This window comes from Agrobacterium sp. 22-221-1 (genome assembly GCF_053522445.1).
In genome coordinates this window covers 448,674-505,002 of the sequence record NZ_JBNWCL010000001.1, presented here as the reverse complement: position 1 = coordinate 505,002, position 56,329 = coordinate 448,674, and the positions used below count along the sequence as shown (strand labels likewise).

The window sequence follows — 56,329 nt, the reverse complement described above, 5'->3', positions numbered from 1 at the left end:
ATGGCCGGCCCCGACGATCATAAGAGGCGAGGCGGGTTTGGCGTTTTGAACCGGCCTCGACCTGTCGCAAATATGCAAAGCTGATTTGCGTCATCAAAATTTAATCGTTTCAGTCGCCCCCAGCCTTGCCGTTTGTTCATTACAGTGCCACAACACGACCACCAAAAAGCAAGATGGAGGCACATCCGTGGAACAGGCAGAAATCGGTTTGATCGGTCTCGGCGTCATGGGCTCGAACCTGGCGTTGAACATCGCGGAAAAGGGCAACAGGATTGCCGTATTCAACCGAACCCCTGAAGCGACGAAAAAATTCTACGCCGAGGCTGGGGACTTGCAGGGACAGTTGATCCCCTGCGAAACCATCGAGGAATTCGTCGCCGCCATTCGCCCTCCGCGCCCGATCATCATCATGATCAAGGCCGGCGATCCGGTCGACCAGCAGATGGAAATCCTGAAACCGCATCTCGCCAATGGCGACATCATGATCGACGCCGGCAATGCGAATTTCCGCGATACGATCCGCCGTTTCGACAATCTGAAGGATAGCGGCCTGACCTTTATCGGCATGGGCGTTTCCGGCGGTGAAGAAGGTGCGCGTCATGGACCTTCGATCATGGTCGGCGGCACCGAGGATAGCTGGAAGCGTGTCGAGAAGGTGCTGACTTCCATTTCCGCCAAGTACAATAACGATCCGTGCGTGGCATGGCTCGGCAATGACGGCGCTGGCCATTTCGTCAAGACCATCCATAACGGCATCGAATATGCCGACATGCAGATGATCGCCGAAATCTACGGCATCCTGCGTGACGGCCTTGGCATGAGCGCCGTCGAAATCGCCGACGTGTTCGCAGAATGGAACAAGGGCCGCCTGAATTCCTACCTGATCGAAATCACCGAGAAGGTTCTGCGCGCCGCCGATCCGATCACCGGCAAGCCGATGGTTGATCTGATCCTCGACAAGGCTGGCCAGAAGGGCACCGGCAAGTGGTCGGTCATCGAGGCGCAGAACATGGGCGTCGCCGCAACCGCCATCGAGGCGGCCGTGGCTGCCCGTATCCTGTCGTCGCAGAAGGACGAGCGCGAAGCTGCCGAGAAGATTTTCGGCCTGCCGACCCTTGCAGCGGCACCGGCTGACAAAAAGGCCTTTATTGCCGATCTGGAAAGCGCGCTTCTGGCCGCCAAGGTCGGTGCTTATGCGCAGGGCTTCGCCATCATGTCGGCTGCCTCCAAGGAGTTCAACTGGAACCTGCCGATGCCGACGATTGCCCGCATCTGGCGCGCCGGCTGCATCATCCGCTCGGAATTCCTCGATGAGATCACGTCGGCCTTCACCAAGGACCCGCATGTGGCCAACCTCATCGTGACGCCTGCCTTTGCCAGCATCGTCAAGGATACCGACGCACCGCTGCGCCGTGTCGTCTCCTACGCCGTCCTGTCGGGTCTGCCGGTTTCGGCACTTGCTTCGGCGCTCGGTTATTTCGACGCCTATCGCCGTGGCCGCGGCAGCGCCAACCTCATTCAGGCGCAGCGCGACTTCTTCGGCGCCCATGGTTTCGAACGCACCGACGGTGTGGACAAGCCGCATGGCCCTTGGGGCAGCGGTGCCGACATTTTCTGATCGGCTGAAACGACAAACGACAAAAGGCCCGCGCGAGCGGGCCTTTTTCATTTCATCGATGCCTGGATTAGCGGGCGGCGGCGAGGCCGACGATCAGGCCGCTGACGGCATTGATGAGCAGGAACTGGTTGTCGACGCGCACCCAGCGCTGGTCGCGGCGCGGTTCGGCAAGGCGATAGCGGCGATAATCGCGGCGGTCGATGACGTTGCGGCGTTCACCCGTAGACAGGCGCTGGCCGCGATCCCAGCGGTGCTTCTTGACGATGACCTTCTTGGTGGTGACCTGACGCTCGACGGTGACGCCGCGATGGCGATCGTCGTGACGGCTTTGGGCCTGAGCCATCGGAGCGGCGAGAACGGTGGCGGCCAGAAGAATGGTGACGAACTTTTTCATGGAAGTTTCCTCTCGTGTTTCGATGAGGAGAACTTACGAATAAACGAATGAACGGAAACTGAATTTAAAATTACATTTATGTAATGGTTATTAACGGTTAGGGGCGGGAGTTAATCTTTTGTTTTGAGATTTTTGGCCCGGCTTTTGCAATGTGCAGACCGCCCGGCGGAACCGGGCGGCCTCTCCTCAATCAGACGCGTTCGGCGGATTTTGCCCAAAGGTTGATATCCGCTTCCTTGGCGTAACGGTCGATTTCGGCAAGCTCTTCGGCCGTGAAATCCGGCTTGTCGAGCGCCTTCACGCAATCCTCGACCTGTTCGACACGGCTTGCGCCGATCAGCGCCGAGGTGATGCGGCCGCCGCGCAGAACCCAGGCAATCGCCATCTGCGCCAGCGTCTGGCCACGCCGCTCGGCAATGCTGTTGAGTGCACGGATGTTGTCGACATTGCGTTCGTTGAGGAAAGCCGGGTTCAGCGACTTGCTCTGCGAGGCACGGCTGCCCTGCGGCACGCCACCCAGATATTTCGTCGTCAGCATGCCCTGCGCGAGCGGCGAGAAGACGATGGAGCCGATGCCCAGCTCTTCCAGCGTATCGACGAGACCGTCTTCCTCGATCCAGCGGTTGATCATCGAATAGCTCGGCTGATGGATGATGCAGGGCGTGCCGAGGTCCTTCAGGATCGCGGCGGCCTCGCGGGTACGCTTCGAATTGTAGGACGAGATGCCGACATAAAGCGCCTTGCCCGAACGCACGATCTGGTCCAGCGCGCCGCAGGTCTCCTCAAGCGGCGTATTGGGGTCGAACCGATGCGAATAGAAGATATCGACGTAATCCAGCCCCATGCGCTTCAGGCTCTGGTCGCAGGAGGCGATTACGTATTTGCGGCCGCCCCATTCGCCATAGGGGCCGGGCCACATGTTGTAACCGGCCTTGGAGGAGATGATCATCTCGTCGCGATAGCCCCTGAAATCCGTCTTCAGGATTTCACCGAAGGCGGTTTCGGCGCTGCCGGGCGGCGGGCCGTAATTGTTGGCGAGATCGAAATGGGTGATGCCGAGATCGAAAGCGCGGCGGCAAATGGCCTGTTTCGTCTGATGCGGCGTATCGTTGCCGAAATTGTGCCAGAGCCCGAGCGAAATCGCCGGCAGTTTCAGGCCGGTCTTGCCGCAATGATTATATTTCATGGATGCATATCGGTTTTCGGCCGGTTGCCAAACCATGGGTCTTCCTCCGCTTGCTGATGACTGGCTGCCGGAGAACCCGGCAACCTTTTGAACCGATGAAGACAGGCGTGGGTTCACCTGTCATTCCCGAGAGGGATGGTTATGCCTTTCTCCGCATGGTTTCAATGCCGGGATTGGGCGAGGATTGGCAGGTATGAAGATCGAAGATGCGGAAATGCGGCTGGGGGCCGTCCGCTTTCGGGGTGAAGATGATACGGCGCGTTTCGCCGGCGGCAAGATCGAAGAGATTGTCGGAATAACGTCCGGGCTGATCTGCCTCCAGCATGACGAAGAGGGCGAGACCCGTGGCGGTGACATCGATTTCGAACTGGCCGTTTTTCAGTGTGTTGGTGGTGAATGTCAGGCCGGCGGGCTGAAGCTCCAGTGCCTTGTAGGTGTCACGCACATGGTGGCCTTCGCCGGTCATGCCGTTGGAAGCGATGAAGCTCCAGGCAAGGACGGCGCCGTCAGGCAGGCTGTCCATGTCGATATCGGTCAGCATGGCGGCCCTGTCGGTCGCGCAGGTGCCGTTGGCGGATTTCAGCGGCACGCGGTTGCCGTCCATGGTCAGCGCAACGATGTTCATGTCGATTTCCACATCCTCCGCCGTGTCGTTGACCATGGAGAAGCTCACCCGGCGTCCATCTTCTGAAGGGATGGCCGAGACCGTAACCGGCTGGAAGAAACGGCGGGCGGCATAATGCAGCGCTTTCCAGCCGCCGCCATAATCGAGGCTCGACCATGAGGCGACGGGCCAGGTGTCGTTGAGCTGCCAGTAAAGCGTGCCCATGCAATGGGGCTTGAGCGAGCGCCAGTAATCGACGGCCGTGCGGATCGCCAGCGCCTGCTGGACCTGACTGAGATAAACGAAATTCTCGAAATCCTTCGGGAAGCGGAAGTAACGGAACATGGTGCCCGCAATCCGCTCATTGCCGCCGACATTCTTCTGGTGCAGCTCGATGACCGGGGAGGCGATGTTCATGTCCCTGTCTTCCGCGTAGGTGCGGATGACGGGCATGGATGTATAGGACTGGAAACCGAATTCGGAGCAGAAGCGCGGTTTCACCGAACGATAATTGTCGAACGACTTGTTCTCGTGCCAGACGGACCAGTAATGCATGTCGCCGGAACCATCCGCGTGCCAGGCATCGCCATAGTCGAGATAACCGGAGGCGGGGCTCGATGGCCACCACAGCGCTTCGGGAGCTGCTTTTTTCAGGGCCCGTTCGATGGTGCGGTTCAGGCGGTCATAGGCCACGAGATAACGATCGCGATTGTTGCGGGATTCATCGAACCAGGTCAGCGCGCCCACCAGCTCGTTATCGCCGCACCAGAGCGCGATGGACGGATGGGAGGAGAGGCGTTTCACCTGATAGTCGACCTCGTGTTCGACATTATCGAGGAAATCCTCGCTGCAGGGGTAAAGGTTGCAGGCGAACATGAAATCCTGCCAGACCAAAAGGCCGAGACGATCGCAGAGATCGTAGAACCAGTCTTCCTCATAAAAGCCGCCGCCCCAGACGCGGATCATGTTCATATTGGCCTCGACCGCGGAGCAGAGAAGGTCTTCGGTCTTTTCCCGGCTGGTCAGCGAATAAAGCGCATCGGCGGGGATCCAGTTGGCGCCGCGGCAGAAGATTTCCCGGCCGTTGATGCGGAAGGCAAAGCGACTGCCCGCTTCGTCCTTGTCCGTCAGAAGCTCGATGGTCCTGAAGCCGATCTGGCGGGTCACGGTCTCATCGGGCAATTCCACCGTCAGCCCGTAGAGTGTCTGTTCGCCACTGCCGGCTGGCCACCAGAGCTCCGGGTTTTCCACGAAGAAGACGTGACGCACCACCGTTTCCCCGGCGCCGACGCCGCAATCGAGCCTGAGCCTTTCGTCATTCAGCGACAGATAGACCGGCAGGCTCGCCGGGCCTTCGGCAAACAGCGTGAGGGCCACATGCAGTTCCACGCCGCCTTCGACATGGTGCTGCGAGGTGACGATATGTTCGATGCGGGCTGTATCGAGGCGCTTCAGCAGGATTTTGCCGTAAAGGCCGAGCGGCGCAATCGCGATGTTCCAGTCCCAGCCGAAATGGCATTGCGGCTTGCGCAGCATGTTGCCATTGGCAATCGGCGAATTGCCGGGGTGATAGGGAATATAAAAAGGCTGCCGCGCCTGCCGTTCCGCGCCGGCCGCGATGTTGGAATGGAAATGGATGCGGATGGTGTTTTCACCCGGCCGCACAGCCCGCGAAACATCCGGGCGGTAACGGCGGAAACAATTGTCGGCGCTCAGGACCGGGATGTCGTTGACGAAGACGATGGCGACGGTGTCGAGGTAATCGATATCGAGATACCAGCTGGCATCTGCCTCATCGAGAATGAATGTGCGCTCGAGGATCCAGTCCTGCTGCGCGACCCATTGCACCGCCTTCTCATTGGCGCCGTGATAGGGATCTGGAATGATGCCCGCATTTTTGAGCGCGGTGTGAACATCGCCCGGTACGGAAAGCTGGGTGGCGTGGTCTCCTTCCACCGAGGTCAGGCGCCAGGACCCGGCCAGATCGATGACGGTTTCGGGCGAGGAAGAAGAAATCATAATCGGACCCTGCATAATATGAATTCGAAGAAGACTGGCCTGCATCATGGTGCAGGCTTGTGTCAGAATCTGGGGAGAATGAACGCTCGCAAAGCGGCTGCCTCACATTTATCCGACTTTGCGATTTCCTCCCTTCGGCAACGTTACCGTAAAACAATCGTTCCGTCATTCCTTTGAGTGGGAATCAGTAACATGAAAAATGCCGGGGAACGCCGGGTCTTGATAATGACGTTGTTTCGTCCAAAATTTATCAAATTTTATCATTTTATATTAGTTTGTTATGTATATTTTCTAATCTAAATAATGAGGAAATTTATCCAATGATATCCGGACTTTTGGCCCCGTAAGAAAAGGAACGCGGTCGGGAAATATTTTCCGGACCTATATCGTTTTAGCTGAATTGGCGGATAGCCGGACAAGACCGGCCTTAGACCGCAGACCTTTGCCTTTGCAACGGAGCAAAAGCTATCTATGATTACCGTTCGGTAAAGCGTGGCGAAATGACATGAACGATACTGGCAAATCCAGCAGGGACGACATACCCGCGACCACGGGCGAGCGTCCGACCTTGAAGACAATCGCCTATATGACGGGTCTCGGCATCACCACCGTCTCGCGCGCACTGAAGGATGCGCCCGATATCGGCGCTGAAACCAAGGAGCGCGTGCGGCTGATCGCCCGGCAGATCGGTTACCAGCCAAACCGCGCCGGGGTGCGCCTTCGCACCGGCAAGACCAATGTGATCGCCCTTGTGCTGAGCGTCGATGAAGAACTGATGGGTTTCACCAGCCAGATGGTCTTCGGCATCACCGAGGTTCTTTCTACGACACAATATCATCTGGTCGTGACGCCCCACATCCATGCCAAGGATTCCATGGTGCCGATCCGCTATATTCTCGATACCGGTTCGGCGGATGGGGTCATTATTTCGAAGATCGAGCCCAACGATCCGCGCGTTCGTTTCATGACGGAGCGCAACATGCCCTTCGTCACTCATGGGCGGTCCGATATGGGCATCGACCATGCCTTTCATGATTTCGATAACGAGGCCTATGCCTATGAGGCGGTCGAGCGGCTGGCGCAATGCGGACGCAAAAGGATCGCCGTCGTCGTGCCGCCATCGCGGTTTTCATTCCACGATCACGCCCGCAAGGGGTTCATGAGGGCAATCAGGGACTTCGGCCTTAGCGAATTTCCGCTGGATGCCATCACCATCGAAACGCCGCTCGAAAAAATCCGCGATTTCGGCCAGCGACTGATGCAATTCGATGACCGTCCCGACGGCATCGTTTCGATCAGCGGCAGCAGCACCATTGCGCTGGTGGCTGGTTTTGAGGCAGCCGGTGTGAAAATCGGCGAAGATATCGATATCGTCTCGAAGCAGTCCGCCGAGTTTCTGAACTGGATCAAACCGCAGATCCACACCGTCAATGAGGATATCAAGCTGGCGGGCAGGGAGCTTGCGAAGGCCCTTCTGGCGCGCATCAACGGTGCGCCGCCGGAAACCCTGCAGAGCATCAGCAGCCCTGTCTGGTCTTCGATGGCGCCGAAGCCGTAACGAGCTGCTTTGCGATTGATGGCGCGACGTCTCCACCCAGCGATTGTCGCGCCTCGTTTCCTTATGCGGTACTTTATATTTCAATCGCAAGTAACTGTTTTAAAATATATATTATTCCGATAATTCACGCGGCCGTATTCCGGTTCAAAGCCGGAATGACGGAACCGGGGCGTTAGGGGCGGCAATGCGCATCAGGACAGGCAATCCTTCAGCGAGCCTGCAATGCCGCGCATTAGCTTGAAATAGAGGTCCGGGCCGGGTTCCAGTGTCGCTGCTTCCGGATCGAGCGTCGCCGATTTCGCGGCGGTGCCTTCGGTGATGACCGAAATCAGCTTCGGCTCGAATTGCGGTTCAGCGAAGACGCAGGTTGCGCCGAGCTGGCGAACCTTTTCCTGCATCTGTTTGACGCGGTCAGCACCTGGCAGGGTTTCGGGGCTGACGGTGATCGACCCCGCCGTCTTCACGCCGTAACGATGCTCGAAATATTGATAGGCATCGTGGAAGACGATGAAGGGCTTGTCCTTCACCGGCTTGACCGTTTCCCTGAGTTCGGCGTCGAGCGCATCGAGGTCGTCGATCAGTTTTTTGGTGTTGGCCTGATAGGTCGCGGCATTGCCGGCATCGGCGGCGATCAGCGCGGTTTCTATCGTCTGCGCCATGGCCTTGGCATTGGCGGGATCGAGCCAGAGATGGGTGTCATATGCGCCGTGGTCATGGTCCTCGTGACCCTCCGCATGGTCGTGTCCATGATCGTGCGCGCCTTCCTCTTCAGCGTGGCCGTCATGCGCCTCGTGGCCTTCATCGCCATGGTCGTGTGCCTCAAACGGGCCGCCTTCGCGGAAGGGCAGCTTTTCCAGACCCTTGGCATCTTCCAGTTCCACCACGGTTGCCTTGCTGGCAAGCGCTTCGAGCGGCTTTTCCAGGAATGCTTCCAGTCCCGGCCCAACCCAGAAGACCACGTCGGCCTTTTCCAGCTTGCGGGCATTGGACGGTCTGAGATTATAGGTGTGCGGCGAAGCCGCGCCCTCGACGATGAGCTGCGGTTCGCCGACGCCCCGCATGATGGCGGCGACGAGGGAATGGACGGGCTTGATCGAGACCACGACATCGGGCGCGGCTGTGGCGCCGGAAGCGGCGGCCGCTATTGCCACCGATGCCATGAGCGGGATCAGGAACGATTTCATGAAATGCACTCCACTTGAAGAAGTATAGTTATGTTATTACATTTATTGCGTAACTCTATAACGTATGCAATAGCGGTAAGCAACATCGCCGAACGGACAATCCCATGCTTCATTCCGCCCATCGGGGCAAAGAGATACTGGTTTCCCTTGCCAATGCCGGCGTGCAGCGCAACGGCCGCTGGCTGGTGCGCGGCGTGGAATTTTCCGTCAGCAAAGGCGAGATCGTCACGCTGATCGGACCGAACGGTTCCGGCAAATCCACCAGCGCGAAAATGGCGATCGGCGTGGTGAAGCCGACCGAGGGCGAGGTTTCGCGCATTGCCGGTCTGAAGGTCGGTTATGTGCCGCAGAAGCTTTCCGTGGACTGGACCATGCCGCTTTCGGTGCGCCGGCTGATGACGCTGACCGGGCCGCTGCCAGCCCGTGAAATCGACGCGGCGCTGAATGCGACGGGCATTGCGCATCTCGCCAATGCGGAAGTGCAGCACCTTTCCGGCGGCGAGTTCCAGCGCGCGCTTCTGGCCCGCGCCATCGCCCGCAAACCCGATCTGCTGGTTCTTGACGAGCCCGTGCAAGGTGTCGATTTCTCCGGCGAGATCGCGCTCTATGATCTGATAAAAAATATCAGAAATTCAAATAATTGCGGAATTCTGTTAATCTCGCATGACCTGCATGTGGTGATGGCCGAAACAGACACCGTCATATGCCTGAACGGCCATGTTTGCTGCCGGGGCACGCCGCAGGCGGTGAGCCAGAGCCCGGAATATATGCGGCTGTTCGGCGGCTCGGCTGCCAAGGCGCTTGCCGTCTATAGCCACCATCACGATCATACCCATCTGCCCGATGGCCGGGTGCAGCATGCGGATGGTTCGGTGACCGATCATTGCCATCCCGAAGACGGGCACCACCATATGCATGACCACGGCCACCATCACGACAGCCATGACGAATGCGGCTGCGGCCATGAGCATGAGCATGAGCATGAGCATGAGCATGAGGGCCATACGCCTCCCAGCGAGCGGCAGGGAGAGCGCCATGTTTGACGATTTCTTCGTTCGCGCCATGGTCGCCGGTATCGGCGTTGCGCTCACTGCCGGTCCTCTCGGCTGTTTCGTCGTCTGGCGTCGCATGGCCTATTTCGGCGATACGATGGCGCATTCGGCGCTGCTCGGCGTCGCGCTGTCGCTGCTGTTGCAGCTCAACCTCATCGTCAGCGTCTTTCTGGTGGCGTCGGCCGTGTCGATCCTGCTGCTCTTTTTGCAACGGCGTCAGGCGCTCTCCGCCGATGCGCTGCTTGGCATCTTGTCCCATTCGGCGCTGGCGATCGGTCTTGTCATCGTCGCTTTCATGAGCTGGGTGCGTATCGATCTCGTCTCGTTCCTGTTCGGCGATATTCTCGCCGTCACCCGCAGCGATATCGCCCTGATCTGGGGCGGCGGGCTGGTGGTCATCGTCTCCATGGTGTTCCTGTGGCGGTCGCTGCTTGCCTCCACCGTCAATACGGAGCTGGCCGAAGCCGAGGGGTTGAACCCCGAGCGTGCAAAGCTGATCTTCACGCTGTTGATGGCGCTGGTGATCGCCATTGCTATGAAGGTGGTCGGCATCATGCTCATCACGTCGTTGCTCATCATACCGGCGGCGACCGCCAGACGCTTTTCCGCGACGCCGGAGGTGATGGCGGTGGTGGCTTCGCTGATCGGTGCGGTCGCCGTTGTCGGCGGCCTGTTCGGCTCGCTCAGTTACGATACACCGTCCGGCCCATCCATCGTGGTTGCCGCGGTGATCCTCTTCGTTATAAGCCTGTTGCCGGCGCCGGGTTTTTCCCGCGCCGCGGATGAAGGAGGCAAATCATGAATGCGCAGACCCAGCAGAACCTCACCAAGAACCAGTCGCTGGTCATGAATGCCCTCTCAAACGCGCATCAGCCGCTCAGCGCCTATATGATCCTCGACAAGCTGCGGGATGAGGGTTTTCGTGCGCCGCTGCAGGTTTACCGGGCGCTGGAAAAGCTGGTGGAGTTTGGCCTCGTGCACCGGCTTGAGAGCCTCAACGCCTTTGTCGCCTGCACCCATACGCAGGCGGAGTGCTGCTCGCACCACCATGGCACGGTGGCTTTCGCCATCTGCGAATCCTGCGGGCAGGTGACGGAGTTTCACGATCACGAAATCGACCACCGCCTAGAGCGCTGGGTGAAGGACAGCAAGTTCAAGGCGGAAAAGACCACCATTGAAATTCGCGGCCTCTGCGCCGCCTGCTCGGCTTAAGCTCATGGCAGGGCGGGCGTGGATGCCCGCCGTTTCCTATCCTTCGATGATCGCCAGATCCTTCGAAAAACGCTTCCAGTTTTCGATGTATTTTTCCGCCGAGCGGCGAAGCCCCGCGATGGCCTCGTCATCTAGCGTGCGGATGGCGCGCGCCGGCGAGCCGACAATCAGGGAATTGTCCGGAAATTCCTTGCCCTCCGTCACCAGCGCATTGGCGCCGACGAGGCAGTTGCGGCCGATCTTCGCGCCATTCAGGATCGTCGCACCCATGCCGATGAGCGAATTGTCGCCAATGGTGCAGCCATGCACGATGGCATGGTGGCCGATGGTGCACATTTCGCCGATGACAGCGGGAAAACCGGGATCGCTATGCACCATCACGCCTTCCTGAATATTGGTGCCGCGCCCGATGCTGATCGGCTCGTTATCGCCGCGCAGCGTTGCGCCGAACCAGATGCCGACATCCTCACCGAGCGTCACCGAGCCGATGACATTGGCGTCGGGGGCAACCCAGTGGCGATCGGGCGCAGGGGTTTGCGGCACACGGTCGGCAAGGCGGTAAAGCGGCATGGTGGTGTCCTCCCTTTTTATTTTTCTCGACGGCCTCAGGCAACCGTCACGTCGAACGTGCCGACACCTTCGACGCCGCATTCGATGCGGTCGCCACGCACGATGGGGCCGACGCCGGCCGGTGTGCCGGTCATGATGACATCGCCAGCGGCAAGCGTGAACAGCTTGGAAAGCTCGGCAATCACTTCCGGCACCTTCCAGATCATCTGGGCAAGATCGCCCGTCTGCTTGCGTTCGCCATTGACGTCGAGCCAGATCGCACCTGTGGCGGGGTGGCCGATCCTGTCTGCCGGGACGATGGGGGAGACCGGTGCGGAATATTCGAAGGCCTTCGCGCCTTCCCAGGAGCGGCCCATCTTCTTCAGGCCGTCCTGAAGGTCGCGACGGGTCATGTCAATGCCGACGGCGTAACCCCAGACATGGTCCAGCGCCTCGGACGCCGGGATATCGGCGCCGCCGCTTTTCAGAACCACGACACACTCGACTTCGTAGTGCACATTCGACGACAGCGGCGGGTAGGGGAAATCCTGACCGGCGGGCAGCAGATTGTCCGGGTTTTTCTGGAAATAAAAGGGCGGCTCGCGCGAGGGATCGTGGCCCATCTCAATGGCGTGATCGGCATAATTGCGGCCGACGCAATAGACCCGCCGTACGGGGAAGAGGTCGTCCGTGCCTTCAACGGGCAGGAGAACGGCTTTCGGAGCGGGGATGACGGTGGCGGCCATGTCGATTTCCTCTCGTCTTTTTCGGTGCAATTCTTGTCCCGCGATTCCGGGGCGATTTCCAGTTCAAAATGACCCTGGCTGCAAAACTGGCTTTTTACGGTCCTTTGCTGTAGAAGCCGGCGCAAAGAGGTTAATCCATGTACAGACAAGCGCTTGCAAGCGGCGAAAAAATCTTCGCCGTGGCCCCCATGATCGACTGGACCGATACCCGCTGCAGATTTCTGCACCGGCAATTGTCGAAGCGCGCGCTGCTTTATACCGAAATGATCGTCGCCGATGCCATCATCCACGGCCAGCGCGACAGGCTGCTCGGCTATCACCCTGAGGAACATCCCGTCGCGCTGCAGCTTGGCGGGTCCGATCCGGCCAAGCTCGCCGAGGCGGTGCGGATCGCCGGCGATTACGGATATGACGAGATCAACCTCAATGTCGGCTGTCCCTCGGATCGCGTGCAATCCGGCACCTTCGGCGCTTGCCTGATGCGCGAGCCTGAGGTGGTAACGCAATGTGTCTCCGCGATGAAGGCTGTCGCCCGCGTGCCGGTTACGGTGAAATGCCGGATCGGAGTGGACGATCAGCAGCCGGAAGCGGTCCTGCCGGATTTTCTGAAGCGGGTTGTTGCGGCGGGCGCGGACGCGGTCTGGGTTCATGCGCGAAAAGCCTGGCTGCAGGGGCTTTCGCCAAAGGAAAACCGCGAAGTGCCGCCGCTCGATTATGATCTCGTCTATCGCATGAAGCGGGAAAACCCTGATGTCTTTATCGGCATCAATGGCGGTATCGCCGATCTCGATCAGGCGAGCGAACATCTCCAGCATATGGATGGCGTGATGCTCGGCCGTGCCGCTTATCACAACACGTCCATTCTTGCCGATGTCGACCATCGCATCTATGGCGAAGAGGCTCGCCAGCCGGACTGGATAGCGCTGCGTGACGCGATGATGGCCTATGCCGCCGACTATATCGCAGCGGGCGGACGTCTCAACCACGTCACCCGCCACATGGTCGGGCTGTTTCAAGGCATGCCCGGCGCGCGCCGTTTCCGGCAAATCCTCTCCAGCGACGCCACTCGGCCGGGCGCTGGCCCGGAGGTTATCGAGGCCGCTTTCGCGGCCATCGATTTCAGCCCGACGAAAGAAATGGCGGGCTGAAAACGCTCAGACCACCTTTTGCAGTTCCTGCGCACCAACAGGCGCATTCACCTTGCCGCCGGTGATGAAGAAGGCGAAGACATCGCGCGGTGTCTTTTCGACCTTCCGATCCGGCGCTATCAGCGGCAGATCGTCCGGCACGCCGCCCTTTGCATAGGTCTTTACCCGGTCGGCCCAGTGGTCGATGTCTTTTTTCGGGTAACAGGTCTTGATATCGTCCTCGCCCTTCTGCAGGCGGCAATAGACGAAATCGGCCGTCACATCCGGCAGCATCGGATAGTCATGATGATCGGCGCAGACGACCGCGACCTTGTGCCTGGCGAGAAGATCGATGAATTCCGGAACCTGAAATGTCTCGTTGCGCACCTCGACGACATGGCGAAGAGGGATGCCGTCCTGCTTCTCCGGTAACAGGGACAGAAATGCACCAAAATCCTCCGCGTCGAATTTTTTCGTCGGCGCGAATTGCCAGAGGATCGGGCCGAGGTGGGACCCAAGTTCCGTCAGCCCCTGCGTCAGAAACTTCGTCATCGATTCACCGGCCTCGGCCAGAACCCTGCGGTTGGTGACGAAGCGGCTCGCCTTTAGCGAGAAGACGAAATCCTCGGGCACTTCGGAAGCCCATTTGGCAAAAGTTTCCGGCTTCTGGCTGCTGTAATAGGTGCCGTTCACCTCTATGGCCGTGAGCTGCCGGCTGGCGTGCTCCAGCTGGCGCTTCTTCGGCAGTTTTTCCGGATAAAAAGTGCCTTCCCATGGTTCGAAGGTCCAGCCGCCGATACCGGTGCGGATCGTGCCTGATGTCGACATATGCTGTTCCTCCTCCGGCCTTCGGCCTATCGAACCCTTGCGACGAAAGCTGCGGATTACTCCGCAGCCTCCCGTTTTCCGGCCGGCCGGCGCTCGAGAAGCTCCTTCAGGAAGTGACCGGTATAGGAACGCTCGACCTTGACGATGTCCTCCGGTGTGCCGGTCGCCACCACCTCGCCGCCGCCCGTGCCGCCTTCGGGGCCGATATCGATGATCCAGTCAGCCGTCTTGATGACTTCGAGATTATGCTCGATCACTACGACGGAATTGCCCTGTTCGACCAGCGCATGCAGCATTTCCAGGAGCTTGTTGACGTCGTGGAAATGCAGGCCGGTCGTCGGTTCGTCGAGAATATAGAGCGTGCGGCCCGTCGAGCGTTTCGACAGTTCCTTGGCGAGCTTGACGCGCTGCGCCTCGCCGCCGGAGAGCGTATTGGCCTGCTGGCCGACCTTGATGTAACCGAGGCCGACATCGAAAAGCGATTGCAGCTTGTCGCGCACGGCCGGCACGGCGGCGAAGAACTCAACGCCTTCCTCCACCGTCATATCCAGCACATCGGCGATGGACTTGCCCTTGAAGGTGACATCGAGCGTCTCGCGATTGTAACGCTTGCCGTGACAGACATCGCAGGTGACGTAAACGTCAGGCAGGAAGTGCATCTCGATCTTGATGACGCCGTCGCCCTGGCAGGCCTCGCAGCGGCCGCCCTTGACGTTGAAGGAGAAACGGCCCGGCGCATAACCGCGCGCCTTCGCTTCCGGCAAACCGGCGAACCAGTCGCGGATCGGCGTGAAGGCGCCGGTATAGGTGGCCGGGTTGGAACGCGGTGTGCGGCCAATCGGCGACTGGTCGATATCGATGACCTTGTCGATGAATTCGAAACCGTCGATGCGGTCGTGTTCGGCCGGGATTTCGCGCGCACCCATCACCCTTCGAGCCGCCGACTTGTAGAGCGTCTCGATCAGGAAGGTGGATTTGCCGCCGCCCGATACGCCGGTTACGGCAGTGAAAACACCGAGCGGCACGGCCGCCGTGACATTCTTCAGGTTATTGCCGCGTGCGCCAAAAACCTTGATTTCGCGACCCTTCTTGGGCTTTCGGCGCTCCGCCGGCACGGCGACGCCGAGTTCGCCGGAGAGATATTTGCCGGTCAGCGATTTCGGATTGGCCATCACCTCCTGCGGTGAGCCTTCAGCGATCACCTGACCGCCATGAATGCCGGCGGCCGGGCCGATATCGACCACATAATCCGCCGTCAGAATGGCATCCTCGTCATGTTCGACCACGATGACGGTATTGCCGATATCGCGCAGGTGTTTCAGCGTATCGAGCAGGCGGGCATTGTCGCGCTGGTGCAGGCCAATCGAGGGTTCATCGAGAACATAGAGAACGCCGGTGAGGCCCGAACCGATCTGTGAGGCCAGCCGGATGCGCTGGCTTTCGCCGCCGGAAAGCGTGCCGGAATTGCGCGACAGGCTGAGATAATCCAGCCCGACATCGTTGAGGAAACGCAGGCGCTCGCGGATTTCCTTAAGAATACGGACTGCGATCTCGTTCTGCTTGGCGTTGAGGCTTTCCGGCAGTACCTCGAACCAGTCGCGCGCGGTGCGGATCGACATTTCGGTGACTTCGCCGATATGCAGCCTGTTTATCTTGACGGCGAGCGCTTCCGGCTTCAGGCGGTAACCGGCGCAGGCCGGGCAGGGGGCCGCCGACATGTAGCGTTCGATTTCCTCGCGCGCCCAGGCGCTGTCGGTCTCTTTCCAGCGACGCTCCAGATTGGGCACGATGCCTTCGAAATTCTTCACCGTCTTGTAGGAGCGGGCACCGTCCTGATAGTTGAATTCGATCTTGTCATCGGTGCCCTGCAGGATGGCGTGCTGCGCCTCTTTCGAAAGATCCGACCACTTGCTCGACAGCTTGAAACCGAAAGCCTTGCCGAGCGCTTCCAGCGTCTGATTGTAATAGGGCGAGGAGGATTTGGCCCAGGGAGCGATGGCGCCGTCACGCAGGGTACGGGCGGGCTCCGGCACGATCAGGTTTTCATCCACCTTCTGCTGCGAGCCGAGGCCATCGCAGCTAGGGCAGGCGCCGAAAGGATTGTTGAAGGAGAACAGCCGCGGCTCGATTTCCGGAATGGTGAAGCCGGAAACGGGGCAGGCGAATTTTTCCGAAAACAGCACACGCTCATGGGTTTCGTTGAGCGACTTGTTGGCGGAGCCGCCGGCGGCGGTTTCTTCCGGCGGCAGGGGCTTGTCGGCGAATTCGGCAACCGCAAGACCATCGGCGAGCTTGAGGCAGGTCTCGAGACTGTCGGCAAGGCGCGCGGCCATATCCGGGCGCACCACCGCACGGTCAACCACCACGTCGATATCGTGCTTGTATTTCTTGTCGAGGACGGGCACGTCGGCGATTTCGTAGAACTGGCCATCCACCTTGACGCGTTGGAAGCCCTTCTTCATCAGATCGGCGAGTTCCTTTTTATATTCGCCTTTGCGGCCGCGCACCATCGGCGCGAGAATATAAAGACGTGTGCCTTCCTCGAAAGCGAGAATTCGGTCGACCATCTGGCTGACCGTCTGGCTTTCGATCGGCAGGCCGGTGGCCGGCGAATAGGGGACGCCGACACGTGCGAACAGCAGGCGCATATAGTCGTAGATTTCGGTGACCGTGCCGACCGTGGAACGCGGATTGCGCGATGTGGTCTTCTGCTCGATGGAGATTGCCGGTGACAGGCCGTCGATCTGGTCGACATCCGGCTTCTGCATCATTTCCAGGAACTGGCGCGCATAGGCCGAGAGGCTTTCGACATAACGGCGCTGGCCCTCGGCATAGATCGTATCGAAGGCAAGCGAGGACTTGCCCGAGCCGGAAAGGCCGGTCATGACGATCAGCTTGTTGCGCGGCAGGTCCAGATCGATGCCTTTGAGGTTGTGCTCGCGGGCGCCACGGATGGAAATCGTCTTCAGTTCACTCATGACAAGGCTCGGACAAAAATAACAGGCTTGATGGCAGCGCGTCCTTATGTAGTGACGCAGCCGGATGTGTCGAGGTCTATTCCCAATCGGTCGCAGCTTTTCGGAATGCTTGACTCGAAATCTGCGATTTAATAGAACAAAAAAGGAACGAATTGCAAGCGCGAATGTCTGCTCCCGCAGCTTAAGATTATTCTTTGTGGATAGTTCCATGCTTGCGGTGCCCTTTGCGGGCGGCGGCAGCTATTGTGTGGCGAATTTTTTGAAATGCAATTGCCGGTCATGATGGCCGGCGGACAGGATGACGAGATGGCTGGTAGCGTAAACAAGGTAATTCTGATCGGGAACGTGGGCGCCGATCCCGAAATCCGCCGGACGCAGGATGGCCGCCCCATCGCCAATCTGCGTATTGCCACCTCGGAGACCTGGCGGGACCGCAACAGCGGCGAGCGCCGCGAAAAGACCGAATGGCACACTGTCGTCGTCTTCAACGAAGGCCTGTGCAAGGTCGTCGAGCAATATGTCAAGAAGGGCGCCAAGCTCTATATTGAAGGCCAGCTGCAGACGCGCAAATGGCAGGACCAGACCGGTAACGACCGTTATTCCACTGAAATCGTGCTGCAGGGCTTCAACTCCACGCTGACGATGCTCGATGGTCGCGGTGAGGGCGGTGGCCGTAGCGGCGGCGATTTCGGCGGCGGCAATGATTATGGCAGCGGCGGCGGCTCCAGCTATGGCGGCGGTTACGACCAGCAGTCCTCTCCGCGCGGCGGCTCTTCCCGTAGCGGCGGCCAGCCTTCCGGCGGCTTCTCCAACGATATGGATGACGATATTCCGTTCTGAGCGGATCGCGAATTCGGGAAAGCGTAACGGGAGACAGGCATGAGTGATGCGCCCGCACCGAAACTGCCGGCAACCTGGCGCATCGTTCTTGCCTTCTTCCTCGATTTCTGGACGGCGTTTTTCGCCGCCGGATTTCTCGTGGCGGCGGTTGCAGGCGGGCGCACGCCACAGGGTTTTGCCTTGAACGGTGTGCCTGCCTTTATCGCCTTTGCGCTTATAATCGCATATTTTGTCGTGCTCGGCCGGTTCTTTGGCGGGACGCTATGGCAGCGTCTCCTGAAGGCGAGGCGCTAACATCCGGCTTTGCCGGCTCTCCGATAGGGGAGAAGGTATTTCGGCGTCGCGGCAGACTATGCCGCGACCTTGTCCGCCAGCATCGCGACCATGACATCGGATTGCGACACGATGCCGACCATCTTGCCTCTGGCGTCGATGACCGGCAGGTAATGCAGTCCTTCTTCGGCAAAGCGGATGATGGCCTCCTCGATTGCCGTTTCCGGCCGTACGGTTCTGACCGGCGATGTCATGATGTCCTTGACGGTATCGTTGGGGGCGCTTGCGCCGGAGAGGATGAGGCGCAGCCGCTGCAGGAAACCGATGGAGGGACGGCCGTTTCTCCAGCTCGCCTTTTCCAGAAAATCCGTCTGGGTGACGATGCCGACGATCTCCGCCTTATCGTTGGTGACCGGCAATGCCTTGAAATGGTGGCTGTGCATCAGCGCATGGGCGTGCCGCAGACTGTCATCAGGCGCAACACCGACGACATCGCGCGACATGACGCTGGCGCAATCGAGATGCAGCGCACGGCGACGCCAGGAGCGCAGTTCGGTCTTGCGTAAAATGATTTCGAGCTCGTCACGGTCTATATCCAGGACCTGGTCATATTCCTTCAGCACATCGTCGAGGTCGTTGGAGGAAAAGCCGATTTTCTGGATGGGGGTCGGATCCGTAGTGCCGTGCGCGGCCTTGCCGAGCTTCAGGCCGTGTGGGTAGGCGCGGCCGGTGGCGTTGTTATAGGCGAGGGCCAAGGCAAGAAGGATCAGCGAATTTCCGGCGACGGGCCAGAGCAGGAAACCATAACCGAGGCTGTGCACGGCAGGGCCGCCGAGAACGGCGGTCAGCGCCACCGCTCCGCTTGGCGGGTGCAGGCAGCGCAAAGCCATCATCGCGGCGATGGCAAGACTGATGGCAAGCGCGCTGGCAAGGAATAGATCCGGAACCAGCAGCGCCACTGTCACGCCCACGAAGGCCGAAACGAGGTTGCCGCAGAGGATCGACCAGGGCTGCGCCAGCGGGCTGGAGGGCACGGCGAACAGAAGCACGGCCGAAGCGCCCATCGGCGCGATCATGGCGGGCAGGGTGGGATCGAAACTGAGAGCGAGACTTCCCAGAAGGCCGGTCAGCAGAATGCCGACAAAGGCGCCGGTTGCGGAGCGCAGCCTTTCCCTGTTGCTGACGGGTGCGGCATCCGGGATGAGGCGACGCAGCGTGGAACGCATGGAGATAACTTTCGAATCCGAAAAAAACATGCGTCTTTTAGCCGAAGCGGCGGTCAGATTTAAAGGGAGGATTTTCCGGCATTTCAGCGGTTGGCGGGAATTTATTGCGCAGGCACCGCCAAGGGTCGGCTTTTCAAAAAGCGAAGGCCGATTTTATGCCATCGACCACGAACTGCACGGAAAGGGCGGCAAGCAGCACGCCGAGCAGACGGGTCAGGATCGCGCGGCCGGTATTGCCGAGAAAACGGTCCATCCGTTCCGAGACGATCAGCGCGGCATAAACGAGGGCCATGGCGAAAGCGAGGATCAGGATGAGCACCAGCATCTCGACGGTGGTTTTCATCGAGCCGGCAAGTAGCACGGTGGCGGAAATGGCGCCCGGCCCGGCGATCAGGGGCAGCGCCAGCGGAAAGACCGCCAGATTGTGAAGGTGGTCTTTGGTGATGGCGATCTCGGAGGTCTTTTCCTTGCGCTCCTGGCGTTTTTCGAAAATCATCTCGAAGGAAATCCAGAACAGCAACAGGCCGCCGGCGATGCGGAAAGCGCCGAGCGAAATGCCGAGAAGATTGAGGATGGCAAGGCCGAAGAGTGCGAAGACGGCGAGAATGCCGAAGGCGATGATGGAGCCGCGCAGCGCCACCTGGCTGCGCTGGTCGCGCGTCATGCCGGCGGTCAGCGCCAGAAAGACGGGGGCGAGGCCCGGCGGATCGAGCGTGACCAGAAGTGTGGTAAGCGCGTTGATGAGCGTTTCGCTGCTGGCCATTCTTTCCCCGTCTCATCTGTTTTTAGGGCGGAGCCTACGCAAGTCGCCGGCACTTTGAAAGGGAGCGGCGGCGCTTTTGCCGGGCTAAATCGTGAAATGCGGCGTTCGTCTTGCAAATGACGCAAAAGCCTGTTCAAAACTCGCCGGGAAATTGGCTTAACGTGGCTGTTTCCGCTATAAAAATCCATCCGATTCTTAACAGAGAATGTGATCCGTTTTGACTGACCAGAGCCCCCCCGGCGGCGGAAAACTTCCGCCAGGCATTGAACCGATTTCCATCATGGAGGAAATGCAGCGGTCGTATCTCGATTACGCCATGAGCGTCATCGTGTCCCGCGCGCTTCCCGATGTGCGAGACGGCCTGAAGCCGGTTCATCGCCGTATTCTTTACGGCATGTCCGAACTCGGCATCGACTGGAACAAGAAATACGTCAAATGCGCCCGCGTTACCGGGGACGTGATGGGTAAATTCCATCCGCACGGCAATGCGGCGATCTATGACGCTTTGGCGCGTATGGCGCAGGACTGGTCGCTCCGCCTGCCGCTGATCGACGGGCAGGGCAATTTCGGCTCCATCGACGGCGATCCGCCGGCGGCAGAACGTTATACCGAATGCCGTCTGGAAAAAGCCGCCCATTCGCTGCTCGACGATCTCGACAAGGAAACGGTCGATTTCCGCGACAACTATGACGGCACCTTGCAGGAACCGGTCGTCATTCCGGCGAAGTTCCCGAATCTTCTGGTCAACGGGGCAGGCGGCATTGCGGTCGGCATGGCCACCAATATTCCGCCGCACAATCTCTCGGAAGTCATCGACGGCTGTATCGCCATGATCGACAATCCGGCGATCGAGCTGCCGGAGCTGATGCAGATCATTCCCGGCCCGGATTTCCCCACCGGCGCGCTGATCATGGGCCGTTCCGGCATCCGTTCGGCCTATGAGACCGGCCGCGGCTCGGTCATCATGCGCGGCCGCGCCACCATCGAACCGATGCGCGGCGACCGCGAGCAGATCATCATCACCGAAGTTCCCTATCAGGTGAACAAGGCGAACATGATCGAAAAGATGGCCGAACTGGTCAAGGAAAAGCGCATCGAGGGCATTTCCGACCTGCGCGACGAATCCGACCGTCAGGGCTATCGCGTCGTCATCGAATTGAAACGCGACGCCAATGCCGAAGTCATCCTGAACCAGCTTTACCGCTACACACCGCTGCAGACCTCCTTCGGCTGCAACATGGTGGCGCTGAACGGCGGCAAGCCGGAGCAGATGACGCTTATCGACATGCTGCGCGCCTTCGTGGCCTTCCGCGAGGATGTCGTCAGCCGCCGTACGAAATATCTGCTGCGCAAGGCGCGCGAGCGCGCGCATGTGTTGGTTGGTCTGGCGATTGCGGTTGCCAATATCGACGAGGTCATCCGGGTTATCCGTCATGCGCCCGATCCCGCTTCGGCCCGCGAAGAGCTAATGACGCGGCGCTGGCCGGCGCAGGATGTGGAAAGCCTGATCCGTCTTATCGACGATCCGCGCCACCGCATCAACGAAGACGGCACCTATAATCTCTCGGAAGAGCAGGCGCGCGCCATTCTCGAACTGCGCCTTGCCCGCCTCACCGCGCTTGGCCGCGATGAAATCGGCGACGAGCTGAACAAGATCGGTGCTGAAATTTCCGAGTACCTCGAAATCCTGTCGTCGCGCCTGCGCATCCAGCAGATCGTTAAGGACGAGCTTGTCGCCATCCGTGACGAGTTCGGCACGCCGCGCCGTTCCGAGATCGTCGAGGGCGGTCCCGATATGGACGATGAAGACCTCATCGCCCGCGAGGACATGGTCGTCACCGTTTCGCATCTCGGCTATATCAAGCGCGTGCCGCTGACCACGTACCGGGCGCAGCGTCGCGGCGGCAAGGGCCGTTCCGGCATGGCGACGCGCGACGAGGATTTCGTCAACCGTCTCTTCGTTGCCAATACCCATACGCCGGTGCTGTTCTTCTCCTCGCGTGGCATCGTCTACAAGGAAAAGGTCTGGCGCCTGCCGATCGGCACGCCGCAGTCCAAGGGCAAGGCCCTCATCAACATGCTGCCGCTGGAGCCCGGCGAGCGCATCACCACCATCATGCCGTTGCCCGAGGACGAAACCACCTGGGAAACGCTGGATGTGATGTTCTCGACGACGCGCGGCACGGTTCGCCGCAACAAGCTCGGCGATTTCGTGCAGGTCAACCGCAATGGCAAGATCGCCATGAAGCTGGACGAGGAGGGCGATGAAATCCTCTCCGTCGAAACCTGTACGGACCGCGACGACGTGCTGCTGACGACCGCGCTCGGCCAGTGCATCCGCTTCCCCGTGGACGATGTGCGCGTCTTTGCCGGCCGCAACTCCGTCGGCGTGCGCGGCATCAACATGGCCGAGGGTGACCGCATCATCTCCATGACCATTGTGGGCCATGTGGAAGCTGAACCTTGGGAGCGTGCGGCCTATCTGAAGCGCTCGGCTACCGAGCGGCGTGCCGCAGGCGTCGATGAGGACGATATCGCGCTCGTCGGCGAAGAGGTGACGGAAGAGGGTGAACTCAGCGAAGAGCGCTATCAGGAACTGAAGGCACGCGAAGAATTCGTGCTGACTGTTTCCGTGAAGGGCTTCGGCAAGCGCTCCTCTTCTTACGATTTCCGCACCTCGGGTCGCGGCGGCAAGGGCATCCGCGCCACCGACACCTCCAAGACCAACGAGATCGGCGAACTCGTCGCGGCCTTCCCCGTGGAGGAAGGCGACCAGATCATGCTGGTTTCCGATGGCGGTCAGCTCATCCGCGTGCCGGTCAACGGCATCCGCATCGCCAGCCGCGCCACCAAGGGTGTGACGATCTTCTCGACCGCCAAGGATGAGAAGGTGGTTTCCGTGGAGCGCATCAACGAGCCGGAAGGCGACGACGAAGCGGAGAACGGCAATGGCGAAGATGCCGCCGACGATCTGCCGGATACGCCGGAGGCACCGGAAAACGAGGCGTAAGCCGCCTCGTTATCTTCGGTTACCAGTCAAGAAAAACCCCGCGGCGCTCAGGCTCCGCGGGGTTTTTGTTTGTGTCTTGTCGACTGCGTTTGATCTTCAGCGAATGCGAATATGGACCGGAGCGCGACCCGAGCGGCTAGCGACATGAAGGTGGATGTTCGCTTCCGGCTGATTGGAGCGCCAGGCGCGAGCGCCATGCGACAGAAGCAGCGCCACGAGATCGCGTGTCTTCGCCTTGGAACGATTAAGACCGAGATCGGCGATACGCATCGCCGCTTCGTGAATGGGATGCAGAACCGACAGGCTGCCATGCCCGTTGCCAGACGCAATGTCCGAATAATTCTCGTTGACTGCCATCTTGGAAAGCCTCGCTACACATTACAAACTTCGAGGAGACAGGCGATGTTTCGACCATGAACCACCGCCTGTGGAAACGTCTGTTACTGGAGTGACGCCCAGCAGCTGACGCCTTTCTTTTTCAATGCATTGCATGCATTCACCGCGGCGTTCTGGCCATCGAAGCCGCCGAAACGGGCGCGGTAGATCTGGGAGCCGTCCTTGCTGAAGGCAACCGTGAAGGGTTTTGCGGAGCGCAGTGCGGCGCCGCCCTTTTCCTGTGCGTTCTGCAACAGGCCGCGTGCGGAGTTCTCATCGGGAGATGCACCAATCTGGATGACCCAGCCGCCCTGCGGAGCCTCGGACCTGGCCGAAACCGAAGGGGCGGAGAGGACAGGCGCCGTGGTGGAGGCGGTAACGATATTGTCCACCTTGGTCGAGTTGGTGATCAACTTGCGGTCCGGTGCAGCGGGCGCCTGATTGATTGGATCCTTGCCCTTCTGCCAGGTGGCAGCTTCCATGGCCTTGACGGCTGCATTGGAAGAGGAGCCTGCGAAGGCGGTGACCGGCGCTTCTTCGTAACGGGTCTGCGGCACCGGACCGGAATTGGGCAGGCCGGCTGCGGTTGCTGCAACTGCCACGGAAGGAACAGCAGCGGCCACGGCGACGGGCTCTTCGACCGGCGCTGAGCGGGTCTGCGCGATCAGGTTGCTGTTGCCGCCACGCGATGCCTGCGGCAGGTAGGTTGCGACAAGCTTGCGCATGGTGGCGTCGCGGGCAGCGCTGGAGCGGCCGCCGAGAACGACGGCGACGATGGAGCGGCCGTCAAGCTGAGCCGATGTGGCAAGGTTGCTGCCGGCTGCACGGGTATAACCGGTCTTGATGCCATCTACACCCTTCACGGTTCCGACGAGGCGGTTATGGTTGCCGATAACCTGCTTGCCGAAATTGAAGGTGCGGGTGGAGAAATAGCCGTAATATTGCGGGAAATGCTGGCGAAGCGCGACGCCGAGACGGGCCTGGTCGCGCGCCGTCGTCATCTGCGCCGTGTTGGGCAGGCCGTTGGCGTTGCGATAGGTCGTGCGGGTCATGCCGAGTGCGCGGGCCTTGGCGGTCATCATTCTGGCGAAACGGTCTTCCGAGCCGCCGAGATATTCGCCGAGCGCCGTTGCCATGTCATTTGCGGACCGGGTGACGAGTGCAAGGATAGCCTGTTCCACGGTGATGCTGCCGCCGGCGCGCACGCCGAGCTTGGATGGCGGCTCCTTGGCGGCGTTGGCTGACACCGGCACCTTGGAATCGAGCGATATACGTCCGGTATTGAGCGCCTCGAATGTCAGATAAAGCGTCATCATCTTCGTCAGCGAAGCCGGATAACGCAGCCCGTCCGGATCCTCGCCATAGAGGACCTTGCCGGTCTTGGCATCGATGACGATGCCCGCATATTTCGGATCGGCCTTTGCGGTTTGAACGGATGTTGCGGTTATGAACGCCGCAGCAAGGGTTAACGCAATAAACCTTACGAAAGACGTCGCACCCGCTTTGCGCGAATGTGCCCCAGATAGACTTTTCAACACTGCTGAACTCTTCAATCGCATATTTCTGTTCCGCTCGGACACGCCCCGCCCGATGCTCCGGGAAGAAACTTTATCGGGATGGCGTTACCAAGTGGTTTATGAAAGGTATCTGCCTTCCATAAAATGCGACTTTTCGCACGCAATCTGTGCCGTGCTGTTTCACCGATTTCCGTCTTTTACGAGGCGGCGCTCGATATAGTTTTTCACATCCGCGTCCAGCTCTTGCCATTGCGGCAGCAGGGCGGAGGAGAAACGGTAGAACAGGCTGAGGTCCTGTCCGGCGTGAATATCCCTCTGGCAATCGCTGCCGGTGGCCGCTTGCGGCGTTTGCGGCAGCAGGCAGCGCACCACATAGGCGCTTTCGCCTTCGCGCTCGCCGGTCAATATGACTTCCTTGCCGTAACCGGAATCGGCGCGCAGGCGGTGCAGCAGCAGGCCGTGCTTCAGCGGCACCGGCTCTCCCTCCGTCAGCCGTGAATAGATCGGCCCGAAACGGCCGGACATGTCCTCGGACATGGTGCTTTGCGAAAGCTGGATGAAGATCAGCCCTGCCGCCTGCGCCGGATCGTCGAAGACGGCGCGATTCGCTTCTTCATAACCCTTGAGGTCAGGCCAGCTCAGATAAAGGTCGACGCGCTCGCGTTCTCCGCCGAGGCGCTCGGAAGGAGCCCGCAGGGTGTTTTTGGCAAGCTTCAGCCGGTCGTTACCGATGACGATCTCAACCTCCTCGGTGGCCGTCGTATGGCCCGCCTGGAGAATCCGCTCGCCATACCATTTGATGCCGACATTGAGGGCGCCGAGAAAGATGAGAAGAATTCCGGCGATGAGAGCGGCCCGGAGCATGAGTGACGATGAAAGCAGGGGTTTCTGGTCGTTCATGGGCTTCCATATTCGTTCCGGCCGCCGGATGAGTTTCCGGCCGGGAAATAGCCGTGCAAAGCTTTAACCCGAGGCGATCGGCATTGAAATGATGTTTTGCCGCTGCTACCTGATAACGACCAAGCAAAGGACGGCATATGGCAGCGCGCGACAGATATTCCCGGAAGCTCGAATGTTCCAGATGTGGTCATCAGGGTTTTGCCGAAGCGTCGGAATCGGATGACAAGAGCCGTCGGGACGTCGATTTTCGCATCGATGAAATGCCGCGTGGATTTCGCGCGGAGCGCGCCTCGGGCGATCCGACGGATTTCATGATCCGCTGCGCCCAGTGCGGCAATATATTCCGTTTCCTGCAGAAAACCGCCTATGCGCCCGGAGGCGAGCCGCGCGTGAAGGCCTGAAGGGAAGGTGCCGGCATGACTTTACCGCAACAACCGAACGGAGCGCCGCAAAGGCGCAAGCCGATCTGGCCGTGGATCGTGCTGCTGGTGCTGACGCTTTCAGCCATTTATTCCTATAATCGCGCCAATGAAATCATCGCGGAATTGTCCGATACCTTGCCGCCGGCGCTGCTGAACCTGTTCGAAGATATTCTCCGGGGTGACGGCCGGCATGGCAATGGCGGGCCGAGCATCGGCGTCTGAGGCGAGGGCGGTATAGAGAGCCGCTGGCTTTTTTGGCCGCGCTTCGTCTTCTGGGCCATAAAAGAAAAAAGCCCCGCAAAGAGGCGGGGCAGGTTGATCGCTCGGGGAAAGTTGGGCAATGCCCGGGAGCGATGGGTTGATATAAGTGACAATAGTGCTGACGCGATAGGCCATTTCCGTCCCAAACAGTACGCCTATGCATAAATTTCGCTCAATCAGCAGATTTTTGAACGATGAGTTTGGAAAATCTGTAAGACAACTTGACAGACTTTCGCTTTATTCTTCGCATTGCCTCGAATTGCACATATTCGCCTTTAACATAACGTGACATGAGCAGACGCATGGATAAATCGGGAATCCTCTTCGTGGCGCTTTTGCTGGTGCTTGTCGCAATCGTTTTAAGCCTGACGCTATTCGAGACGGCTCAGCAGGTGCCCTCGATACCTTCAGGCGACGGATCCCTGCTGCCGCCGACAACGCCCCCGGGGCAATGATCTGCCAACCGTAAGAGAACGGCGATGCAGCTCGCCCGGGCGGGATTGACGGCCTTTTTCAAACCGCTATAAAGCCTCACCACCGATGGATGGGTGTCCGAGTGGTTTAAGGAACCGGTCTTGAAAACCGGCGTGCGTGAGAGCGTACCGTGGGTTCGAATCCCACCCCATCTGCCATCAAGCGCAAAGATCATTCGAACAACGCTGCGACGAGGGATGCCTCGATCGCTTTGCTCAGCTTTGGAATGGCTCGAATTTAGCGCGAATGAGAAACCCGCCTTGCGGCGGGTTCCATGTGTTCATCCAATCAGATTTCCGGGCAGCCCCGTTCATTGGCGAAGGTGATGCGATCCGGTCCCCGGCGCGTGAAGCCTTCGACGACGACACGGCCAGGCGTGACGCGCACGACCTCGGGATCGCGCAGGCCTGCTTCACGGGCCGCGGCGCGGGCTTCGCGTTCGCTGCAGCCGCGCATGCGGGGCGGGCCGCGGCGGTCTACGTCCCGGTCACGATCGCGGATGACGGGGCGAACGCCGTCGGGGCCGATTCTGAGTTCCATGTCCTGCGCACCTGCGGGGATCGGCGCGGCGAAGGATACCAGGGCGATGCCCATCGCCAGAGCTGTGGTTTTCATAAGCTTGATCATGTTTCCTCCTTCAGCCGAAACCGGCGGGAAGCTCGTTTGTTTGCGGGGAAAGAACGCGGTTGCCGTCCATTTGTTCCTTGCCGACGTGGTGAGTGGGAGATGCTGAGATGGGTAAATTCGGCCCGATGGGTGGGCTTAAAAGATAGAAATCATTAACCACGTTCGTTACAATTTTATCGAATTTGCAGAAGTCGTTCGCATTTTCGCCACGTTATGCACAAGATTAAGCGACTGTTAGGTGCTTCGATGGCAGGGGCAAATAATCGAGGCAAGTGAGGGTGCGGTTCTCCGAGCCAATAGCAGCGTGGGGCAGACGATTTGAATTCTACGGTCAAGAAACTCGGCATCAACGCCAGGTCGGGCGTGAAGTGGCTTGCAATTTCCGTGCTTTGCGCCGCAACCGCATCGTGTTCCACGACATCCGAGACCAAGCCTAAGCCCAAGCGCAGCAAGGAATATTTTTCCGAATCCGAATATGGCGTCAAAGCCAGCCCGCGTGTGGCCGATGGCAAAGCCATTCCCAAGGGCGGCGGGCGAGAGCTGATCGGCAATGCCTATACCGTCAAGGGGCGCCGTTATTTCCCTAAGGAGGAGCCGGGTTACAACAAGACCGGCCTTGCTTCCTGGTACGGTTCCGCCTTCCATGGCCGCCTGACCGCCAATGGCGAAGTCTACGACAAAGAACATCTTTCTGCCGCACATCCGACATTTCCCCTGCCGAGCTACGCGCGCATCACCAACATGGAAAATGGCGCTTCGGTTCTGGTGCGCGTCAACGATCGCGGACCGTTCCACGAAGGCCGCCTGATCGACGTTTCCAGCAAAACCGCCGATCTTCTCGACATGAAGGCCACCGGCACGGCCAATGTCCGGGTACAATATGCCGGCCGCGCACCGCTCGATGGTCACGACATGCCTTATCTGATGGCATCCTATATTCCGAAGGGTTCGCGTTCGCCGGGTGTGGCGCCCGAAGGGCAGATCGCGACGGGCGTGATGGTGGCTTCGGCCTCGCCGAATTTCGTTCCGGCTCCCGCGTCCAACCCGAATTATGGCGGCTCCGCACAGACGGCGCTCGTCGGCTCCAAGAAGAATGCGGCGCTTCAGGCCATGCCGCTGGTCAACGGCCCGGCGCCGGCTTTCGAGCAGTTCGCGATCCTGCCGGAAATCGGCCCTATCCTGGCGGAGCGTCCGGAAGGCAATTTCATGCGTGAGCCGGCGGCGCCCGGCGGCAATTATCTGCGCGTGCCGGCGCCTTCCTCCAAATTTGCGGCGGCCTATTCCGAAGAATCTGCTACGGTCTCCAGGACCGCGAGCGCCTTCGACAGCGTGCTCGTTGACCGTGGCGCGCTCAACGAGCAATCGATACTCGCCCATGTGAAGCGTCAGCAGGCCAAGTCGCGCTGACGGATTGAAGGATACGGCCGGCCTCTCGCCTTTATCGCGGGCAGCCGGTTACGGCAGGCAGGACTGGGCGGTTTCATGCGCAAGGCCATTCATCGCTCCTATTGTTCGGTCGTCGCAGCGGCAGCGTTTGCGTTTTTCAGTGCAGGCCCGGTGCAATCGCAGACCGGCCCCTTCATTGCAAAGGCCGAGCAGGCCTATATGATCGATGCCGAAACAGGCACGGTGCTTCTTTCGCAAAACGAGAATCAACCTTTTCCGCCCGCGTCGCTTGCCAAGCTGATGACGGTGGAAGTGGTGCTGGATGCGCTGTCAAAGGGGCAGGTGACGTCAGAGACGGCTTACCCCGTCTCCGAATATGCCTGGCGCACGGGCGGCGCGCCCTCGCGCACCTCGACCATGTTCGCGGCGCTGAAATCCTCCGTCAGCATCAACGATCTTTTGACCGGCATCATCGTGCAGAACGCCAATGACGGCTGCATCGTCGTTGCCGAGGGCATGGCGGGTTCGGATGCCGCTTTCGCCAAGCGCATGACGGCGCGGGCGGGCGAACTGGGCATGAGCAGCAGCACCTTCACCAATTCGACCGGGCTTCCCGATCCCGGCAACCGGACGACTGCGAGGGACATGGTGCGTCTTGCGCAACATCTGCGTGACACCTATCCCGAGCGTTACGGGCTTTTCACCAAACCGGATTTCGAATGGAACCGGATTTTCCAGCGCAACAAGAATACGCTCCTGATGCCCGGCAGCGGCATAGACGGTCTCGGTCTCGGTTTTGCGGAAGGTAGCGGTTTTGCCGCTGTCGTTTCGGCCGAGCGGGAAGGCCGCCGGGTCTATCTGGCGCTTGCCGGCATCGTGGACGACAAGACGCGGCAGGAAGAGGCTCGCCGGGTGGTGGACTGGGGCCTGACCGCCTTTGAAAAACGCCATCTCTTCAGCAAGGACGAAGCCGTCGGGTCTGTCAGCGTTTATGGCGGCGATGTTTCGCATATCGATCTTTCGCCGAAGGAAGATGTCAGCGTGCTTGTGCCGGTCAATAATCCGGATCGTATTTCCGGCCGCATTGTCTATCGCTGGCCCCTGAATGCGCCGCTGGACGTCGGGGCAAATGCCGGAACGCTTAAGATTTTTTCGGGCGAGCGCCTGTTGCGGGAAGTACCGCTTTATACGAAGGCGGCGGTCGGCAAGGGGTCTCTCACCCAGAATGCGGCAGGCGCGCTGAAGGAACTGCTGCTGTTCTGGCTCTGAAAGCCTGTTCCATGCGCGGCCTTGTTCCTATGCTTTTGTTCAGGCATCGGATTTTCTGAAAAGCGCTTCACACTTTTCCGTTCGATGCTGTAAACAGGCATTTCAACATTTACGTGAATTCCTCGCAGGACGTGACATTGGCCGAAAAGACCGGATTGTTCATCAGCTTCGAAGGCGGCGAAGGCGCCGGCAAGTCGACGCAGATTCGCACGCTTGCCGAGGCGCTTCGCGGCCGTGGTTTCGAGGTGGTCGTGACGCGTGAGCCGGGCGGCTCGCCGGGTGCGGAGGCCGTTCGGCATGTTCTTCTCTCGGGTGCGGCGGAATCCTTCGGGGTGCGGATGGAAGCGATCCTGTTTGCGGCGGCGCGCAACGACCATGTCGAAGAGGTCATTCGCCCGGCGCTTGCGCGCGGTGAGATCGTGCTCTGCGACCGGTTCCTCGATTCGTCCCGCGTCTATCAGGGCACGACCGGCAATCTGGAGCCGGATTTTATCGAGACATTGCAACGCATCGCCATTGACGGTGTCGTGCCGGAACTGACGCTGATTTTCGACATCGCCGCTGAAAAGGGGCTCGCCCGCGCCAGAAAGCGCGCGGATGAAGGCGCTGCGCCGGACCGCTTCGAAAAAGAGGAAATCGAGACCCACGAGAAGCGGCGGGAAGCCTATCTGGATATTGCGCTTGCCGAGCCGCGTCGTTGCCGGATCGTCAACGCCGATCAGCCGGAAGAAAAAGTGGCGGAGGATGTCATGTCCTTTGTCGAGCCTTTGCTCGAACAGCTGAAAACAGCAGCGGGCGCGGCGCATGAGTGAGGTTCAGGGCGTTCTCGACGGTGCGATTGCGCCGCAGCAGAACACGAAGCTTTTCGGGCATGAGGAAGCGGAAGCCTTCCTCGCGCAATCCTATCGTTCCGGCAAGGGCCATCATGCCATTCTGATCGAAGGGCCGGAGGGGATCGGCAAGGCGACGCTTGCCTTCCGTTTCGCCAATCATGTGCTCAGCCATCCCGATCCGTCGCTGGCGCCGGATTTTCTCGCCGATCCCGATCCGCAATCGCTGGTCAGCCGGCAGATCACCGCAGGCGCCTCGCATAATCTGCTGCATCTGACCCGCCCGGTGGATGAAAAGACCGGCCGTGTGAAATCCGCCATCACCGTGGACGAAGTGCGGCGGGCAGGTCACTTCTTTTCGCAGACCTCCGGCACCGGCAACTGGCGTATCGTCATCATCGATCCCGCCGACGATCTCAATCGCAACGCCGCGAATGCGATCCTCAAAATACTGGAGGAGCCACCGAAGCGGGCGATGTTCCTCGTCCTGTCGCACGCGCCGGGAAAATTGCTGCCGACGATCCGTTCGCGCTGTATGCCGTTGAGGCTCCTGCCGCTTTCCGATGCAGCCATGGTGCAATCTCTCGATCATCTTGGCATCAGCCCGGAAGGCGAAAAACGTGACGCCCTGCTTGCCGCCTCCAAGGGCAGCGTGGCGCAGGCGTTGAAGCTGATGAATTACGGCGGCTCCGACATTGTCGAAGCCTTTGCGGAGGTCATGGCCGCTGAAGGGCCGGGTGCGCGCAAGCAGATGCACAAGCTCGCCGAGGTTCTGGCACAGAAGGATGGCGACATCGTTCTCGGCTTCTTCATGGAGCATGTGACGGAAGAGTTGATGGAACGCGCACGGGCGGCGGCGATGGCGGGCGATATTGCGGCGGCGGAAAAACATGCACGGCTTTCGTCGGCGCTCTCGGAACGCATCACCGTGGCGCAGGCCTATAATCTCGACAAGAAGCAGATGGTGCTTTCCATTCTGGAAGATATTCGCGGCGTTTGAAGGCGAGGGATCGTGCGGAATGTACGATTCGACGGTGCATAAATTCTCCTCCGTCATGCCGGACTGGATCCGGCATCCAGCCACGGCGCGTCCGCGCTGTGAAGAGAGTCTTTTGCGATCAAGGACTTGATCGCGCTGGACCCCGGATCCAGTCCGGGGTGACGGTAGTGCGGATGCCAAGCGCTCGCCAAATCCACTTTGTCTGCAAGCGGTCGTACAAAACGTACGCTTTTTCTTTCGCTGCTGCGAACAATGGTTTAAGAGCGGTCTATCCAAAAAACAGCCTGTAAAGTCGATAGACCGTCATGACAGACAAGACACCATTCTACATCACCACCGCGATCTCCTATCCTAACGGCAAGCCGCATATCGGCCATGCCTATGAGTTGATTGCGACGGACGCCATGGCACGCTTTCAGCGCCTGGATGGAATGGATGTGTTCTTCCTGACCGGCACCGACGAACACGGCCAGAAGATGCAGCAGACGGCGCGGGCGGAAGGCATTTCGCCGGAAGAGCTGGCTGAGCGCAATTCCGACCAGTTCCGCGCGATGGGCAAGCTGCTCAACGCCTCGAACGACGATTTCATCCGCACCACGGAAGAACGGCACCACGAGACCTCACGCAATATCTGGAACCTGATGGCCGATAGCGGCGACATCTACAAGGACAGCTATGCCGGCTGGTATTCCGTGCGCGACGAAGCCTATTACGCCGAGGACGAAACGGAAGTGCGCGCTGACGGCGTTCGTTACGGGCCGCAGGGCACGCCGGTCGAGTGGGTGGAGGAGGAAAGCTACTTCTTCAAGCTTTCCGAATATCAGGACAAGCTGCTGAAGCTCTATGAGGAGAACCCGGAGTTCATCGGCCCGGCAGAACGCCGCAACGAAATCATCTCCTTCGTCAAATCCGGTCTGAAAGACCTGTCGATTTCCCGCACCACCTTCGACTGGGGCATCAAGGTTCCGAACGATCCGAAGCACGTCATGTATGTCTGGGTCGATGCGCTGACCAACTACCTCACCGCCACGGGTTACATCGAAGACAGGAACGGCCCGCGCGCCAAATATTGGCCCGCCGACGTGCATATCATCGGCAAGGATATCATCCGCTTCCATGCCGTCTATTGGCCGGCGTTCCTGATGAGCGCGAAGCTGCCGTTGCCGAAGCGGGTCTATGCGCATGGCTTCCTGCTCAACAAGGGCGAGAAGATGTCGAAGTCGCTCGGTAACGTCGTCGATCCCGCCAATCTGGTGAACCATTTCGGTCTCGATCAGGTCCGTTATTTCTTCCTGCGCGAAGTCTCCTTCGGCCAGGACGGCAGCTATAGCGAAGAGGGCATCGCCACCCGCATCAATGCCGATCTTGCCAACGGTATCGGCAATCTCGCCAGCCGTTCGCTGTCGATGATCGTCAAGAATTGCGATGGCCAGATCCCGACGCCCGGTGAGTTCACCGAAGAAGATAAGGCGATGCTCGCCTCCGCCGACGGGCTGCTTGAGATTTGCCGCGAGGAAATGGGCAAGCAGCTCATCCACCGCGCGCTTGCGGCCATCATCGCCGTCGTCTCGGAAACCGACCGCTATTTCGCCTCGCAGGAGCCGTGGGCGCTGAAGAAGACCGATCCCGAGCGCATGGGCACCGTGCTTTACGTTACGGCGGAAGTGGTGCGCCAGATCGGCATTCTCCTGCAGCCCTTCATGCCAGAATCCTGCGAGAAGCTGCTGGATCTCGTTGCGGCACCTGCCGACAAACGTGATTTTGCGGCACTCGGCGAGGCAGGCCGTCTGGTTCCGGGCACGCCGCTGGAAGCACCGAAGCCGGTCTTCCCGCGTTACGTCGCACCGGAAGCGTGAAGGCGAGACCCATGCTGATCGATACACATTGCCATCTGGATTTTCCCGATTTCGAGGCTGAGCGCGACGATATCATCGCCCGCGCCCATGCTTCGGGTGTGAGTCAGATGGTGACGATCTCGACCCGGGTGCGCCGGTTGCCCGAACTTTTGAAGATCACGGAAAAATATCCGTCGGTCTTCTGTTCGGTCGGCACGCATCCGAACAATGCCGACGAGGAACTCGATATTTCCGCCGACGAGCTTGTGCGGTTGGCGGAAAGCCATGACAAGATCGTGGCGATCGGCGAGGCGGGTCTGGATTATTTCTACGATACGCAGAAGCCGGAAGACCAGAAGACCGGCCTCATTCGCCACATCGAGGCCGCAAGACGAACGAAGCTGCCGCTTGTCATCCACAGCCGCAGCGCCGATGACGACATGGCCGCGATTTTGCGCACCGAAAGCGACAAGGGATCATTCCCCTTCATCCTGCACTGCTTTTCCGCTGGCCCCGAGCTGGCGAAAACCGGTGTCGAGCTTGGCGGTTACGTTTCCTTTTCCGGCATTCTGACCTTTCCGAAATCGCAGGATATACGCGATATCGCCGCCACCGTGCCACTGGACCGGCTGCTGGTGGAGACGGATGCGCCCTATCTTGCGCCAAAGCGCTGGCGGGGGAAGCGCAACGAGCCTTCCTATGTGGTCAATACCGCTGAGGTTCTGGCCGAGGTGCATGGTGTTTCTTATGAGCGCATGGCCGAAATCACCACCGAAAACGCCTTCCGCTGCTTTTCCAAGATGACAAGGGTGTAGGTGTGGCAATCTACCGTCGTCGCTTCACGGTTCTCGGTTGCGCGTCGTCGCCCGGCGTGCCGCGCATCAACGGCGACTGGGGCGCCTGCGACCCCGAAAACCCGAAGAACCGGCGCACGCGAACGGCCTTCATGGTGGAGCAGATCGGCCCGGATGGCGGCAGGACGACCGTCGTCATCGATACCGGTCCGGATTTTCGCGAACAGATGATCGCGGCCAAGGTGGAGGCGGTCGATGCGGTGCTTTACACCCACGCCCATGCCGACCATCTGCACGGTATCGACGATCTGCGCATCTATTTCGCCCTTCAGCAAAACCGCATTCCGATCTATGCCGATCCCATTACCATGGCGCGGATAAAGGACGGTTTCGCCTATTGCCTGGAGACCCCGCCGGGCAGCAGCTATCCGCCCATCGTCGAACCGCGGATCATCGCCGATATCGACGCGGCGCTGATCATCGATGGGGCAGGCGGGCCGATCCCATTCAACGTGCATATGCAGCAGCATGGCGATGTGCATTCGCTGGGCTTCCGCATTGGTGACGTCGCCTATTGCACCGATGTCAGCGATTTTCCGGCAGAAAGCCTGCCGAAGCTTGCCGGTCTCGATGTCCTCGTCATCGACGCGCTGCAGCACCGTTATCACCCCAGCCATCTTTCACTGGAACAGGCGCTTGGCTGGATTGAGAGATTCGCACCCAAAAGGGCGATCTTGACCCACATGCATATTCCGCTCGATTATGAGACGGTGATGCGGGAAACGCCTGATCATGTCGAACCGGCTTATGATCAGATGCGTTTCGAGATCGAGATCGAAGCAGCCTGACGCCGCCTGAAAAGGAACAGCATGTCGACCAAGCCTTTCCGTGCACCCAGTATGGCGAGCTTCTTCGACAATCTGCGCGCCAGTCGCCTGCGGGCGATGTTCCGGCGCGGCGAGCTGGGACTTGTGCTCCTTGCCGTCTTCATCGGCATTGCGGCGGGCCTTCTGGTGGCGCTGATCGGCGCCTTGAGCACGGCGTTGCATATGCTGGTTTTCGGCGTCGAGCGGCTGAGCAGCAGCGATCTTTCCGGACGGATCGTGCTTGCCGGCCCGATCATCGGCGGCATCGTGCTCGGGCTGATCATCTTCATTCTTTCGAAGACCCGTAAGAAACCCATGGTCGACCCCATCGAGGCGAATGCGCTGCATGGCGGCCGGCTGTCGTTGACGGACAGCATCATCGTCTGCGTGCAGAATATTGTCTCCAACGGTTTTGGCGCGTCTGTCGGGCTTGAGGCCGGTTACACCCAGATCGCCAGCGGCGTCGCCTCGAAAATCGGCATCAAGCTGAAACTGCGGCGAGGGGACATGCGTATCCTTGTCGGCTGCGGTGCGGCGGGCGCGATTGCTGCGGCCTTCAACGCGCCTCTGACAGGGGCGTTCTACGCCATCGAACTCATCATCGGCACCTATACAGTGGTGACGCTTGCGCCGCTCATCGTCTCGGCGCTGGTGGCGACGACGGTCATCGGGATTATCGGCGGCCATGGCATCTCGATCGATATTGTCGATGCCAGCCGTGTAACACCGGCGGATTATGTGCCCGCCATCTTTCTCGGCGTCGTATGTGCGGCCATCGGCATCGTACTGATGCAGGCGGTGTCCTTCATCGAAGAAACCGCACGCAAAAGCGCCATTCCGGGCTGGCTGCGTCCTGCCATCGGCGGCGTGGCGGTGGGCGGGCTTGCGCTGATTTCACCGCAGGTGCTGTCGAGCGGCCATGGCGCGCTGCATCTCAATATCGATGCGGAACTGACGATATACGGGGTGGCCGGGCTGTTCCTGCTGAAGGCGGCGGCGAGCGCCATTTCCATCGGCTCGAATTTCCGCGGCGGCCTGTTTTTCGCGTCGCTGTTCATGGGCTCGCTGCTCGGCAAGATTTTCGCACTCTGCGCACCCTATATCGGTTATGGCTCGACAGCGCCCATCGTCTATGCCGTGATCGGCATGAGCGCCTTTGCCGCCGCCATCATCGGCGGTCCACTGACGATGACGTTTCTGGCGCTGGAACTGACTGGCGACTTCCAGATCACGGCGCTGGTGCTTGCCGCCGTCATCACCACCTCGCTGGTGGTGCGCACCACCTTCGGTTACTCTTTCGCCACCTGGCGTTTTCACCTGCGGGGCGAGAGCATTCGCAGCGCCCATGATATCGGCTGGATCCGCGACCTGACGGTCGGCAGGATGATGCGCGCGGATATTCGCAAGGCCAATGTCAGCATGGGGCTTCCGGCCTTCAAGGAGAAGTTCCCGCTCGGTTCGACGCAACGGGTAATCATGACCCATGATGACGGGCGTTATGCCGGCATCGTCCTGGTGCCGGAAATTTACGCCGACCCGATGGATCGCGACCCCAGCAAGATCAGCCTCGAAACCTATCTGCAATACAAGAACGATGTGTTGCTGCCGACCATGAATGCCCGCCAGGCGGCGGCAGCCTTCGATGCGGCGGAGAGCGAAGCGCTGGTTGTCGTCAATGACAAGATCGAAAATCGGCCTGTCGGATTGCTTACCGAAAGCCATACGCTGAGGCGCTATAGCGAAGAACTGGACTTGAGACGCCGGGAGGCGTCAGGCGAGTTTTGAAATTGCATGAGATTATCAGTTTTAATTATTGATATAATTATATTTTTTATAATCTAGTTTCATTGCTTTTAATCCTTGATCGCGAACGGTCTTTTCGCCGCGCAGACGCGCATCGGCCGGATTCCTGTGACCGACACAGGAACGAGGGCGGAGGAACGGCTCCAGCCCGGGGAGCCAATTTGTCGCGTATGTGATGCACAACAACTCCACCAAAGTCAGCTTTTTACCCAACATCCGGCGGCACTGAACATGTGATCCCGCACGGCATTTTTCGCCGTCATGTCATTTTTCTCAGTGCCCGCTTGACAAAAAAACATCTGCCGCAATAAATAGACTGACTACTTAATTAATGAAATGCCGAGCCGGAAAAGAGTCAGTCGGGGAAGGCGAGGTGGAACATGTTCGCACCCGTCCGGTCCAAAAGCCCGAGTGGCCAGATATTTTACTGCCTTCATCCTTACCGGCCGTGCCGCGAGCCGATCAAACTTGGAGAGTGCGATGCCTTCAGACAGCAGCACGGTTGAGACGATGCCTCTTGCGACGTCCTGCGGCCAACTCGAAAGGGTTTCGGAGGCCGGGTTTCGCGGGCTTAGTCTTCCGCATCGCCGTGCGCCGCTTTATGGCGTCATCCTTGCCGGAGGCCTGTCGCTTTTCGGCAATGCGGTGGCGGCCGTTGCGCTGCCGTGGATCGTGCTGTCCCTGACCGGCAATGCCGCATGGACGGGGATAGCGGCGTCGGCGGGCATGATACCGCTGGTTATCGGCGCTTTCTGCGGCGGCCCCATCGTCGACCGTTTCGGTTCGCGCATCGTTGCAGTTACCGCTGATCTTGCCAGCGCGCTGAGTGTCGCCGCCATTCCCTTGCTCATGATGGCGGGGCAGATGGATATCGGCTTTCTGCTCGGCCTGATCGTGGTCGGGGCGCTGCTCGACGGCCCGGGCATGATCGCCCATGATGCAAGGGTGCCGGAACTTGCCCGCATCGCGCGAATGCCGATCGAGCGGGTCACCTCGATAGATGAATTGCTTGAAAATGCGGCGATGATTTTCGGCCCGCCGGTCGCGGGCATCGCCATTGCCGCTTTCGGGATGGAATATGCCTTGATGATCACGGCGACCTGTTCGCTGCTCGCTGCCGTGATGGGCGCGATCTGTTTGCCGCGTCATCGGCGCAAATCCGCCGGTGCGGATAGCGGCGATGCGACATTTGCGGGTCTGCGCTTTCTGCTCACGGAGCCGCTTCTGCGTCTTCTGCTTATCGTCGCCATGGTGATGCTCGCGGTTTTCGGGGCGCTCAACGCCGTTGTCCTGCCGGTGCTGTTCAAGGTCAGCGGCGCGGATGTCCTCGATCTCGGGCTGTTTCTTTCGGTCTCCGGGGCAGGGGCGGCTTTGTCGGCGGTGGTTTTCGCCATTCGCGGTCATTCCTGGAACGGACGGACCGTGCTGCTCGCCGGCATATCTGGCGCGACGTTTTCCATCGGCCTCATCGCTTTCCTTCAGAGCGGTCCCTTGCTGCTCATCGCGGCCGCCCTGATCGGCCTTTCCACCGGGGCGCTCGGCCCGCTCGCCAATGCGATGTTTCTGAAACGCGCGCCGGCCGCGATCCGCGGCAGCGTGCTTGGAACCACGGCGGCGATTGCGATGATGGCGACGCCGCTTGCCGTGCTGATCGCCGGTTTCGGTCTGGAAGCCGCAGGTGCTGCCTGGTTCTTGTGGGGGCTCAGCGCCACGCTCTGCCTGCTGGTGTTCTGGGTTTTCCTCAGCCCGGCCGCACGCGCGTTGGCGAAATCGCCGCCATGAGTGGGCGGCCACCTGTTCTTTTGCGATGCAATCAAACCCGCTCGTGTGTCGGAGTATACGCCTGGCAGCCGAAAATCCGGTCCGGGAGGGTGCTTCTCCGCTCTCCCAATTCGCCTTTTACGGGTAAGGCGGATTGACAGGCGATCATGATATAATTAATGGACTAAGTGCTCAATTAATTTATGGGAGCAATCATGGCCCGCAAGCTGGATCCAGCCAAGCATGAAGCCAAGCGGCAGCAGATTCTCGAGGCCGCCATTACCTGCTTCGCGCAAAACGGCTTTCACCAGACCACCACGGCGCAGATTTGCGCGGCGGTCGGCATGAGCTCCGGCAATCTCTTCCATTATTTCGACAGCAAGGAAGCGATCATCGAAACGATCGTTGCCGAAGAGCGACGGGAAACCGCTGACTATTTCGCCGAACTCGGCGCGGCGGACGATCAGTTCGGTGCGATTTTGGGTTTCGTCGATGCCTCGCTGGAGCTTGCGACCGATCCGACCTATGCCCGGCTGGTGCTGGAAATCGCTTCCGAAGCCATTCGCAATCCAGCCATTCATGCGCTTGTACGCACCGCCGACCAGGAAATTCGCGCAGGCATCGCCGATCTCGTTCGCAAGGGAATGGAGCGGGGACAGATCGACGCCAATCTCGACGCCGAGCGCGCCGCCACGTGGATCGCCGTATTGATCGACGGTGTTTTCTCGCGTCTGGCGGTCGATCCCGATTTCCAGCCCTTGAAAGAGGCCGAGATGATGCATCTGATCATCGGCCGCTTCCTGGCGGCACGGCAATATTCCAATGCAGCGGATGAAACCGGACGATGTCCGACGCCGGTAACGGCTGGGGCATAGGCCCGTACCGAATAGTCCCGGAAAACCGGACTGCGGTCTCAAGGACGGTCGTGTCGCGGCTTTATGACGCGAAGCTGGTTTAAGCGCTTGCAGGGGCAGGGCGAGGGGAATTCCTTCGCCCGGCCTGTCGACCATGACGATATCCGGTACTTGACACACTCCATATATCTATTATTCTGGATATATGGATAACAGTAGTGCAATCACCGCGCTTGGCGCGCTCGCCCAATCTACCCGCCTGGAGACCTTTCGGCTTCTCGTGCGCCACGAGCCGGATGGCATTCCGGCCGGTGAGCTTGCGCGTCTTGTCGACGTTCCCCAGAACACGATGTCGGCGCATCTCGCCACGCTTTCCCGGGCCGGTCTGGTCAAGAGTGAGCGGAAGAGCCGGTCTATCATCTATCGCGCCGATCTTGATGGGTTGCGCCTGCTGACCCTGTTTTTGCTGAAGGATTGCTGCGGTGGTTCGACCGAGCTTTGCGCGCCGTTGATTGCCGAGCTGACACCCTGCTGCAGCCCGCAGGCGACGCCGTCATGAACCCCGCCGGGCTGGTGTCCGCCATTTCTTCTGCTTCGATCTCGACGCTTGCCAAACCACCGATCTAACCACGGACCGAAACCATGACCGACAAGATCTATAACGTGCTCTTTCTGTGCACGGGCAATTCCGCTCGCTCCATTCTTGCCGAATCCATTCTCGCCAAGGAAGGTGAGGGGAGGTTCAATGCCTATTCGGCCGGCAGCCAGCCGAAGGGAGAGGTAAATCCTCACGCACTGAAGGAACTGGCGGTGCTGGGGTATCCCACCAGCGGCTTCACCTCGAAAAGCTGGGACGTGTTTGCCGGGCCGGATGCGCCACGGATGGATTTCATCTTCACGGTATGTGACAGCGCTGCCGGCGAAGCCTGTCCGGTCTGGATCGGCCATCCAATGACGGCCCATTGGGGGATAGAGGATCCCGCCGCTGCGGTCGGCTCGGAGATCGAGGTTCAGCGCGCCTTCGCGCAGGCCGCGCGTTTCCTCAAGAACAGGATCACGGCTTTCGTCAGCCTGCCTCTGCAATCCATCGACCGAATGGCGCTGGAAACGCAACTTCGACAGATCGGTGCATTGGATGGAACCACCAATCCTGAAGGAAAGTCGGCCTGATGTCTGCCTTCGAACGATATCTGACCGTCTGGGTGTTTCTGTGCATCGTCGCCGGTGTCGCGCTCGGCCATCTGATGCCCGGCGTCTTTCAGCTCATCGCTGCGGCCGAGATCGCCAAAGTGAATATTCCGGTCGCGATCCTGATCTGGCTGATGATCATTCCGATGCTGCTCAAGATCGATTTCCGCTCTCTTTCGCAGGTCGGCATGTTCTGGCGCGGCATTGGCGTGACGTTGTTCATCAACTGGGCCGTCAAGCCGTTCTCGATGGCGCTGCTCGGCTGGTTTTTCATCGGCTGGCTGTTCCGCCCTTATCTTCCGGCTGGTGAGATCGATTCCTATGTTGCCGGGTTGATCATCCTTGCCGCTGCTCCATGCACCGCCATGGTCTTCGTCTGGAGCAACCTTACACGCGGTGAGCCGCTGTTTACGCTGTCGCAGGTCGCGCTCAACGATGCGATCATGGTCGTGGCCTTTGCTCCCGTGGTCGGCCTGCTGCTCGGCCTTTCCGCCATTACCGTGCCCTGGGATACGCTTGTTCTCTCCGTTGCGCTCTATATTGTCGTTCCGGTCATCCTTGCGCAGCTGATCAGGCATCGGTTCATGACTGACGGAACCTCACGGATGCTGGATTGCGTTCTCGCAAAGCTGCAGCTGGTTTCTCTGGCGGCGCTGCTCGCGACACTCATTCTTCTCTTTGCCTTTCAGGGCGAGCAAATCATCGCCCAGCCGGCCATCATCGGCCTGCTCGCCATTCCCATCCTCATTCAGGTCTATCTGAATTCGGGGCTTGCCTACCTCCTGAACCGCATGACGGGTGAGCGCCATTGCGTCGCCGGGCCTTCCGCACTCATCGGCGCCAGCAACTTCTTCGAACTCGCGGTCGCGGCCGCCATCAGCCTGTTCGGCTTTCAGTCAGGTGCGGCGCTGGCAACCGTTGTCGGCGTCCTCATCGAAGTTCCGGTCATGCTTTCGGTCGTCTGGATCGTGAACCGCTCGAAGGGCTGGTATGAGGCTGCCCCCGCCGTTTCCCGAACGATAATGACCGAAAGGCAGTGACCATGGACGCCACCATCTATCACAACCCGTCCTGCGGGACGTCGCGCAATACGCTGGCGCTGATCCGCGCGGCAGGGATCGAGCCGACCGTGATCGAATATCTGCGGGAACCGCCGACACGCGAAAATCTCGCAGGAATGATTGCGGATGCGGACCTGACGGTGCGCGAAGCCATGCGCGAGAAGGGGACGCCTTATGCCCAGCTCGGTCTCGACAATCCGGACCTGACTGACGATCAGTTGCTCGATGCGATGATGGAAACGCCGATCCTCATCAATCGCCCCTTCGTCGTGACACCGCTCGGCACCAGGCTCGCCCGTCCTTCAGAGGTCGTACTGGATATTCTGCCGGACACTTTCAAAGGGCCGTTCTTCAAGGAGGATGGCGAGCAGGTCCTCGATAATGAAGGACAGCGCATTGTCTGACAGGTTTCCCGCGTTGCAGGCGCATCACCTGCACAGCATTGACCCGGAGGCTCTGCGTCCGGCGTTTTCGACCCATAAACCGCGCATCCTGATCCTTTATGGCTCGCTGCGCGAGGTGTCCTATAGCCGTCTGCTGGCATTCGAGGCTGGGCGGCTGCTCGAACGGCTCGGTTGCGAGGTTCGTATATTCGATCCAAAGGGCCTGCCTTTGCCCGATGAAGCACCGGCCAGCCATGCCAAGGTGCAGGAACTGCGCGAACTTTCAGAGTGGTCGGAAGGACAGGTCTGGGTAAGCCCCGAACGCCATGGCGCAATGACCGGCATCATGAAGTCGCAGATCGACTGGATTCCTCTTGCAATCGGTTCTGTACGGCCGACACAGGGCAAGACGCTCGCCGTCATGGAAGTGTCCGGCGGCAGCCAGTCCTTCAACGCCGTGAACCAGATGCGAATTCTCGGCCGATGGATGCGGATGATCACCATTCCCAACCAGTCCTCGGTGGCAAGGGCGTATCAGGAATTCGACGCGGAAGGCCGGATGAAGCCTTCATCCTATTATGACCGGGTCGTGGATGTCTGCGAGGAACTGGTGAAATTCACGCTGCTGACGCGTGACGCTTCCAGCTATCTCACAGATAGATATAGCGAACGCAAAGAGTTGGCAGATGAACTTGAGAAACGTGTTTCGCTAAAATCAATCTAACAGGCTGGGTTCGGTTCAACGCTTCGTGCTTTTCAATCCCGGAACCATATGATCGGTTCGATTGCGGCGGGAGAAGATATTACGGGCTTTCGAGGCGTTGAACCTGCCATGGCTTGATCGTGCGGCGACGTATGTAACCAGCAATAGCCGCATAATAAATCCGGAACTGCACCATCAAGTAAGTTCCATAATCTATCTTATGCGATTATCGTTTATGGATTGAAGCCATCTCCCTGACGGGTGTTTTTCCGGCACCGTCAAAGGCGGTCTTCCCCTATGGACGGGATTTTGACGATCTGCCGGCGTGGTGCGGATTAAACCTCTTCCTGTGGTGTTCTCCTGAGTGCGACTACTCATGAAGGAGCTTGCGCCGTGAAATATTTCCACTCCATCACTCTCCTTATCCTGACATTGGTTTGCTCGCCGGTCTCTGCCAGTCCATTCTCGTCGGCGGCCGGACGCTATCGTATCGATCCTGCCTCTCACATCCGCTTTTCGATTGCGCAGGTTGCCGGCCCCGGGATCAAGGGCACAATTCCTGATATTTCCGGCCGCTTCGACATCGACCCGGACCAGCCGGCCAGATCTTACGTGGAAATCAGTCTCAACCCTTCCAGTGTCCAGACCGGGCAAGAGCGGGTGGAAAATTTCCTGCGATCCAGTGCGGTTTTTAATATCGCCGTTTATCCGCAGATCGTGTTTCGATCCAGCCGCGTTACGCAGGACGGACCGCGCAGCGCCGTGGTTGAAGGCACATTGACAGCCAGAGGCATATCCAGACCCGAAACGTTTCACGCGACATTCGTTGAACAACAGAAGGGATCCGTCACCTTCCACGTCACCGGCAATGTTGCACGCCTGCCCTATGGCATGGGTGTCGGAGTGCCGCTCTATTCGAATACCGTCGCATTCGACATCGATTTAAAGGGCGTCAGATAGAGGCGATCTGGGCATCAAAAAATCGAGCGGAGGTGGGATTAAGTGCCGCGGACGTGTGTTTGTCTAATATCGGGCATGTTGTCCGATCCGTTACCCTTCAGAGGACAATCTTCATGCATGCACATCATTTCGTTCTGGCTGGCGTAGTAGCGCTTGCCGCCACGGCTGCCCTTACCGAACCCTATGCCGGTGGCGCCGTGGTTGAAAAGGCAACGGCCAAAGGCACGATCCTGACCGACGCCAAGGGCATGACCCTTTATACATTCGACAATGATACCAATGGCGCATCGGTCTGCTACGACGGCTGCGCAAAGAAATGGCCGCCCCTCGCTGCCTCGAAAACCGACAAGGCGGATGGCGACTATAAACCAATCTCCCGCAAAGATGGTACGATGCAATGGTCGCATGACGGAAAACCGCTCTATCGCTGGCAGATGGACAAGAAGCCCGGCGATGTCACAGGCGATGGCGTCGGCGGCGTCTGGCACATTGCCAAGGAATAGCATCCATGCCGGATTTTCTGGACGAGATGACGAGTTGCATACCAGCGCTTCGCCGCTACGCGAATGCGCTCACGCACGACCGTGACACGGCTGACGATCTCGTTCAGGACTGTCTGGAAAGAGCGATCCGTAAAAAGGCGCTGTGGAAACCGCAGGGACCGTTGCGTCCGTGGTTGTACCGGGTGCTTGTCAACGTCTACCGCAACAATCTGCGCGGCCGCAATCGCCGACCCTCGCAAATCCCGATCGACGATGTTGCGGAACAGCTGTTTGTGCCGGCGGCGCAGACGGGCCGGATTGCGCTTGCCGAAATGGCCCGCGCCATCGAAAAACTGTCCGGCGAACATCGCGAGGCCCTGCTCCTCGTCGTCGTCGAAGGCCTCAGTTATGCGGAAGCGGCAAATGTTCTTGAAATTCCGCTGGGTACGCTGATGTCCCGTCTGGGGCGGGCCCGAACGGCCCTCGCCCGAATGACCCAGGAAGACCAGCCAAATCTCAAGGTGATAAAATGACCGGCAGCGAGCCGCAGATAACCGAAGCCGATCTGATCTCTTATGTCGACGGGCAGCTCGAAGACAGGCAGCGTGACGCCGTTCGTGCCCACCTCACCTCCAATCCGGCCGACGCGCGCAAGGTTGCGATGTGGCAACAGCAGAATGCGACGCTGACGGCTCTCTACGGCCCTCTTGATACCGACGCCCTGCCCGAGCGTCTTGATGTTTACCGCATCGAGCGGCGTCTGCGGTCGCAGCGCGCCGATTGGCGTAACATGGCGGCGGCATCCGTCCTCATTCTGGCCGTTGGCTTGACAGGCGGCTGGTTCGGGCGCGGGCTGGTCTCTCAGGTCGCGGAACCGGCCCATTCTATCGTGGCGGATGCAACGCAGGCACATAAGCTGTTTGCGAGCGAGGTTTTGCATCCGGTGGAAATTCGGGCCGATGCGGAGAACGCTCCCAGCCTGCCGAAATGGCTTTCGAAGCGGCTGGACCGCAAACTGAATATTCCCGACCTCACCCGCCACGGTCTGTCCCTGGTCGGCGGCCGGGTGCTCCCTAGCTCGGAAGGCGCCGCCGCCCAGCTGATGTATGAGGATAAAAGCGGGCAGCGCGTCACTCTTTATATCGTGGCTGCGGTCGACTCGAGCGATACCGCGATGCGCCGCTCCAGCATCGGTTCACTGGAGGCCATCTCCTGGGACGACGAAACCATCCGCTGTGCGTTGGTCGGCAACCTGCCGTCCAACCGCATGGACGCCATCGCGAAAGATACCTATCAACAATTGAGCTAGCCGATGAGATATTTCGAGGATCATTCCGATAGCGCATCGATGCGGGAACGGCCGTGGCGTAATACGTCCATATCTTACGGACTGGTGGCAATCGCGTTCCACTGGACAATCGCGGTGCTTTTTCTGGCGCAGCTTGCGCTGGGATATCTGATGAGCCGCGACAATATCGACCCGGTTCTTCAGTTCGACCTGTTCCAATATCACAAGTCGATAGGATTTCTGGTGCTGGCCCTCGCCGTGCCGCGTTTCCTGTGGTCGGTTTTCAGCAGAAAACCGCAGGCTCCTGAAGGCGAAGGGCTGGTATCGAGGTTCGCCGCGCGGGCCGCTCACGCCGCGTTGCTGTTCCTGACGCTGGCCGTTCCCCTCGCCGGCTGGGCAATTGCGTCGACCTCGCCCCTACAAATCCCCAGTTACGTCTTCGATCTCGTGGTCGTGCCGGGATTGCCTCTGGTGATTTCCGACAAGGCGGAGGCCTTCTGGAGCGAGGTTCACGCCACCCTCGCCTACCTTGCCACAGCCATCGTCTTTCTTCATGTGGCGGCGGCTTTATGGCACCATTTCATCCGCAAGGACGCGACTCTCCGACGTATGCTTCCGTTTCCGACAGCCGCAGATAGCAGGAGTAGAACTGTCTCCTCCCGGAAATAAACGCACAGGCCGTTTTTGTGTAAGTATATGTTTCCATTATTTTTATGAGAGATAAAATCCGGCCGGTGACGTCGTTCGGTCCGGGAAGAATGGGCGGGGCACCTGACGTTGCATAAAAGTCGCATCGCAACGGCTTTCGGTCTTTTCGCCGCACTGGATGACTCTGCTTCGGAACGATCGTTTGTTATTGTCGCCGCCGAAGAGCATTGGCGCATCGAGGTAGACTTTGCCTAAGTAAATACCGGTCTCAATCCAGTTTCACCCGTATTGCGGATAGCCACAGGCTGTCTGCGTATGATCATGTTCATCGGGTGGTGGCAAGAGACCGGTCTGGCATTGTTATAATGTGCCCTGCGCAGCACCGCTGTCTCAGCTCTTCACCACCCCAGAACACCGCCATGCCGTTCCCGTAAGGGTTTTCTCCTGCACCATCTCGGTGGACTTCCAAATGGAAGACCAAGAGACTATGTGCAACTTACTTCGGGTCCAATGGACCATTACGCCACGAACGGCGCCCCAGCCCTGGCTTGCATGCAGCGGATGCGGCGGCCTGAGGGCATTTCAGGCCAGTGGCAAGATCCGGCTCAATGCCAATGGCCGCAAACTGGATGCCTGGCTTATCTATAGATGCATAATCTGCGACAAGAGCTGGAACAGGCCGATTTTCGAGCGCCAGAATGTCCGGGACATCAGCCCTGCCGTTCTCGAAGCGCTGCAGTCCAACGATCCGCAATGGATAAGGGCGGAGACATTCAACCTCGAAGCCTTGCGGCGCAAATCGCAACGCGTCGACGAGTTTCCCGAATTCGATATCGCGAAACAGATACGGGATGAACCTCCCGACTGGACCATGGCGGAGATCGATCTCGCGGTTCCGTTTCAGACCGGCATACGCCTTGACCGTCTGCTGGCGTCTGAACTCGGGCTTTCGCGGTCGATGCTGCAGAAGCTTCAGGATGACGGTTGGCTTCGGGCGCAGTCCGCCCGTTCCGATCTTTGGCGGCGGCGCGTTAAAAACGGCACCCGGATTGTGATCGCGCGCTGCGACGGCTTCGATCCGGAGCATTTGTGGAGACCCGTCACGGCGGATTTCTAGCGGCATGGCGAGGGCCTGAAACTTCAGGCCCTCGCTTGCGGCATCGTTCAGCCTAAAAACCCCTGCTCCGCCTCAGGCGAGCGCCTTCTTCACCGCAGCGAGACCGCGGCGCAGGAACGGATCGGAATGGACGTAGAAGAATTGCACGCCACGCTCCCGCCAGTGTGGCATTTCATCCAGCGTCGCAAGCGTTCCCGCGATTTTTCCGGCTGCGCGTATCTTGTCGACAGCAATGGCGACCTTCTCCATCACCACATCCGGGCGCGGCTCGCCGAATGGCGGCGCGGGCGGATAGCCCATATCCTGCGAAAGATCGCCGGGGCCGATGAAGAAGACGTCGATACCCTCGACCATCAGCATCTCGTCCAGAGCATCGATCGCATCGACGGTCTCGATCATGGCGATGACAAGCCGTTTTTCATAATCGAACGGCAGGGCGTAACGCACCGCATCGACAATCGCGCGGGCCTCGTCGGCATTGCCGACCATGGGCACCATGATCCCGTCCGCACCGGCATTCAGGTAGCGGATAATGATTGGCCGCTCGTGCGAATGCGGGCGCACGATGGCCGCACCACCGACCGAGCGCACCACCTGCCCGGTCGCCCGCACATCCTCAAAGCTCCATGTGCCGTGCTCGCAATCGAGGAAGACCGCGTCCGCACCCAGTTCCACCAGCCGGGCGGAAAGGCCCGACGACGTATGGTGCGGGGTGAACATGCTGATAGCCTCACCCGCCGCAAGACGGGCGCGCAGCTTTGCTCCATTCATGGACGTCTCTCCCTAGTTCTTTTTCGGCATATCCGGCGTATCGTCCGGCGCGCCCACCCAGCGCGCGACTTCGATATCCTTCGATGTGTCACGCATATGGGTCGGGCAGATGTGCAGTTCCGGAATGACTGCGCTTTTGTTCAGGCTGGTGCAAAGCAGGATGGCGCGGGCCACGTCATGCGGATCCATCATCACAGCGCGTTCTTCCTTCAGAGGCGGACGCGCGCGGTTGTTCATGATCGGTGTATCCGTCTCGCCCGGCAGGATGGTCGTCGCGCGGATACCCTGGTTGCGATAGGTATTGTGCAGGAAGGTCATGAAATTCTTCACGCCCGCCTTCGCCGCACCATAGGCCACACCGCCCAGAAGATTGGGATTGAGGGCGGCGAGCGAGGAGACGGTGATGACGGTCCCCTCACCCTTTGCGATCATCTCCGGCAGCACCGCCTGTGTCAGGTTGAATACTGCCGTCAGATTGACGTTGATGGTGGCGTTCCACTCCTCCTCGCCGATGAAGCGGGCATTGAGCACCTTGCTGGCGGAACCGGCATTGTTCACCAGAATATCGATGGGGCCGACGGCCTCGCTGATCGATTTGACCGTGTCGAAGATCGCCTCGCGCGAGGCGATATCGAGCGTGCGCGCGATGGCCTTGCCCTTCTTCTTCTCGATCAATTCCGCGACCTCGCGCAGCGGATCGAGGCGGCGTCCGGTCAGAACGACCGTCGCCCCTTCTTTCGCCAGCAGAATTGCGGTTTCGCGGCCGATGCCTGAACCGGCGCCGGTTACCAGCGCAATTTTTCCGTTCAGCAGTCCCATTCTCATCTCCTATTCGGCTGCGGCAGCAATGGCGCCAGAATAGCCGAAGATTTCTTTCGCCGCCTTGGCGGTGACCAGACCTTCGGAAATATCCTGTTCGATCAGCGCGCGCGAACGCTCGCTGGCCCTGCCCCAGCCGCCACCGCCGGGTGTCTGAACTTCCAGACGTTCGCCGGTCTGAAGCACGACCTTACCTTTGGGGAAATGCGACTTGCCCTGCTTCATCACCTTGCCGGCGGACCCGCTCTGGCCTTCCACCACGCCGAAGCAGGGATGGCGGACGCGTTCCGATGCCAGATAGATGTTCATCGGGTTCTTGCCGAGATTGCGCAGAACGACACGCTGGCCAAGGCCGCCGCGATGTTTGCCGGCGCCGCCGGAATCGGCGATGAGTTCCTTGCGTTCCGTCAGCACCGGAACGGCGACCTCGAACATTTCGATGGCCGTGACCTTGCAGTTGGACGGGAAGCTCAGCGTATCCAGCCCGTCGAATTCGGCGCGTGCGCCCTGCCCGCCATGAAAATTCTGCACGGAGCCGTATTGCGTGCCATCGTTACGCTGGCCGACGCAATTGGCCGCCCAGATCGGCGCGCCGCCGCTGTCGCCCAGCACCTTTTCCGGCACGATGCCTTCCAGCGCCTTGAAGATCAGCGAGGGAATGACGTGACCGATCAGGTTGCGCGAATTGCCCGCCGTCCATTCCTGCGGATTGAGTATGCAGCCGAGCGGCGCCTCGTCGGTGATCGGGACGATGCAGCCCTCATTATTGGGCGTTTCGGCATCGAGCAGGCATTTCAACGCGTAGACCGAATGGGCGTAACGGTAGTTCGTGCGGCAGTTGATCGAGTGCAGGACCTGATCCGACGTGCCGGTATAATCCACATGAATGGAATCGTCCCTGACGATCACCGAGGCTTTGAGTTTGACGTCGACATCGTAACCATCGAGCAAAACCTCGGCGGAATAGGTGCCGTTCGGCCATTCGCGAATCGCCTTGCGGGTCTGCGCCTCCGAGCGGGTGTGGATAGCGTCCGCCAGTCCATCGACATCGTCCAGCCCGTATTCATCGAGGAATTTGACCAGTTCGCGGCCCATGACGTTATTGGCGGCGATCATCGATTCCAGATCGCCGCGCACTTCCGTGGGAAGGCGCACGGAGGCTGCGATGATATCGAACACGTCCTCGTTCGGAACGCCGGCCTTGAGCAGCTTGACGATGGGAAAACGGATACCTTCCGCGAAAATGTCGCTGGCTTCCGAATGCAGCGGCGCGCCGCCAATATCGGGAAGATGGGCGATGGATCCCGCATAAGCGACAACCTTACCGTTCTTGAAGATCGGCGTGATCATCGTCACGTCAGGCAGGTGGCCAGTTCCGATTTCCGGATCGTTTGTGGCGAGAACATCGCCCTCTTCCAGCATTTCCACCGGAAACTTCGGCAGGAAATATTTCTGCGCCGCCGCCGGCAGCGAGGTGATGAAGACCGGGATCGACCAGGTGCATTGCGCCAGCGCCCTGCCCTTACTGTCGAGAAGTACCGTGACGTAATCATGGTTCTCTCGCACGATCGGCGAAAATGCCGTCTTGCCGAGCACGTTATCGGCCTGATCCGCGATGAAGATCAGGCGGTTCCACATGACCTGAAGGTTGATCGGATCGTTGAAATCGGTTGCGGGTTTCGACATTTGACTGCCCCCTTAGAGAATATTGATCACGAGATTGCCGTGGGCATCGACATGGAAGGTGCCGCTCGGCCCGACAACGGCTGTCGATTCACGCTGCTCCACAATGGCAGGCCCCTTCACCTCGTGGCCGACCGGCAGCTTGTAATGGTCGTAAACCGAGGTTTCGACATAGCCGCCCGCCTCCTGAAAATAGACCTGCCGGCTGCCCTTGCGGGCTTCGGCGACGACGGTTTCATGCGGCCGGGTGACCTGATCCTTCTCGCCGCTGGCGCGCAGACGCCAGGTGATGACTTCCAGCGGTGCGGCCACCGTGCGCCCGAACAATTCGCGATAGAGCTTGAAGAAGCTGCTGCGCAATTCTTCAAGGAAAAGGTCCTTCGGCAGGTTACGGTCGGGAAGCACCACCGTGATTTCGTGACCCTGCCCCACATGGCGCATATCCACGGTATAGCGATTACTGATCGTTTCCTTCGGAACGCCGGCGGCCGAAACGACTTCCGCACCCTGAGCGGAAAGATCATCGAGCAGGCGGTTCATCGCCTCGATATCCCAGGCATCGAGCGCCATCGGATGGCTTGCGGAGAGATCGACGGCGACTGGCGCGATCAACAGGCCGATGGCGGAGCTGACGCCCGCGCCCGTCGGGCAGATGATGCGCGAAATGCCGAGCTTGCGGGCGATGCCATAAGCATGCACAGGGCCCGCCCCGCCGAAAGCCACCATCGGCAGCGAGCGCGGATCGACGCCGAGATCGGTCGCGTGCATGGCGGCGGCCTTGCTCATGGATTCATTGACGAGATCGTGGATGCCCCAGGCGCAGCGCTCGACGGACACATCGAGAGAAGTGGCCAGTTTGGACATCGCCTCATGGGCCGCGTCCTTCGACACCTTGAACGAGCCGCCGACGAAGGATTCCGTTCCCATGTAGCCGAGCAGAATATCGGCGTCGGTTACCGTCGGTTCGGTTCCGCCGCGCTGGTAGGCCGCCGGTCCCGGCATGGCGCCTGCTGAATGCGGACCGACATCGAGAAGACCGAGAGGGTTCTTCGCCGCGATGGAACCGCCGCCGGCGCCGATCTCGATCATCTGAATCGACTGGATTTTCAGCGGAAAACCGGAGCCCTTGCGGAAACGCTGGTAATGCGCGACTTCGAGATCGGTGCCGACATTCGGTTCGCCATCGGGAATGAGGCAGAGCTTGGCGGTGGTGCCACCCATGTCGAAGGAAAGAACGCTCGCTTCGCCTGCCGTGCGGCCGAATTCGGCGGCGGCGACAGCACCTGCGGCGGGGCCGGATTCGATCAGGCGGACAGGAAGTTCGGCGGCGCGACGGCTTGGCACAAGACCGCCCGAAGAGGTCATCCACAGCACCTGCCGGTCGATTCCCTTCTCAGCAAACTCCCGCTGTAGATGGGCGACGTGGCCCGACATTTGCGGGCGGGTATAGGCATTGACCACCGTTGTCGAGGCGCGGTCGAATTCGCGCATTTCCGGGCAGACTTCGGAAGACAAGGACACGAAGATATCCGGGTCTTCCTCGCGCAGAAGGGCGGCGACGCGCTGCTCGTGCTGCGGGTATTTGTAAGCGTGCAGCAGGCAGACCGCCACAGAGTGTATGCCCTTTTCCTTCAGCCGTCCGGCGATCTCGCGAACGGTCTCTTCCTTGAGTTCCGTCATTACCTCGCCGTCGGCGGCGATGCGTTCTTCAGCGCCAAAACTGTTGGCGCGGGTGACCAGCGGATCGGGATATTTGATGTTCAGGTCATAGAGATCGTAACGCCCCTCGTTGCGGATGCGCAGCATGTCCTGAAAACCGTCGGTGGTGACGAAACCGGTCTCCACGCCCTTGCGCTCCAGCACGGCATTGGTAACGACGGTGGTTGCGCCAAGCACCTGCAGGTTCTCGATCGAAATCGCGTCCGCATGCTTTTCGAGCAGCTCCGACACGCCCTGGACAACGGCTTCCGCCGGATTTTTCGGCGTGCTCAGGACTTTATGGAGGTGAAGTTCGCCGCTGTCGTCCAGAAGCGCGAAATCGGTAAAGGTACCGCCAGTATCGAAAGCCAGTTTTGCCATTGTTTCCCTCGAGCGACCATGCAGCCTCTTTGGCTGCCTTGTGGACCCAAATTTGAATCCGTTCACTGATGGAAAATTGAAGCCTTCAGCCGGCCTTTACCAACACAACCTCAGTCTGCCGCCATAGGGTTTGCTTATAGCGAATTCAGATGGCGCGAATGCCGGGGTGGTGGCCGCTCTTGAGCTTGGTGACGATCTCGAGAAGCACGGAACGCGCCGCCAGAGCCGGCTCGGAAAGCGGCATATGATCGGAGACGCAGAGCGAAACCGTGGCGTCGATGACGGGGGTTGTGAGCGGGTGCAGCTGCGCGCCGCTGAAGCTCGGGGTTTCCAGAACAACGGAGGCTGGAAGGATCGTTGAGCCGAGACCGTCCAGTACCGCAGCGCCCAAAGCAGGCACGGATTCCAGTTCTGAAATGACCTCCGGTTTTGAGCGCGCCCGCGCCAGCCCTTCATCGATGAGCCGGCGAAGGAAATGCGCCTTGCTCGGCAATAGCATCGCGTGGCCATCCAGCGCCGAAAGCGGAAGCGGCTGACCGGGTTCGGCCGGCAGCTTCATATCGGCAGGCGAGACGAGGAACATTTCTTCCCGGAACAACGGCTCCAGCGTCACGCCCTTGATGGGATCGGAGGTGTAGATCAGCGCCATGTCCATCTTGCCGGTCATGATCAGCTCGCTGAGGATATGGCCGAAACTGTCGTTGATATGGACCGTAATGGCGGGGAACCGTGCCCTCATCTCCTTGATGAGCGGCAGGGACAGCGCGCTGGACGAGGAATAGGTGGCGAGCCCGATGGAGACGCGGCCGGAGACCGAGCGGGCCGAGCGGTCGATATCGGTCTGCGCCTGCTCGATCTGCTTCAGCATGATCTGCGCATGGCGATAGAGGATCAACCCGGCCTCGGTCGGCGCGATGCCGACATTGCTGCGCAACAGAAGCTGGTGTTTGAAATGCTGTTCCAGCGACGCGATCTGCTGCGACAGCGCCGGCTGCGCCACGCGAAGAATGCCGGCGGCACGGGAAACGCTGCCGGTATCGACGATCTTGACGAAGCTCTTGAGTTTTTTGAAATCGACGCTCATCGGTCCCCACTTTTTGGGGAAATCCTAGCGCATCGGGGCGGAAACAGGAATGGATTTCTGCTAGGACGGTGCGTAATTTCAATGGGATAGAGCGTTTCACATGTCCCGAACACTGTAGACGACACAAGTGCTTTTATGTAATCGGACATTCCCTCGCTCTCATTCCTGTGCTCGTCACAGGAGCCCAGCCGACGCGCGTCTGCGCGGCGGGAAGAGTCCTCTCAGCCCAAGGACTTGGGCTGGCTGGATCCCTGTGACAAGCACAGGGATGAGGGACGGTGAGCGGACCGCAAAAAAGCCTCTTTGGGCCGAGCGGTCTGTCTTACCGCAGGGCCGCCACCGCACGCTCGATGCGGTCGCATGCATCCTCCAGCACTTCCATGGAGGTGGCGAAGGAAATGCGGAAATAGGGCGAAAGCCCGTAGGCCGCGCCCTGGAGAGCCGCCACGCCGACGCTGTCGAGGAGATAGAGGACGAAATCGAGATCGTTTGCGATCACCTTGCCATCCGCCGTCGTCTTGTCGATCACCCCGGCGCAGCTCGGATAGAGGTAGAAGGCCCCATCCGGCACTATGCAGGAAAGACCGGGGATCGCGTTGAGACGTGCGCAGGCGTAGTCGCGCCGCTGTTTATAGACCGCAACGCTTTCCGTCACGAATGTCTGTTCACCGGCAAGCGCATGGGCGGCGGCGGCCTGGCTGACCGAGGACGGGCAGGATGACATTTGCGACTGCAACTTGTTGATGGCGGCGACGAGGGCTGCCGGCCCTGCCCCGTAACCGATCCGCCATCCCGTCATGGCATAGGATTTTGAAACGCCGTTGGTCAGAAGCACGCGGTCCTTCAGTTCCGGAACGACGGCAACGAGGGTCTTCATCGGCTCGTCCCTGAACCAGACCTGATCGTAAATATCGTCGGATAGGACCATGACATGCGGATGGCGCAGCAATACGTCGCCCAGCGCTTTCAATTCCGCTTCGCTATAGGCAGCACCCGTCGGGTTCGAGGGGGCGTTGAGGATCAGCCACAGCGTCTTCGGGGTGATTGCCGCTTCCAGCGCTTCAGCCGTCAGTTTGAACCCCGTTTCCTCCGGGCATGCGACGATGACGGGCGTGCCGTCATTGGCGATGACCATATCTGGATAAGACACCCAGTAGGGAGCCGGAATAATCACTTCCGCACTATTCTCCACGCTTGCCATCAGCGCCAGAAACAGGATCTGTTTGGCGCCGCCGCCGACGCAGATTTCACTATCGCCATAGCTGATGCCGAGACGCTTCTGGAAGTCGCCGATAATCGCCTTGCGAAGCGCCGGCGTGCCGTTGACGGCGGTATATTTGGTCTCCCCCCGATCGATGGCGGCATGCGCCGCCGCCTTGACGGCCTCCGGTGTATCGAAATCCGGTTCGCCCACCGTCAGGTCGGCGATATCGCGGCCGGCGGCCTTCAATTCGCGGGCGCGGGCCGCCGCCGCCGTGCTTGGCGAAACCTTAATTTTCGACACGCGTGATGCTGGCACGAAAGTGCTCATGGTCTTTCCTCGTCTCAATCTAAAGCTTTGGACCAGTCAGTGCGCGGCTTCGAGTTCGCCGCGCATCTTTCCGGTCAGGAACAATTCGCCAAGTTCGTCATGGGTGATCTCCGCCGGCGTGCCATCCCAGATCACCTTGCCGAGACGAAGGATGACGGCGCGCTCAGCCACCTCCATGGCCTTTTTGGTGTTCTGCTCGACCAGCAGGATGGTCATGCCGTTCGCATGCAGCCGCAGCAGCTCATCGAACACGATGCCGATTGCCGCCGGCGACAGACCAACCGAGGGCTCATCCACCAGCAGCACCTTCGGCCGCTGCAGAACCGCCATCGCCACTTCGAGCAATTGCTGCTCGCCGCCCGACATATTGCCCGCAAGCGTCGAGCGCCGT

The 56,329-nt window shown here is 59.7% G+C and carries 55 protein-coding genes and 1 tRNA gene (2 of these 56 only partly in view); 35 read left to right on the top strand and 21 right to left on the bottom strand.

From position 1 onward, the window contains the following. A protein-coding gene (gene ccoS, locus ACQZ5N_RS02525) for a cbb3-type cytochrome oxidase assembly protein CcoS (protein ID WP_448731976.1) crosses the window boundary here: on the top strand, positions 1–23 show its final stretch. Its footprint begins 136 nt before the window's first position; 23 of the gene's 159 nt are visible here — the last part of the coding sequence; the start codon falls outside the window, past its left edge; the stop codon is at positions 21–23. Positions 24–187: 164 nt separating this feature from the next. Continuing rightward, positions 188–1,618 carry an NADP-dependent phosphogluconate dehydrogenase gene (gndA, locus tag ACQZ5N_RS02520; RefSeq protein ID WP_448731975.1) on the top strand — a complete coding sequence of 477 codons (1,431 nt, stop codon included), beginning with the start codon at positions 188–190 and terminating at the stop codon, positions 1,616–1,618. A gap of 67 nt (positions 1,619–1,685) precedes the next feature. Here gndA and ACQZ5N_RS02515 read toward each other — a convergent pair whose 3' ends face one another. The 3 genes from ACQZ5N_RS02515 to ACQZ5N_RS02505 form a co-directional block, all read right to left on the bottom strand. Beyond that, a complete protein-coding gene (locus ACQZ5N_RS02515) occupies positions 1,686–2,012 on the bottom strand; it encodes an RcnB family protein (RefSeq protein WP_448731974.1) in 327 nt (108 codons plus the stop codon). Positions 2,013–2,202: 190 nt separating this feature from the next. Further along, entirely contained in the window at positions 2,203–3,234 is a 1,032-nt protein-coding gene (gene mgrA / locus ACQZ5N_RS02510) for an L-glyceraldehyde 3-phosphate reductase (protein ID WP_448731973.1), read from the bottom strand. 103 nt (positions 3,235–3,337) lie between these two features. After that, positions 3,338–5,836: a beta-mannosidase gene (locus ACQZ5N_RS02505; protein WP_448731972.1), complete on the bottom strand. Its 2,499-nt coding sequence runs from the start codon at positions 5,834–5,836 to the stop codon at positions 3,338–3,340. Between the two features lie 490 nt (positions 5,837–6,326). On the opposite strand from ACQZ5N_RS02505, the gene ACQZ5N_RS02500 reads away from it, so the two are divergent. Next, positions 6,327–7,379 carry a LacI family transcriptional regulator gene (locus ACQZ5N_RS02500; RefSeq protein WP_448731971.1) on the top strand — a complete coding sequence of 351 codons (1,053 nt, stop codon included), beginning with the start codon at positions 6,327–6,329 and terminating at the stop codon, positions 7,377–7,379. Positions 7,380–7,570: 191 nt separating this feature from the next. On the opposite strand, the gene znuA is transcribed toward ACQZ5N_RS02500, so the two are convergent. Continuing rightward, complete coding sequence (gene znuA / locus ACQZ5N_RS02495; protein ID WP_448731970.1) at positions 7,571–8,563, bottom strand: zinc ABC transporter substrate-binding protein ZnuA; 993 nt, start codon at positions 8,561–8,563, stop codon at positions 7,571–7,573. A 104-nt stretch (positions 8,564–8,667) separates the two neighbouring features. Here znuA and znuC point away from each other — a divergent pair, with 104 nt between their 5' ends. Genes znuC through zur form a run of 3 tightly spaced genes read left to right on the top strand, consistent with a single transcriptional unit; the run spans position 8,668 to position 10,827 of the window. Continuing rightward, the gene (gene znuC, locus ACQZ5N_RS02490; RefSeq protein ID WP_448731969.1) at positions 8,668–9,606 is read left to right on the top strand and encodes a zinc ABC transporter ATP-binding protein ZnuC; all 939 of its coding nucleotides are present in this window, start codon (positions 8,668–8,670) and stop codon (positions 9,604–9,606) included. Further along, positions 9,599–10,417, top strand: coding sequence for a zinc ABC transporter permease subunit ZnuB (gene znuB, locus ACQZ5N_RS02485; protein WP_020809931.1), 819 nt, complete (start codon positions 9,599–9,601; stop codon positions 10,415–10,417). The genes znuC and znuB overlap by 8 nt, the downstream gene beginning before the upstream one ends. Then, complete coding sequence (gene zur / locus ACQZ5N_RS02480) at positions 10,414–10,827, top strand: zinc uptake transcriptional repressor Zur (RefSeq protein ID WP_020809932.1); 414 nt, start codon at positions 10,414–10,416, stop codon at positions 10,825–10,827. Before znuB ends, zur begins: the two co-directional genes overlap by 4 nt. A gap of 36 nt (positions 10,828–10,863) precedes the next feature. Here the strand turns inward: zur and ACQZ5N_RS02475 are convergent, their stop codons facing one another. Both ACQZ5N_RS02475 and ACQZ5N_RS02470 read right to left on the bottom strand, forming a co-directional pair. Continuing rightward, positions 10,864–11,397 (bottom strand): gamma carbonic anhydrase family protein, encoded by a 534-nt coding sequence (locus ACQZ5N_RS02475; protein WP_448731968.1) that lies wholly within the window; start codon positions 11,395–11,397, stop codon positions 10,864–10,866. A 35-nt stretch (positions 11,398–11,432) separates the two neighbouring features. After that, complete coding sequence (locus tag ACQZ5N_RS02470) at positions 11,433–12,122, bottom strand: fumarylacetoacetate hydrolase family protein (RefSeq protein ID WP_448731967.1); 690 nt, start codon at positions 12,120–12,122, stop codon at positions 11,433–11,435. 137 nt (positions 12,123–12,259) lie between these two features. Here ACQZ5N_RS02470 and dusA point away from each other — a divergent pair, with 137 nt between their 5' ends. Next, entirely contained in the window at positions 12,260–13,270 is a 1,011-nt protein-coding gene (gene dusA, locus ACQZ5N_RS02465; protein WP_448731966.1) for a tRNA dihydrouridine(20/20a) synthase DusA, read from the top strand. A gap of 6 nt (positions 13,271–13,276) precedes the next feature. Here dusA and ACQZ5N_RS02460 read toward each other — a convergent pair whose 3' ends face one another. Next, a complete protein-coding gene (locus ACQZ5N_RS02460) occupies positions 13,277–14,077 on the bottom strand; it encodes a DUF72 domain-containing protein (protein WP_448731965.1) in 801 nt (266 codons plus the stop codon). A 56-nt stretch (positions 14,078–14,133) separates the two neighbouring features. Continuing rightward, a complete protein-coding gene (uvrA, locus tag ACQZ5N_RS02455; RefSeq protein WP_448731964.1) occupies positions 14,134–17,055 on the bottom strand; it encodes an excinuclease ABC subunit UvrA in 2,922 nt (973 codons plus the stop codon). 264 nt (positions 17,056–17,319) lie between these two features. Here uvrA and ACQZ5N_RS02450 point away from each other — a divergent pair, with 264 nt between their 5' ends. Both ACQZ5N_RS02450 and ACQZ5N_RS02445 read left to right on the top strand, forming a co-directional pair. Beyond that, positions 17,320–17,895, top strand: coding sequence for a single-stranded DNA-binding protein (locus tag ACQZ5N_RS02450; RefSeq protein WP_448731963.1), 576 nt, complete (start codon positions 17,320–17,322; stop codon positions 17,893–17,895). A 39-nt stretch (positions 17,896–17,934) separates the two neighbouring features. Beyond that, complete coding sequence (locus ACQZ5N_RS02445; protein WP_448731962.1) at positions 17,935–18,189, top strand: hypothetical protein; 255 nt, start codon at positions 17,935–17,937, stop codon at positions 18,187–18,189. A 56-nt stretch (positions 18,190–18,245) separates the two neighbouring features. Here ACQZ5N_RS02445 and ACQZ5N_RS02440 read toward each other — a convergent pair whose 3' ends face one another. Together ACQZ5N_RS02440 and ACQZ5N_RS02435 are read right to left on the bottom strand one after the other, a co-directional pair. Further along, positions 18,246–19,394: an HPP family protein gene (locus tag ACQZ5N_RS02440; RefSeq protein WP_448731961.1), complete on the bottom strand. Its 1,149-nt coding sequence runs from the start codon at positions 19,392–19,394 to the stop codon at positions 18,246–18,248. 133 nt (positions 19,395–19,527) lie between these two features. Beyond that, entirely contained in the window at positions 19,528–20,157 is a 630-nt protein-coding gene (locus ACQZ5N_RS02435) for a MarC family protein (RefSeq protein ID WP_003525062.1), read from the bottom strand. A 217-nt stretch (positions 20,158–20,374) separates the two neighbouring features. Here ACQZ5N_RS02435 and gyrA point away from each other — a divergent pair, with 217 nt between their 5' ends. Beyond that, positions 20,375–23,167 (top strand): DNA gyrase subunit A, encoded by a 2,793-nt coding sequence (gene gyrA, locus ACQZ5N_RS02430; RefSeq protein WP_035261270.1) that lies wholly within the window; start codon positions 20,375–20,377, stop codon positions 23,165–23,167. Positions 23,168–23,263: 96 nt separating this feature from the next. Here gyrA and ACQZ5N_RS02425 read toward each other — a convergent pair whose 3' ends face one another. The 3 genes from ACQZ5N_RS02425 to ACQZ5N_RS02415 form a co-directional block, all read right to left on the bottom strand. Further along, positions 23,264–23,524, bottom strand: coding sequence for a hypothetical protein (locus ACQZ5N_RS02425; protein ID WP_003502750.1), 261 nt, complete (start codon positions 23,522–23,524; stop codon positions 23,264–23,266). 83 nt (positions 23,525–23,607) lie between these two features. After that, entirely contained in the window at positions 23,608–25,101 is a 1,494-nt protein-coding gene (locus ACQZ5N_RS02420) for a D-alanyl-D-alanine carboxypeptidase family protein (protein ID WP_082710415.1), read from the bottom strand. 138 nt (positions 25,102–25,239) lie between these two features. Continuing rightward, positions 25,240–25,959, bottom strand: a complete 720-nt coding sequence (locus ACQZ5N_RS02415) for a hypothetical protein (RefSeq protein ID WP_448731960.1) — start codon at positions 25,957–25,959, stop codon at positions 25,240–25,242. A gap of 137 nt (positions 25,960–26,096) precedes the next feature. Here ACQZ5N_RS02415 and ACQZ5N_RS02410 point away from each other — a divergent pair, with 137 nt between their 5' ends. From ACQZ5N_RS02410 to ACQZ5N_RS02395, 4 genes are all read left to right on the top strand, one after another. After that, complete coding sequence (locus tag ACQZ5N_RS02410; protein WP_035261275.1) at positions 26,097–26,360, top strand: hypothetical protein; 264 nt, start codon at positions 26,097–26,099, stop codon at positions 26,358–26,360. A 15-nt stretch (positions 26,361–26,375) separates the two neighbouring features. Then, on the top strand, positions 26,376–26,603 hold the full coding sequence (locus ACQZ5N_RS02405) for a hypothetical protein (protein ID WP_035261278.1): 228 nt from the start codon (positions 26,376–26,378) through the stop codon (positions 26,601–26,603). A 341-nt stretch (positions 26,604–26,944) separates the two neighbouring features. Next, on the top strand, positions 26,945–27,097 hold the full coding sequence (locus tag ACQZ5N_RS02400; RefSeq protein WP_448731959.1) for a hypothetical protein: 153 nt from the start codon (positions 26,945–26,947) through the stop codon (positions 27,095–27,097). Between the two features lie 87 nt (positions 27,098–27,184). Then, positions 27,185–27,274 (top strand) — tRNA-Ser (locus tag ACQZ5N_RS02395). Positions 27,275–27,404: 130 nt separating this feature from the next. On the opposite strand, the gene ACQZ5N_RS02390 is transcribed toward ACQZ5N_RS02395, so the two are convergent. Next, complete coding sequence (locus tag ACQZ5N_RS02390) at positions 27,405–27,743, bottom strand: hypothetical protein (protein ID WP_003523701.1); 339 nt, start codon at positions 27,741–27,743, stop codon at positions 27,405–27,407. A gap of 318 nt (positions 27,744–28,061) precedes the next feature. Here ACQZ5N_RS02390 and ACQZ5N_RS02385 point away from each other — a divergent pair, with 318 nt between their 5' ends. The 21 genes from ACQZ5N_RS02385 to ACQZ5N_RS02285 all read left to right on the top strand — a co-directional run bounded on the left by ACQZ5N_RS02385 (position 28,062) and on the right by ACQZ5N_RS02285 (position 47,971). After that, the gene (locus tag ACQZ5N_RS02385) at positions 28,062–29,150 is read left to right on the top strand and encodes a septal ring lytic transglycosylase RlpA family protein (protein ID WP_448731958.1); all 1,089 of its coding nucleotides are present in this window, start codon (positions 28,062–28,064) and stop codon (positions 29,148–29,150) included. 75 nt (positions 29,151–29,225) lie between these two features. Further along, positions 29,226–30,398: a D-alanyl-D-alanine carboxypeptidase family protein gene (locus ACQZ5N_RS02380; protein ID WP_448731957.1), complete on the top strand. Its 1,173-nt coding sequence runs from the start codon at positions 29,226–29,228 to the stop codon at positions 30,396–30,398. A 137-nt stretch (positions 30,399–30,535) separates the two neighbouring features. Further along, the gene (gene tmk, locus ACQZ5N_RS02375) at positions 30,536–31,210 is read left to right on the top strand and encodes a dTMP kinase (protein ID WP_065655460.1); all 675 of its coding nucleotides are present in this window, start codon (positions 30,536–30,538) and stop codon (positions 31,208–31,210) included. Continuing rightward, positions 31,203–32,228: a DNA polymerase III subunit delta' gene (locus ACQZ5N_RS02370; protein WP_448731956.1), complete on the top strand. Its 1,026-nt coding sequence runs from the start codon at positions 31,203–31,205 to the stop codon at positions 32,226–32,228. Before tmk ends, ACQZ5N_RS02370 begins: the two co-directional genes overlap by 8 nt. Positions 32,229–32,533: 305 nt before the next feature. Next, positions 32,534–34,084 carry a methionine--tRNA ligase gene (gene metG, locus ACQZ5N_RS02365; protein WP_269827714.1) on the top strand — a complete coding sequence of 517 codons (1,551 nt, stop codon included), beginning with the start codon at positions 32,534–32,536 and terminating at the stop codon, positions 34,082–34,084. 11 nt (positions 34,085–34,095) lie between these two features. After that, on the top strand, positions 34,096–34,878 hold the full coding sequence (locus tag ACQZ5N_RS02360; protein ID WP_269827715.1) for a TatD family hydrolase: 783 nt from the start codon (positions 34,096–34,098) through the stop codon (positions 34,876–34,878). 2 nt (positions 34,879–34,880) lie between these two features. Then, positions 34,881–35,705 carry an MBL fold metallo-hydrolase gene (locus ACQZ5N_RS02355; protein WP_003523686.1) on the top strand — a complete coding sequence of 275 codons (825 nt, stop codon included), beginning with the start codon at positions 34,881–34,883 and terminating at the stop codon, positions 35,703–35,705. A gap of 21 nt (positions 35,706–35,726) precedes the next feature. Then, positions 35,727–37,508: a chloride channel protein gene (locus ACQZ5N_RS02350; RefSeq protein ID WP_269827717.1), complete on the top strand. Its 1,782-nt coding sequence runs from the start codon at positions 35,727–35,729 to the stop codon at positions 37,506–37,508. 498 nt (positions 37,509–38,006) lie between these two features. Then, positions 38,007–39,308 carry an MFS transporter gene (locus tag ACQZ5N_RS02345; protein WP_448731955.1) on the top strand — a complete coding sequence of 434 codons (1,302 nt, stop codon included), beginning with the start codon at positions 38,007–38,009 and terminating at the stop codon, positions 39,306–39,308. Between the two features lie 194 nt (positions 39,309–39,502). Continuing rightward, on the top strand, positions 39,503–40,162 hold the full coding sequence (locus ACQZ5N_RS02340; RefSeq protein WP_448731954.1) for a TetR/AcrR family transcriptional regulator: 660 nt from the start codon (positions 39,503–39,505) through the stop codon (positions 40,160–40,162). 184 nt (positions 40,163–40,346) lie between these two features. After that, positions 40,347–40,700, top strand: a complete 354-nt coding sequence (locus tag ACQZ5N_RS02335) for an ArsR/SmtB family transcription factor (protein ID WP_448731953.1) — start codon at positions 40,347–40,349, stop codon at positions 40,698–40,700. Between the two features lie 83 nt (positions 40,701–40,783). Beyond that, positions 40,784–41,311, top strand: coding sequence for an arsenate reductase ArsC (locus tag ACQZ5N_RS02330; RefSeq protein WP_448731952.1), 528 nt, complete (start codon positions 40,784–40,786; stop codon positions 41,309–41,311). Continuing rightward, entirely contained in the window at positions 41,311–42,369 is a 1,059-nt protein-coding gene (gene arsB, locus ACQZ5N_RS02325; RefSeq protein ID WP_448731951.1) for an ACR3 family arsenite efflux transporter, read from the top strand. Before ACQZ5N_RS02330 ends, arsB begins: the two co-directional genes overlap by 1 nt. Positions 42,370–42,371: 2 nt before the next feature. Next, entirely contained in the window at positions 42,372–42,794 is a 423-nt protein-coding gene (gene arsC / locus ACQZ5N_RS02320; RefSeq protein WP_448731950.1) for an arsenate reductase (glutaredoxin), read from the top strand. Further along, positions 42,769–43,497: an arsenical resistance protein ArsH gene (gene arsH, locus ACQZ5N_RS02315; protein WP_448732100.1), complete on the top strand. Its 729-nt coding sequence runs from the start codon at positions 42,769–42,771 to the stop codon at positions 43,495–43,497. Before arsC ends, arsH begins: the two co-directional genes overlap by 26 nt. A gap of 372 nt (positions 43,498–43,869) precedes the next feature. Continuing rightward, the gene (locus ACQZ5N_RS02310) at positions 43,870–44,436 is read left to right on the top strand and encodes a YceI family protein (RefSeq protein WP_269830917.1); all 567 of its coding nucleotides are present in this window, start codon (positions 43,870–43,872) and stop codon (positions 44,434–44,436) included. Between the two features lie 113 nt (positions 44,437–44,549). Beyond that, positions 44,550–44,939, top strand: a complete 390-nt coding sequence (locus tag ACQZ5N_RS02305; protein ID WP_448731949.1) for a COG4315 family predicted lipoprotein — start codon at positions 44,550–44,552, stop codon at positions 44,937–44,939. A 5-nt stretch (positions 44,940–44,944) separates the two neighbouring features. Continuing rightward, positions 44,945–45,451: a sigma-70 family RNA polymerase sigma factor gene (locus ACQZ5N_RS02300; RefSeq protein WP_035260507.1), complete on the top strand. Its 507-nt coding sequence runs from the start codon at positions 44,945–44,947 to the stop codon at positions 45,449–45,451. Continuing rightward, complete coding sequence (locus tag ACQZ5N_RS02295; protein WP_448731948.1) at positions 45,448–46,227, top strand: anti-sigma factor family protein; 780 nt, start codon at positions 45,448–45,450, stop codon at positions 46,225–46,227. The genes ACQZ5N_RS02300 and ACQZ5N_RS02295 overlap by 4 nt, the downstream gene beginning before the upstream one ends. Before the next feature lie 3 nt (positions 46,228–46,230). Next, complete coding sequence (locus ACQZ5N_RS02290) at positions 46,231–46,875, top strand: cytochrome b (RefSeq protein ID WP_448731947.1); 645 nt, start codon at positions 46,231–46,233, stop codon at positions 46,873–46,875. 466 nt (positions 46,876–47,341) lie between these two features. After that, the gene (locus tag ACQZ5N_RS02285) at positions 47,342–47,971 is read left to right on the top strand and encodes a DUF1062 domain-containing protein (RefSeq protein ID WP_448731946.1); all 630 of its coding nucleotides are present in this window, start codon (positions 47,342–47,344) and stop codon (positions 47,969–47,971) included. A 72-nt stretch (positions 47,972–48,043) separates the two neighbouring features. Here the strand turns inward: ACQZ5N_RS02285 and ACQZ5N_RS02280 are convergent, their stop codons facing one another. The 7 genes from ACQZ5N_RS02280 to ACQZ5N_RS02250 all read right to left on the bottom strand — a co-directional run. Then, positions 48,044–48,742: an HpcH/HpaI aldolase family protein gene (locus ACQZ5N_RS02280; RefSeq protein ID WP_448731945.1), complete on the bottom strand. Its 699-nt coding sequence runs from the start codon at positions 48,740–48,742 to the stop codon at positions 48,044–48,046. Between the two features lie 12 nt (positions 48,743–48,754). Further along, on the bottom strand, positions 48,755–49,561 hold the full coding sequence (locus ACQZ5N_RS02275) for an SDR family oxidoreductase (RefSeq protein ID WP_448731944.1): 807 nt from the start codon (positions 49,559–49,561) through the stop codon (positions 48,755–48,757). Positions 49,562–49,570: 9 nt separating this feature from the next. Next, positions 49,571–51,247, bottom strand: a complete 1,677-nt coding sequence (locus ACQZ5N_RS02270; protein ID WP_080843153.1) for a hydantoinase B/oxoprolinase family protein — start codon at positions 51,245–51,247, stop codon at positions 49,571–49,573. 12 nt (positions 51,248–51,259) lie between these two features. Next, positions 51,260–53,323, bottom strand: coding sequence for a hydantoinase/oxoprolinase family protein (locus ACQZ5N_RS02265; RefSeq protein WP_448731943.1), 2,064 nt, complete (start codon positions 53,321–53,323; stop codon positions 51,260–51,262). Between the two features lie 145 nt (positions 53,324–53,468). Further along, positions 53,469–54,407 carry a nitrogen assimilation transcriptional regulator NAC gene (gene nac / locus ACQZ5N_RS02260; RefSeq protein ID WP_080817069.1) on the bottom strand — a complete coding sequence of 313 codons (939 nt, stop codon included), beginning with the start codon at positions 54,405–54,407 and terminating at the stop codon, positions 53,469–53,471. Between the two features lie 322 nt (positions 54,408–54,729). Then, positions 54,730–55,938 carry an aspartate transaminase gene (locus ACQZ5N_RS02255; RefSeq protein ID WP_448731942.1) on the bottom strand — a complete coding sequence of 403 codons (1,209 nt, stop codon included), beginning with the start codon at positions 55,936–55,938 and terminating at the stop codon, positions 54,730–54,732. 36 nt (positions 55,939–55,974) lie between these two features. Then, on the bottom strand, positions 55,975–56,329 hold the 3' portion of the coding sequence (locus ACQZ5N_RS02250; protein WP_003523645.1) for a branched-chain amino acid ABC transporter ATP-binding protein. Its footprint extends 389 nt past the window's final position; the window shows 355 of its 744 coding nt (coding positions 390–744); its start codon lies off the right edge, out of view; it ends in the stop codon at positions 55,975–55,977.

Excerpts from the sequence above, each read along its gene's own strand:
- ACQZ5N_RS02290 (WP_448731947.1), top strand. The coding sequence starts at position 46,231 with ATGAGATATTTCGAGGATCATTCCGATAGCGCATCGATGCGGGAACGG.
- ACQZ5N_RS02400 (WP_448731959.1), top strand. The coding sequence starts at position 26,945 with ATGGATAAATCGGGAATCCTCTTCGTGGCGCTTTTGCTGGTGCTTGTC.
- ACQZ5N_RS02275 (WP_448731944.1), bottom strand. The coding sequence starts at position 49,561 with ATGGGACTGCTGAACGGAAAAATTGCGCTGGTAACCGGCGCCGGTTCA.
- ACQZ5N_RS02295 (WP_448731948.1), top strand. The coding sequence starts at position 45,448 with ATGACCGGCAGCGAGCCGCAGATAACCGAAGCCGATCTGATCTCTTAT.
- ACQZ5N_RS02350 (WP_269827717.1), top strand. The coding sequence starts at position 35,727 with ATGTCGACCAAGCCTTTCCGTGCACCCAGTATGGCGAGCTTCTTCGAC.
- ACQZ5N_RS02335 (WP_448731953.1), top strand. The coding sequence starts at position 40,347 with ATGGATAACAGTAGTGCAATCACCGCGCTTGGCGCGCTCGCCCAATCT.
- ACQZ5N_RS02305 (WP_448731949.1), top strand. The coding sequence starts at position 44,550 with ATGCATGCACATCATTTCGTTCTGGCTGGCGTAGTAGCGCTTGCCGCC.
- dusA (WP_448731966.1), top strand. The coding sequence starts at position 12,260 with ATGTACAGACAAGCGCTTGCAAGCGGCGAAAAAATCTTCGCCGTGGCC.
- mgrA (WP_448731973.1), bottom strand. The coding sequence starts at position 3,234 with ATGGTTTGGCAACCGGCCGAAAACCGATATGCATCCATGAAATATAAT.
- ACQZ5N_RS02505 (WP_448731972.1), bottom strand. The coding sequence starts at position 5,836 with ATGCAGGGTCCGATTATGATTTCTTCTTCCTCGCCCGAAACCGTCATC.
- ACQZ5N_RS02515 (WP_448731974.1), bottom strand. The coding sequence starts at position 2,012 with ATGAAAAAGTTCGTCACCATTCTTCTGGCCGCCACCGTTCTCGCCGCT.
- ACQZ5N_RS02445 (WP_448731962.1), top strand. The coding sequence starts at position 17,935 with ATGAGTGATGCGCCCGCACCGAAACTGCCGGCAACCTGGCGCATCGTT.
- ACQZ5N_RS02330 (WP_448731952.1), top strand. The coding sequence starts at position 40,784 with ATGACCGACAAGATCTATAACGTGCTCTTTCTGTGCACGGGCAATTCC.
- nac (WP_080817069.1), bottom strand. The coding sequence starts at position 54,407 with ATGAGCGTCGATTTCAAAAAACTCAAGAGCTTCGTCAAGATCGTCGAT.
- ACQZ5N_RS02270 (WP_080843153.1), bottom strand. The coding sequence starts at position 51,247 with ATGTCGAAACCCGCAACCGATTTCAACGATCCGATCAACCTTCAGGTC.
- arsB (WP_448731951.1), top strand. The coding sequence starts at position 41,311 with ATGTCTGCCTTCGAACGATATCTGACCGTCTGGGTGTTTCTGTGCATC.
- ACQZ5N_RS02460 (WP_448731965.1), bottom strand. The coding sequence starts at position 14,077 with ATGTCGACATCAGGCACGATCCGCACCGGTATCGGCGGCTGGACCTTC.
- ACQZ5N_RS02440 (WP_448731961.1), bottom strand. The coding sequence starts at position 19,394 with ATGCGTTCCACGCTGCGTCGCCTCATCCCGGATGCCGCACCCGTCAGC.
- ACQZ5N_RS02470 (WP_448731967.1), bottom strand. The coding sequence starts at position 12,122 with ATGGCCGCCACCGTCATCCCCGCTCCGAAAGCCGTTCTCCTGCCCGTT.
- ACQZ5N_RS02475 (WP_448731968.1), bottom strand. The coding sequence starts at position 11,397 with ATGCCGCTTTACCGCCTTGCCGACCGTGTGCCGCAAACCCCTGCGCCC.
- ACQZ5N_RS02435 (WP_003525062.1), bottom strand. The coding sequence starts at position 20,157 with ATGGCCAGCAGCGAAACGCTCATCAACGCGCTTACCACACTTCTGGTC.
- znuB (WP_020809931.1), top strand. The coding sequence starts at position 9,599 with ATGTTTGACGATTTCTTCGTTCGCGCCATGGTCGCCGGTATCGGCGTT.
- ACQZ5N_RS02380 (WP_448731957.1), top strand. The coding sequence starts at position 29,226 with ATGCGCAAGGCCATTCATCGCTCCTATTGTTCGGTCGTCGCAGCGGCA.
- ACQZ5N_RS02405 (WP_035261278.1), top strand. The coding sequence starts at position 26,376 with ATGACTTTACCGCAACAACCGAACGGAGCGCCGCAAAGGCGCAAGCCG.
- ACQZ5N_RS02390 (WP_003523701.1), bottom strand. The coding sequence starts at position 27,743 with ATGATCAAGCTTATGAAAACCACAGCTCTGGCGATGGGCATCGCCCTG.
- ACQZ5N_RS02415 (WP_448731960.1), bottom strand. The coding sequence starts at position 25,959 with ATGAACGACCAGAAACCCCTGCTTTCATCGTCACTCATGCTCCGGGCC.
- ACQZ5N_RS02265 (WP_448731943.1), bottom strand. The coding sequence starts at position 53,323 with ATGGCAAAACTGGCTTTCGATACTGGCGGTACCTTTACCGATTTCGCG.
- zur (WP_020809932.1), top strand. The coding sequence starts at position 10,414 with ATGAATGCGCAGACCCAGCAGAACCTCACCAAGAACCAGTCGCTGGTC.
- ACQZ5N_RS02360 (WP_269827715.1), top strand. The coding sequence starts at position 34,096 with ATGCTGATCGATACACATTGCCATCTGGATTTTCCCGATTTCGAGGCT.
- znuC (WP_448731969.1), top strand. The coding sequence starts at position 8,668 with ATGCTTCATTCCGCCCATCGGGGCAAAGAGATACTGGTTTCCCTTGCC.
- arsC (WP_448731950.1), top strand. The coding sequence starts at position 42,372 with ATGGACGCCACCATCTATCACAACCCGTCCTGCGGGACGTCGCGCAAT.
- ACQZ5N_RS02280 (WP_448731945.1), bottom strand. The coding sequence starts at position 48,742 with ATGAATGGAGCAAAGCTGCGCGCCCGTCTTGCGGCGGGTGAGGCTATC.
- metG (WP_269827714.1), top strand. The coding sequence starts at position 32,534 with ATGACAGACAAGACACCATTCTACATCACCACCGCGATCTCCTATCCT.
- ACQZ5N_RS02500 (WP_448731971.1), top strand. The coding sequence starts at position 6,327 with ATGAACGATACTGGCAAATCCAGCAGGGACGACATACCCGCGACCACG.
- ACQZ5N_RS02450 (WP_448731963.1), top strand. The coding sequence starts at position 17,320 with ATGCAATTGCCGGTCATGATGGCCGGCGGACAGGATGACGAGATGGCT.
- uvrA (WP_448731964.1), bottom strand. The coding sequence starts at position 17,055 with ATGAGTGAACTGAAGACGATTTCCATCCGTGGCGCCCGCGAGCACAAC.
- ACQZ5N_RS02410 (WP_035261275.1), top strand. The coding sequence starts at position 26,097 with ATGGCAGCGCGCGACAGATATTCCCGGAAGCTCGAATGTTCCAGATGT.
- ACQZ5N_RS02285 (WP_448731946.1), top strand. The coding sequence starts at position 47,342 with ATGTGCAACTTACTTCGGGTCCAATGGACCATTACGCCACGAACGGCG.
- ACQZ5N_RS02340 (WP_448731954.1), top strand. The coding sequence starts at position 39,503 with ATGGCCCGCAAGCTGGATCCAGCCAAGCATGAAGCCAAGCGGCAGCAG.
- ACQZ5N_RS02345 (WP_448731955.1), top strand. The coding sequence starts at position 38,007 with ATGCCTTCAGACAGCAGCACGGTTGAGACGATGCCTCTTGCGACGTCC.
- ACQZ5N_RS02425 (WP_003502750.1), bottom strand. The coding sequence starts at position 23,524 with ATGGCAGTCAACGAGAATTATTCGGACATTGCGTCTGGCAACGGGCAT.
- ACQZ5N_RS02370 (WP_448731956.1), top strand. The coding sequence starts at position 31,203 with ATGAGTGAGGTTCAGGGCGTTCTCGACGGTGCGATTGCGCCGCAGCAG.
- ACQZ5N_RS02300 (WP_035260507.1), top strand. The coding sequence starts at position 44,945 with ATGCCGGATTTTCTGGACGAGATGACGAGTTGCATACCAGCGCTTCGC.
- ACQZ5N_RS02420 (WP_082710415.1), bottom strand. The coding sequence starts at position 25,101 with ATGCGATTGAAGAGTTCAGCAGTGTTGAAAAGTCTATCTGGGGCACAT.
- znuA (WP_448731970.1), bottom strand. The coding sequence starts at position 8,563 with ATGAAATCGTTCCTGATCCCGCTCATGGCATCGGTGGCAATAGCGGCC.
- ACQZ5N_RS02255 (WP_448731942.1), bottom strand. The coding sequence starts at position 55,938 with ATGAGCACTTTCGTGCCAGCATCACGCGTGTCGAAAATTAAGGTTTCG.